This window comes from Lentzea atacamensis, from assembly GCF_003269295.1.
Classification (GTDB): domain Bacteria; phylum Actinomycetota; class Actinomycetes; order Mycobacteriales; family Pseudonocardiaceae; genus Lentzea; species Lentzea atacamensis.
Genome location: NZ_QLTT01000002.1, coordinates 1,020,896 through 1,077,220, shown reverse-complemented (window position 1 = coordinate 1,077,220; position 56,325 = coordinate 1,020,896). Strand labels below are relative to the sequence as shown.

General features: G+C 69.3%; 62 protein-coding genes (2 of these 62 only partly in view). 30 read left to right on the top strand and 32 right to left on the bottom strand.

All coding sequences use genetic code 11. The features are described from left to right. Both C8D87_RS48550 and C8D87_RS14325 read left to right on the top strand, forming a co-directional pair. A protein-coding gene (locus C8D87_RS48550; protein WP_267899854.1) for a hypothetical protein crosses the window boundary here: on the top strand, nt 1-1,716 show its 3' portion. It extends 690 nt beyond the left edge of the window; only the last 1,716 of its 2,406 coding nucleotides appear in the window; its start codon lies off the left edge, out of view; its stop codon occupies nt 1,714-1,716. Nucleotides 1,717-1,726: 10 nt separating this feature from the next. Beyond that, on the top strand, nt 1,727-2,251 hold the full coding sequence (locus C8D87_RS14325; RefSeq protein WP_112226937.1) for a GNAT family N-acetyltransferase: 525 nt from the start codon (nt 1,727-1,729) through the stop codon (nt 2,249-2,251). On the opposite strand, the gene C8D87_RS14320 is transcribed toward C8D87_RS14325, so the two are convergent. Further along, nucleotides 2,244-2,822: a TetR/AcrR family transcriptional regulator gene (locus tag C8D87_RS14320; RefSeq protein ID WP_233442086.1), complete on the bottom strand. Its 579-nt coding sequence runs from the start codon at nt 2,820-2,822 to the stop codon at nt 2,244-2,246. The two genes, C8D87_RS14325 and C8D87_RS14320, sit on opposite strands and share 8 nt — an antisense overlap. Before the next feature lie 77 nt (nt 2,823-2,899). On the opposite strand from C8D87_RS14320, the gene C8D87_RS14315 reads away from it, so the two are divergent. Together C8D87_RS14315 and C8D87_RS14310 are read left to right on the top strand one after the other, a co-directional pair. Continuing rightward, a complete protein-coding gene (locus C8D87_RS14315) occupies nt 2,900-3,379 on the top strand; it encodes a DUF2975 domain-containing protein (protein WP_112226935.1) in 480 nt (159 codons plus the stop codon). Further along, nucleotides 3,379-3,606 (top strand): helix-turn-helix domain-containing protein, encoded by a 228-nt coding sequence (locus tag C8D87_RS14310; protein WP_109639223.1) that lies wholly within the window; start codon nt 3,379-3,381, stop codon nt 3,604-3,606. The genes C8D87_RS14315 and C8D87_RS14310 overlap by 1 nt, the downstream gene beginning before the upstream one ends. Here the strand turns inward: C8D87_RS14310 and C8D87_RS14305 are convergent. Further along, complete coding sequence (locus C8D87_RS14305; RefSeq protein ID WP_215732312.1) at nt 3,603-4,856, bottom strand: glutamate mutase L; 1,254 nt, start codon at nt 4,854-4,856, stop codon at nt 3,603-3,605. The two genes, C8D87_RS14310 and C8D87_RS14305, sit on opposite strands and share 4 nt — an antisense overlap. Here C8D87_RS14305 and C8D87_RS14300 point away from each other — a divergent pair. Then, entirely contained in the window at nt 4,855-5,460 is a 606-nt protein-coding gene (locus tag C8D87_RS14300) for a C2 domain-containing protein (RefSeq protein ID WP_112226934.1), read from the top strand. The genes C8D87_RS14305 and C8D87_RS14300 overlap by 2 nt on opposite strands. A gap of 148 nt (nt 5,461-5,608) precedes the next feature. Here the strand turns inward: C8D87_RS14300 and C8D87_RS14295 are convergent, their stop codons facing one another. The 9 genes from C8D87_RS14295 to C8D87_RS14255 all read right to left on the bottom strand — a co-directional run bounded on the left by C8D87_RS14295 (nt 5,609) and on the right by C8D87_RS14255 (nt 13,540). Further along, the gene (locus tag C8D87_RS14295; RefSeq protein WP_109639221.1) at nt 5,609-6,064 is read right to left on the bottom strand and encodes a MarR family winged helix-turn-helix transcriptional regulator; all 456 of its coding nucleotides are present in this window, start codon (nt 6,062-6,064) and stop codon (nt 5,609-5,611) included. A 23-nt stretch (nt 6,065-6,087) separates the two neighbouring features. Further along, nucleotides 6,088-7,626 carry an amino acid permease gene (locus C8D87_RS14290; protein WP_112227088.1) on the bottom strand — a complete coding sequence of 513 codons (1,539 nt, stop codon included), beginning with the start codon at nt 7,624-7,626 and terminating at the stop codon, nt 6,088-6,090. Between the two features lie 154 nt (nt 7,627-7,780). Continuing rightward, a complete protein-coding gene (locus tag C8D87_RS14285; RefSeq protein ID WP_109639220.1) occupies nt 7,781-7,972 on the bottom strand; it encodes a hypothetical protein in 192 nt (63 codons plus the stop codon). A gap of 258 nt (nt 7,973-8,230) precedes the next feature. Further along, nucleotides 8,231-9,154, bottom strand: a complete 924-nt coding sequence (locus C8D87_RS14280) for a cation diffusion facilitator family transporter (protein ID WP_112226933.1) — start codon at nt 9,152-9,154, stop codon at nt 8,231-8,233. Between the two features lie 63 nt (nt 9,155-9,217). After that, nucleotides 9,218-10,432, bottom strand: a complete 1,215-nt coding sequence (gene manA / locus C8D87_RS14275; RefSeq protein ID WP_112226932.1) for a mannose-6-phosphate isomerase, class I — start codon at nt 10,430-10,432, stop codon at nt 9,218-9,220. Nucleotides 10,433-10,451: 19 nt separating this feature from the next. After that, nucleotides 10,452-11,516: an SIS domain-containing protein gene (locus C8D87_RS14270; protein ID WP_112226931.1), complete on the bottom strand. Its 1,065-nt coding sequence runs from the start codon at nt 11,514-11,516 to the stop codon at nt 10,452-10,454. A gap of 4 nt (nt 11,517-11,520) precedes the next feature. Then, nucleotides 11,521-11,721 (bottom strand): Trm112 family protein, encoded by a 201-nt coding sequence (locus C8D87_RS14265; protein ID WP_109639216.1) that lies wholly within the window; start codon nt 11,719-11,721, stop codon nt 11,521-11,523. A 10-nt stretch (nt 11,722-11,731) separates the two neighbouring features. Then, nucleotides 11,732-13,084: a phosphomannomutase/phosphoglucomutase gene (locus tag C8D87_RS14260; protein WP_112227087.1), complete on the bottom strand. Its 1,353-nt coding sequence runs from the start codon at nt 13,082-13,084 to the stop codon at nt 11,732-11,734. Between the two features lie 84 nt (nt 13,085-13,168). Further along, nucleotides 13,169-13,540: a DUF3499 domain-containing protein gene (locus tag C8D87_RS14255; protein WP_109639358.1), complete on the bottom strand. Its 372-nt coding sequence runs from the start codon at nt 13,538-13,540 to the stop codon at nt 13,169-13,171. Nucleotides 13,541-13,633: 93 nt separating this feature from the next. On the opposite strand from C8D87_RS14255, the gene C8D87_RS14250 reads away from it, so the two are divergent. Further along, nucleotides 13,634-14,077, top strand: coding sequence for a metallopeptidase family protein (locus tag C8D87_RS14250; protein ID WP_109639215.1), 444 nt, complete (start codon nt 13,634-13,636; stop codon nt 14,075-14,077). 8 nt (nt 14,078-14,085) lie between these two features. Here C8D87_RS14250 and C8D87_RS14245 read toward each other — a convergent pair whose 3' ends face one another. Both C8D87_RS14245 and C8D87_RS14240 read right to left on the bottom strand, forming a co-directional pair. Beyond that, complete coding sequence (locus C8D87_RS14245) at nt 14,086-17,241, bottom strand: glycosyltransferase family 2 protein (protein WP_112226930.1); 3,156 nt, start codon at nt 17,239-17,241, stop codon at nt 14,086-14,088. Nucleotides 17,242-17,442: 201 nt separating this feature from the next. Continuing rightward, nucleotides 17,443-17,739, bottom strand: coding sequence for a WhiB family transcriptional regulator (locus C8D87_RS14240; protein WP_045315329.1), 297 nt, complete (start codon nt 17,737-17,739; stop codon nt 17,443-17,445). Between the two features lie 245 nt (nt 17,740-17,984). Between C8D87_RS14240 and C8D87_RS14235 the strand changes: the two genes are divergently transcribed. The 4 genes from C8D87_RS14235 to C8D87_RS14220 are packed head-to-tail and all read left to right on the top strand — an operon-like array spanning nt 17,985 to nt 21,570. Further along, nucleotides 17,985-18,740: a site-2 protease family protein gene (locus tag C8D87_RS14235; protein ID WP_109639213.1), complete on the top strand. Its 756-nt coding sequence runs from the start codon at nt 17,985-17,987 to the stop codon at nt 18,738-18,740. Nucleotides 18,741-18,774: 34 nt separating this feature from the next. Next, a complete protein-coding gene (gene cofD, locus C8D87_RS14230; RefSeq protein ID WP_109639212.1) occupies nt 18,775-19,731 on the top strand; it encodes a 2-phospho-L-lactate transferase in 957 nt (318 codons plus the stop codon). Then, nucleotides 19,724-21,046 (top strand): coenzyme F420-0:L-glutamate ligase, encoded by a 1,323-nt coding sequence (locus C8D87_RS14225; protein WP_109639211.1) that lies wholly within the window; start codon nt 19,724-19,726, stop codon nt 21,044-21,046. Before cofD ends, C8D87_RS14225 begins: the two co-directional genes overlap by 8 nt. Further along, complete coding sequence (locus C8D87_RS14220) at nt 21,043-21,570, top strand: NUDIX hydrolase (RefSeq protein ID WP_112226929.1); 528 nt, start codon at nt 21,043-21,045, stop codon at nt 21,568-21,570. The genes C8D87_RS14225 and C8D87_RS14220 overlap by 4 nt, the downstream gene beginning before the upstream one ends. Here C8D87_RS14220 and C8D87_RS14215 read toward each other — a convergent pair. From C8D87_RS14215 to manB, 3 genes are read right to left on the bottom strand one after another with little or no spacing between them, the layout of a single operon-like run. After that, entirely contained in the window at nt 21,567-21,755 is a 189-nt protein-coding gene (locus C8D87_RS14215; protein WP_170166417.1) for a hypothetical protein, read from the bottom strand. The genes C8D87_RS14220 and C8D87_RS14215 overlap by 4 nt on opposite strands. 17 nt (nt 21,756-21,772) lie before the next feature. Continuing rightward, nucleotides 21,773-22,654, bottom strand: coding sequence for a DNA-3-methyladenine glycosylase family protein (locus C8D87_RS14210; RefSeq protein WP_112226928.1), 882 nt, complete (start codon nt 22,652-22,654; stop codon nt 21,773-21,775). Beyond that, entirely contained in the window at nt 22,647-23,714 is a 1,068-nt protein-coding gene (gene manB / locus C8D87_RS14205) for a mannose-1-phosphate guanylyltransferase (protein ID WP_233442085.1), read from the bottom strand. Before manB ends, C8D87_RS14210 begins: the two co-directional genes overlap by 8 nt. Before the next feature lie 101 nt (nt 23,715-23,815). Between manB and C8D87_RS14200 the strand changes: the two genes are divergently transcribed. After that, nucleotides 23,816-24,193 (top strand): hypothetical protein, encoded by a 378-nt coding sequence (locus C8D87_RS14200; RefSeq protein ID WP_112226926.1) that lies wholly within the window; start codon nt 23,816-23,818, stop codon nt 24,191-24,193. Between the two features lie 2 nt (nt 24,194-24,195). Here C8D87_RS14200 and C8D87_RS14195 read toward each other — a convergent pair whose 3' ends face one another. Continuing rightward, nucleotides 24,196-25,086 (bottom strand): glycosyltransferase family 2 protein, encoded by an 891-nt coding sequence (locus tag C8D87_RS14195; protein WP_112227085.1) that lies wholly within the window; start codon nt 25,084-25,086, stop codon nt 24,196-24,198. 38 nt (nt 25,087-25,124) lie between these two features. Here C8D87_RS14195 and C8D87_RS14190 point away from each other — a divergent pair, with 38 nt between their 5' ends. The 7 genes from C8D87_RS14190 (at nt 25,125) to C8D87_RS14160 (ending at nt 32,849) form a co-directional block, all read left to right on the top strand. Then, nucleotides 25,125-26,096: a glycosyltransferase family 4 protein gene (locus C8D87_RS14190; protein ID WP_112226925.1), complete on the top strand. Its 972-nt coding sequence runs from the start codon at nt 25,125-25,127 to the stop codon at nt 26,094-26,096. A gap of 80 nt (nt 26,097-26,176) precedes the next feature. Continuing rightward, on the top strand, nt 26,177-27,304 hold the full coding sequence (locus C8D87_RS14185) for a glycosyltransferase family 4 protein (protein WP_112227084.1): 1,128 nt from the start codon (nt 26,177-26,179) through the stop codon (nt 27,302-27,304). Between the two features lie 25 nt (nt 27,305-27,329). Beyond that, complete coding sequence (locus C8D87_RS14180; protein ID WP_211337517.1) at nt 27,330-28,178, top strand: glycosyltransferase family 2 protein; 849 nt, start codon at nt 27,330-27,332, stop codon at nt 28,176-28,178. A 3-nt stretch (nt 28,179-28,181) separates the two neighbouring features. Further along, entirely contained in the window at nt 28,182-28,721 is a 540-nt protein-coding gene (locus C8D87_RS14175) for a hypothetical protein (protein ID WP_112226924.1), read from the top strand. Then, entirely contained in the window at nt 28,718-29,269 is a 552-nt protein-coding gene (locus tag C8D87_RS14170; protein WP_109639203.1) for a hypothetical protein, read from the top strand. The genes C8D87_RS14175 and C8D87_RS14170 overlap by 4 nt, the downstream gene beginning before the upstream one ends. Nucleotides 29,270-29,272: 3 nt before the next feature. Continuing rightward, a complete protein-coding gene (locus C8D87_RS14165) occupies nt 29,273-31,765 on the top strand; it encodes a glycosyltransferase (RefSeq protein ID WP_233439986.1) in 2,493 nt (830 codons plus the stop codon). Further along, entirely contained in the window at nt 31,758-32,849 is a 1,092-nt protein-coding gene (locus tag C8D87_RS14160) for a glycosyltransferase family 4 protein (protein ID WP_112226923.1), read from the top strand. Before C8D87_RS14165 ends, C8D87_RS14160 begins: the two co-directional genes overlap by 8 nt. 231 nt (nt 32,850-33,080) lie before the next feature. Here the strand turns inward: C8D87_RS14160 and rfbD are convergent, their stop codons facing one another. Both rfbD and rfbB read right to left on the bottom strand, forming a co-directional pair. Beyond that, entirely contained in the window at nt 33,081-33,929 is an 849-nt protein-coding gene (gene rfbD, locus C8D87_RS14155; RefSeq protein ID WP_112226922.1) for a dTDP-4-dehydrorhamnose reductase, read from the bottom strand. 3 nt (nt 33,930-33,932) lie between these two features. Beyond that, on the bottom strand, nt 33,933-34,919 hold the full coding sequence (gene rfbB, locus C8D87_RS14150; RefSeq protein WP_109639354.1) for a dTDP-glucose 4,6-dehydratase: 987 nt from the start codon (nt 34,917-34,919) through the stop codon (nt 33,933-33,935). 108 nt (nt 34,920-35,027) lie between these two features. On the opposite strand from rfbB, the gene C8D87_RS14145 reads away from it, so the two are divergent. The 3 genes from C8D87_RS14145 to C8D87_RS14135 all read left to right on the top strand — a co-directional run bounded on the left by C8D87_RS14145 (nt 35,028) and on the right by C8D87_RS14135 (nt 38,557). Beyond that, nucleotides 35,028-36,596: an LCP family protein gene (locus C8D87_RS14145; RefSeq protein WP_233442084.1), complete on the top strand. Its 1,569-nt coding sequence runs from the start codon at nt 35,028-35,030 to the stop codon at nt 36,594-36,596. A gap of 68 nt (nt 36,597-36,664) precedes the next feature. Then, nucleotides 36,665-37,864 carry an LCP family protein gene (locus tag C8D87_RS14140; protein WP_112226921.1) on the top strand — a complete coding sequence of 400 codons (1,200 nt, stop codon included), beginning with the start codon at nt 36,665-36,667 and terminating at the stop codon, nt 37,862-37,864. A gap of 9 nt (nt 37,865-37,873) precedes the next feature. Beyond that, entirely contained in the window at nt 37,874-38,557 is a 684-nt protein-coding gene (locus C8D87_RS14135; protein ID WP_112226920.1) for a TIGR03089 family protein, read from the top strand. Here C8D87_RS14135 and C8D87_RS14130 read toward each other — a convergent pair. From C8D87_RS14130 to C8D87_RS14115, 4 genes are all read right to left on the bottom strand, one after another. Continuing rightward, entirely contained in the window at nt 38,554-38,832 is a 279-nt protein-coding gene (locus C8D87_RS14130; protein ID WP_112226919.1) for a hypothetical protein, read from the bottom strand. The genes C8D87_RS14135 and C8D87_RS14130 overlap by 4 nt on opposite strands. 96 nt (nt 38,833-38,928) lie before the next feature. Beyond that, entirely contained in the window at nt 38,929-39,345 is a 417-nt protein-coding gene (locus C8D87_RS14125) for a DoxX family protein (protein ID WP_112226918.1), read from the bottom strand. Nucleotides 39,346-39,449: 104 nt separating this feature from the next. After that, a complete protein-coding gene (locus tag C8D87_RS14120; RefSeq protein ID WP_112226917.1) occupies nt 39,450-40,223 on the bottom strand; it encodes an META domain-containing protein in 774 nt (257 codons plus the stop codon). An 84-nt stretch (nt 40,224-40,307) separates the two neighbouring features. Beyond that, a complete protein-coding gene (locus tag C8D87_RS14115; RefSeq protein ID WP_211337516.1) occupies nt 40,308-41,255 on the bottom strand; it encodes a trypsin-like serine peptidase in 948 nt (315 codons plus the stop codon). 300 nt (nt 41,256-41,555) lie between these two features. On the opposite strand from C8D87_RS14115, the gene C8D87_RS14110 reads away from it, so the two are divergent. From C8D87_RS14110 to C8D87_RS14090, 5 genes are all read left to right on the top strand, one after another. Beyond that, the gene (locus C8D87_RS14110; RefSeq protein ID WP_089949326.1) at nt 41,556-41,882 is read left to right on the top strand and encodes an ArsR/SmtB family transcription factor; all 327 of its coding nucleotides are present in this window, start codon (nt 41,556-41,558) and stop codon (nt 41,880-41,882) included. After that, on the top strand, nt 41,879-42,358 hold the full coding sequence (locus C8D87_RS14105) for an SRPBCC family protein (RefSeq protein ID WP_215732300.1): 480 nt from the start codon (nt 41,879-41,881) through the stop codon (nt 42,356-42,358). Before C8D87_RS14110 ends, C8D87_RS14105 begins: the two co-directional genes overlap by 4 nt. A 75-nt stretch (nt 42,359-42,433) precedes the next feature. Beyond that, nucleotides 42,434-43,153, top strand: a complete 720-nt coding sequence (locus C8D87_RS14100; RefSeq protein WP_146771703.1) for a hypothetical protein — start codon at nt 42,434-42,436, stop codon at nt 43,151-43,153. A 94-nt stretch (nt 43,154-43,247) separates the two neighbouring features. Further along, complete coding sequence (locus C8D87_RS14095) at nt 43,248-43,613, top strand: hypothetical protein (protein ID WP_112226915.1); 366 nt, start codon at nt 43,248-43,250, stop codon at nt 43,611-43,613. A gap of 86 nt (nt 43,614-43,699) precedes the next feature. Beyond that, nucleotides 43,700-44,761 (top strand): GTP pyrophosphokinase, encoded by a 1,062-nt coding sequence (locus tag C8D87_RS14090; RefSeq protein ID WP_170166416.1) that lies wholly within the window; start codon nt 43,700-43,702, stop codon nt 44,759-44,761. Here C8D87_RS14090 and C8D87_RS14085 read toward each other — a convergent pair. The 7 genes from C8D87_RS14085 to C8D87_RS14055 form a co-directional block, all read right to left on the bottom strand. Then, nucleotides 44,751-45,914 (bottom strand): acyl-CoA dehydrogenase, encoded by a 1,164-nt coding sequence (locus C8D87_RS14085; protein WP_112226913.1) that lies wholly within the window; start codon nt 45,912-45,914, stop codon nt 44,751-44,753. The two genes, C8D87_RS14090 and C8D87_RS14085, sit on opposite strands and share 11 nt — an antisense overlap. Nucleotides 45,915-45,992: 78 nt before the next feature. Continuing rightward, complete coding sequence (gene purE / locus C8D87_RS14080) at nt 45,993-46,481, bottom strand: 5-(carboxyamino)imidazole ribonucleotide mutase (RefSeq protein ID WP_267899853.1); 489 nt, start codon at nt 46,479-46,481, stop codon at nt 45,993-45,995. Continuing rightward, nucleotides 46,478-47,665 carry a 5-(carboxyamino)imidazole ribonucleotide synthase gene (locus tag C8D87_RS14075; RefSeq protein WP_112226912.1) on the bottom strand — a complete coding sequence of 396 codons (1,188 nt, stop codon included), beginning with the start codon at nt 47,663-47,665 and terminating at the stop codon, nt 46,478-46,480. Before C8D87_RS14075 ends, purE begins: the two co-directional genes overlap by 4 nt. 46 nt (nt 47,666-47,711) lie before the next feature. Beyond that, nucleotides 47,712-48,635, bottom strand: coding sequence for a hypothetical protein (locus tag C8D87_RS14070; RefSeq protein WP_112226911.1), 924 nt, complete (start codon nt 48,633-48,635; stop codon nt 47,712-47,714). Then, the gene (locus tag C8D87_RS14065; RefSeq protein ID WP_112226910.1) at nt 48,632-49,426 is read right to left on the bottom strand and encodes an ABC transporter ATP-binding protein; all 795 of its coding nucleotides are present in this window, start codon (nt 49,424-49,426) and stop codon (nt 48,632-48,634) included. The genes C8D87_RS14070 and C8D87_RS14065 overlap by 4 nt, the downstream gene beginning before the upstream one ends. Further along, nucleotides 49,423-49,803: a GntR family transcriptional regulator gene (locus tag C8D87_RS14060; protein WP_109639186.1), complete on the bottom strand. Its 381-nt coding sequence runs from the start codon at nt 49,801-49,803 to the stop codon at nt 49,423-49,425. The genes C8D87_RS14065 and C8D87_RS14060 overlap by 4 nt, the downstream gene beginning before the upstream one ends. 109 nt (nt 49,804-49,912) lie before the next feature. Continuing rightward, nucleotides 49,913-50,680: a GGDEF domain-containing protein gene (locus tag C8D87_RS14055; protein WP_233442083.1), complete on the bottom strand. Its 768-nt coding sequence runs from the start codon at nt 50,678-50,680 to the stop codon at nt 49,913-49,915. A 139-nt stretch (nt 50,681-50,819) separates the two neighbouring features. Here C8D87_RS14055 and C8D87_RS14050 point away from each other — a divergent pair, with 139 nt between their 5' ends. The 4 genes from C8D87_RS14050 (at nt 50,820) to C8D87_RS14035 (ending at nt 54,673) form a co-directional block, all read left to right on the top strand. Then, complete coding sequence (locus C8D87_RS14050) at nt 50,820-53,024, top strand: sigma-70 family RNA polymerase sigma factor (RefSeq protein ID WP_112226909.1); 2,205 nt, start codon at nt 50,820-50,822, stop codon at nt 53,022-53,024. A gap of 122 nt (nt 53,025-53,146) precedes the next feature. Beyond that, the gene (locus C8D87_RS14045) at nt 53,147-53,746 is read left to right on the top strand and encodes a GtrA family protein (protein ID WP_411711379.1); all 600 of its coding nucleotides are present in this window, start codon (nt 53,147-53,149) and stop codon (nt 53,744-53,746) included. After that, the gene (locus C8D87_RS14040; protein WP_109639183.1) at nt 53,676-54,209 is read left to right on the top strand and encodes a GtrA family protein; all 534 of its coding nucleotides are present in this window, start codon (nt 53,676-53,678) and stop codon (nt 54,207-54,209) included. Before C8D87_RS14045 ends, C8D87_RS14040 begins: the two co-directional genes overlap by 71 nt. Then, nucleotides 54,206-54,673, top strand: a complete 468-nt coding sequence (locus C8D87_RS14035; protein WP_112226907.1) for a diadenosine tetraphosphate hydrolase — start codon at nt 54,206-54,208, stop codon at nt 54,671-54,673. Before C8D87_RS14040 ends, C8D87_RS14035 begins: the two co-directional genes overlap by 4 nt. Nucleotides 54,674-54,677: 4 nt before the next feature. Here C8D87_RS14035 and C8D87_RS14030 read toward each other — a convergent pair whose 3' ends face one another. Further along, nucleotides 54,678-55,952 (bottom strand): ATP-binding protein, encoded by a 1,275-nt coding sequence (locus C8D87_RS14030; RefSeq protein ID WP_112226906.1) that lies wholly within the window; start codon nt 55,950-55,952, stop codon nt 54,678-54,680. Next, nucleotides 55,952-56,325: the 3' portion of a response regulator transcription factor gene (locus C8D87_RS14025; RefSeq protein WP_109639180.1), read on the bottom strand. Its footprint extends 301 nt past the window's final position; 374 of the gene's 675 nt are visible here — the last part of the coding sequence; the start codon falls outside the window, past its right edge; it ends in the stop codon at nt 55,952-55,954. Before C8D87_RS14025 ends, C8D87_RS14030 begins: the two co-directional genes overlap by 1 nt.

The window sequence follows — 56,325 nt, the reverse complement described above, 5'->3', positions numbered from 1 at the left end:
GCGTTGCGGTCGCTGCACGTCGTGGCGTCGCTCGCGGTGGCGTCGCTGATCGCGCTCGGCGGGCCGTTGAAGCAGCTCACGGCCACCGGCTCGATGGGTGTGGCGATCACGGTGGCGTGGATCGTCTCGCTGGTCTTCATCGGGCTGTCGGTGCTCGGGGTGTTCCTGCTCGACGACCCGACCGGCGGTGCTCCCCACCGCGGTGGGCGCTGGCTGCGGGCGGCTCTGTCCCGACGGCCTCGCCGGGTGTTCCTGGCCCTGTCGGCGGTGCTGGTGCTGACGACGCTGGGCCTGCAGGAGCAGCTGCCGGCGCGGGTGCCGGGCGCCGATGTGACAGTGCAGGTCATCGCGTTGCTGATGGCGTTCGTGGTGGTGTTGTTCGGCCTGTTGCTGGTGCCCGCCGCGCTGCTGGCGCGCAGGACGTGGACCTCGTTGCCGCGCGAGCTGCGGCCGTGGGCGGGTGGCTGGTTCGCGGCGCCGGTGCTCGCGATCGCCGGACTGCTCGGTGGTGGGTTCGGTGCCGGGGTCGCGCTGCCGGTGCGCAAGGCGCTGGGCGAACAGCTGAAGCTCCCGGAGGGATACGCCTACATCACCCTGCTGTGGGGTGTGGCCGGGGCGTTGGCGCTGCTCAGCACGTTCGCGGTGGCGTCGTTCACCGGCGCGGTGCGGTGGCGGGCGTTCCGCAAGGGCAAGGAGTGGGCGCGGGAGGCTTCCCTGCTGCACTCCGGGCGGATGCGTGATCTTCGCGCCGCCACCCGCGCGTGGTGGTGGGCGCGCTGGGAACGCAACCACGGGCACCACATGATCATGATCATCGCGTCGGTGCTGGTCGTCGGCGCCGTGCTGGCGACGTTGCTGCGCGTGCAGAACGTGTCGCGCCCGTCCTGGACCGAGCCGTTCTCGGCGTTCGGCGTGTTCGTGCTCGGTTTGCTGGCCGTGTCGCTGTTGCGGGCGGTGTACCTGGCGGCGCGGCAGCCGGAGTCCGGGCGGCGGCTGGGGATCATCGCGGACATCGCGCAGTTCTGGCCGCGCGAGGCGCACCCGATCGTGCCGCCCTGCTACGCCCTGAAGGTCGTGCCGGAGCTGGTTTCCCGCGTGCAGGACCACCTCCGTGATCCCGGCACCCGCGTGGTCCTCTGTGGACATTCACAGGGCTCGCTGCTCGTCGCCGTCGCGGCGGCTCGGCTGCTGGAGGAACTGCCCGCGCACGACCGTGAGCGGATCGGTCTGGTGACGGCGGGGTCGCAGCTGCAGTGGGCCTACCCGCGGGCGTTCCCGGCGGTGGTGCCGCACGCGTCGCTGGCCCGGCTGGCCGGCGGGCTGGACGGGCGCTGGCGGGCGTTGTGCCGGGGCACGGACCCGTTGGGCGGCGCGGTGATGACGTGGCGGCGGCAGGTGTTCGACGGAATGCTGCTCGGCGTCGGCTACCGGGAGGACGGGTCGGAGGGCGCGCTGGCGCCGGCGTTGCGCGGGCCCACCGGAGCCCTGGTGCTGGGTGGCGATCACTGGCTGCCGGACCCGCAGCGGGGGCCGTTCCCCGGACGGCGGTGGCGGTCAGGGGTGTCGGCGCACTCGGACTACACGTCGGATCCGGAGTGGGACCGGGCGGTGGCGATCGCGGCGGGGTTGCTGGACGTGGACGCACCGGAGTCGCCGCCGCTGCCGTTCGCGCGAAAGCCTGAAACCCGGTCGCGGGATGCACTCGGAGGCTCCTAGTCTGCGGTTCATGTTGACCGGTGATCTCGTCCGACTGCGGCCCGTCGAGCCCGAGGACGCCGACGCGTTCTACCGCTGGCACAACGACGAAGAGGTCATGCGGTGGCTGCAGGCCTACTTCCACGAGTCGCTGGCCTCCTTGCGCAAAAGGCTCGCCGACCGCAGGGAGAACTCGCACGAGAAGGTCACCTTCTGCATCGAGACGCTGGAAGAGCGCAAGCTCATCGGTGTCGTCACGTTGCGGGACGCCGACCCGGTCAACGCGCGGGCCGAGGTCGACATCTACATCGGCGAACAGGAGTACTGGGGCGGCGGCTACGGCACGGACGCCCTGCGGACCGTCTGCAGGTACGGGTTCGACACCATGCGGCTGCACTCGATCGAACTCGGCGTCGTGGAGGAGAACACCCGCGCCATCCGGTCCTACGAGAAGGTCGGGTTCCAGGTCGACGGGCGGCTGCGGCAGTCGTTCTTCCGCGACGGCAAGTGGCACGACTCGCTGCTGATGTGCGTTCTCAGGGACGAGCTCACCTGAGCGCCGGCGCGAGGTTGCCGATCGCCTCGCGCAGGTGGTCCTCGACGGACGCCGCCGGCACCACGACCAGGCCGGACGGCCGCAGATCCACCCACCGCCGCACAGCGACCCGAGCGGCCGCGGCCACCGCGGCTGCCAGCACGGCGGCACCGAGCGGGTCCTTGCCCGTGCGTTCCGAGATCACGGAGGCGATCGGCGGTTCCATGGACGACGTCGAGTCCAGGTAGGCCTCGCGCAACGACGGCGTCGAGGTGATCAGGGCGAGCGCCTCGGACGGCGGTTCGCGGTACTGCTCGGCGAACGCGGCGATGATCGACTCGACCAATGGCTCGTCGGTGGGGCGTGCGCTCAGGACGGAGGCCACGGCGAGGGCGCGCGTGGCCGTGATGCCCGCGACGATCGCCTGGTCGCGGCTCGCGAAGTAGTTGTTGTAGGTGCGCGGCGAGACGTTCGCCGCCTCGGCGATCTCGTCGACCCGCACGTTGTCGGCGCCCTTCTCCAGCGCCAGCCTCAGGGCGGCGGCTGCCAGCGCCGCTCGGGTCTCGGTCTTCTTGCGCTCACGCAGTCCCACGGCGATCACTGTAGAGAGCTGTTGCGACACGATCACTACCGATTGACTTTCGATAGATTGCTACCGATACTCGGCGCATGATTGCTGAGCGTTGGGCGGTGACCGCCCTGCGGGTCTTCCTGGTGGTCCTGTTCGGGATCCTGGTCGTGTTCGAGACGATGTCACTGCCTGGGCAGTGGGCCCACATGGCGCAGCAGAACCCGAACGACGCCCACCTGAGGTGGCCCGCGACGATCATCACGGTGTTCTGGGTCGTCTGCGTGCAGGTGGTGGTGGTCGCCACGTGGAAGCTGCTGACGCTGGTGCGCAAAGATCTGATCTTCACCGAAGCCGCGCTGAAGTGGGTCAACGTGATGGTGTGGGCGATCGCTGCCGGGTGGGTCGTGCTCGTGGGCGTGTTCCTCTGGGTCGGCTTCAACGCGGACGATCCGGGGCTGCCGATGCTGCTGTTCCTGCTGACGACCGGGGTCACCGTGGTGGGACTCGTGATGATCGTGATGCGGGCGCTGCTGCAGCGCGCAACGACGTTGCGTTCCGACATGGAAGCGGTGATCTGATGCCCATCGTCGTGCGCATCGACGTCGAGCTCGCCAAGCGCAAGATGAGCGTCGGAGAGTTCGCGGAACGGGTCGGGCTGACGCCTGCGAATGTCGCGGTGCTGAAGAACGGGCGGGCGAAGGCCGTGCGGTTCAGCACGCTGGAGGCCATGTGCCGGGTGCTGGAGTGCCAGCCCGGCGACCTCCTGGAGTTCGTCCCCGAAGAGGTCGCCGAGGAGGCCTCCTAGACGAGTCGCTTCGCCAGTCGGTCGGCGGCTTCGAGCCGCCCCGACTCGGCGAGCAGGCCGACCGGCGCCAGCACGTAGTCGCGGTCGACGGTGATCTCGGCGGTCCGGAGCACCGGGCGCAACACCGGGTCACCCCGCAGGGCCTCGATGACCGGCGTGATGTCCGGGGTGTGGCGGAAGACGCCGCCGGAGAGCACCAGCAGTCCGGCGCCGTGCGGTCCGAGCTGGCCGTCGACCTGCCGCAAGTGCCTGCGCACAGCCAAGACCGCCGCGAACGACGCCAGCCGCACGTCCACGGCGGGGTCGTCGGGCAGCCAGCCGACGTTCTCGGCTCGCTTCCGGGCCTCCTCGGACAGGTCCTCGGTGGTCAGGCGTTCGGCGAGCGCTTCGGCCACCACGCCCGGCGCGGACCAGCGCATACCGAGGTCGCCCTCGACCGTGCGGCGGTCCGGTGGCAGCGCGACAGTTCGTTCCAGACCCTCGCTGTCCGCTGTGGACACCGCGGAGTAGACGTCCGTGGTCGCGCCGCCGACGTCCACCACCAACACGGCACCCTCACGGTCCTGCGCCGCCAACCGCGAGACGCCCGCCAGCACGGCGTCCGGCGTCACGGCGCGCACGAGTTGCCGGAACCGCGGGCCGCGCGAGAGTCCCTTGCCGCCGATCACGTGCTGCAGGAACGCCGCGCGGATCGCCTTGCGGGCCGGTTCGGGGTCGAGCTGACCGACGTCCGGCAGCACGTTCGGGCAGGCCACGACGGTCCTCGCGGCCAGCAGCCGCAACGCCTCCTGCTGGGCCTCGACGTTGCCCGCCAGCACGATCGGCACGGCGACGCGGGCGAGCTTCGCGGCGTTGTGCAGCAGGACCGACTGGTCGCCGCCGTCCGTGCCGCCGACCAGCAGCACCAGGTCAGGTGCCGACGCCCGCAGCGCTCGCACGTCCACCGGACCGGCGCTGACGTGCACGATCTTGGCGCCTGCCGACAGCGCGACCCGGTAGCCGGCCTCGGCGCTGACGACGCGTTCCTGGCCGACGACCGCCAGCCGCAGCCCTCCGCCCGCCGACGAGCACGCCAGGATCTCGCCGTCGCCGACGCTCTCCCGCAGTGCGTCGATGCCGCGCAGCACCTCGGGAGGAGTGGTCGGGTGCTGTCCGGTCCGGACCAGCTCGCCCTCGGGCGTGATGAGAGCGGCCTTGGTCCAGGTCGAACCGACGTCGAGGCAGAGGATCACAAGGCAAGCTAACAGCATGAAGCTCACGCCCAAGGTGATCCTCGAAGGCACGCGACTGACCGGCAAGACGGATCTGGCCTACGCGCTCAACGAACACCCCCGCCTCGTCGGTCACCGCAAGTACCGCTACCACTCACCGTTGATCTCAGCCGAGTGGAGCGCCTTCAGCAACGAACCCTGGGGCCGCAGTTTGCTGACCTTCGCGCCAGAGGAGACAGACCTGGCGATGGAGACCTACGAGACATGGGTGCGGCTGTTCGAGCTGCAGCGCTACTACTCGTGGATCGTCGACCGGTTCCACCTGTCCACGATGGCCTACCAGGCGACGCAGGGGCGTGAGTTCGACTTCACGTGGCTGGAGGAACGGCTGAAGCCGCTCAACTTCGCGATCGTGCTGTGCACGCGTCCTGAGGACACCTTCGAAGAAGCACGAGCGGAACGGCTCAAGATCAGCGCGAACCCGAAGCAGTACGTCTCGCTGGAGCCGTACATCGAAGAACAGCAACAACTCCGGGTGCTCGCGGCGAAGTCGCTCCTGCCGGTGTTCGAGTTCGACGTGACGAAGCACAGCCCGGACGACGTGGCCGACTGGCTCGACGAGAACGACCTGCTGACCCTCTAGCTTGAGTTTCAACCAGTGGGTTGTGGGAGGGCGCATCTGGTTGATCATGGGTGAAGCCCTTGGTCGATCATTCTTCTTGTCTAGGGAAGAAGATCGCTACCAAGGGCTTCAGTTGATCAGTGTGCAGGATGCCGGTGAGTCCACGCCACTAGTCGTCCGCCTTCTCGTGCACCACCTGCATGAACGACGCGAGCTGCGCGAGCTGCTCCGGCGTGAACAGGTCGATCAGGTACGCGCGGACCGTCTCGACGTGACCGGGCGCGGTGGTCTGCAACAGGTCCTTGCCCGCGTCGGTGAGCACGGCGAGGATGCCGCGCTCGTCGGACTCGTGCGGCTCGCGCCGCACGAGTCCGGCCTTCTCCAGCTTGCCGATCTGGTAGGTCAGCGAACTCTTGGAGACCACGACGCGGCGGGCCAGTTCGGTCATGCGCATGCGGTTGCCCGGCTGTTCGGACAGGACGACCAGCACGTTGTACTGCGCGTGCGAAAGGCCCGCATCGCGCTGCAACTGCTGTTCGATCTGCCTCTCGAGGAGGTGGTACGCCTGGACGAAGTGGTGCCAGGCGTGCCCCTCCTCCTCAGAGAGCCACCGTGCGTTTCCCATGGCCCGCAGGTTAGTTGGTGCGCTCAGACTCCCGGCTCTTCGCCGTGCTTGATGACCGGCTCCGGTTCGACCTTCGCGTGGCCGGTCTTCCCGAGCAGCGAGTTCCGGCGGCTGTAGACGAAGTAGACGACCACGCCGAGCGCCATCCAGATGAGGAACCGGACCCAGGTGAGCGCGGTCAGGTTCAGCATCAGCCACAGGCAGGCGAGGATCGCGAGGATCGGCACCAGCGGCACGAGCGGCACCCGGAACCCCCGCGAGAGGTCGGGCCGCGTCTTGCGCAGCACGAGAACACCAGCCGAGACGAGGATGAACGCGAACAGCGTGCCGACGTTCACCATCTCTTCCAGCTTGCCCGCCGGGAAGAAGCCCGCCGCGATCGCGACCAGCACACCGATGATGATCGTGATGCGGGTCGGCGTGCCGTGGCTGCCGGTCTTCGCGAGCCCGCGCGGCAGCAGGCCGTCGCGCGACATCGCGAACAACACCCGGCTCTGGCCGAGCATCAGCACCATGACGACGGTGGTCAGACCGGCGAGCGCGCCGACCGAGATCACCGTGGCAGCCCAGTCGACACCGTTGTCCGCGAACGCACTCGCGAGCGTCGCACGCGTGCCGTCCGGCTGCGTCTTGAGCTTCTCGTACGGCACCATGCCGGTGATCACCAGCGTGACGGCGACGTACAGCACGGTGACGATCGCGAGCGAACCGAGGATGCCGCGCGGCACGGCCTTCTGCGGGTTCTTGGTCTCCTCCGCCGTGGTCGCCACGACGTCGAAACCGATGAACGCGAAGAACACGATGCTCGCCGCGGCCAGCATGCCCAGCACACCGTACGTGCTGCCCGAGTAGCCGGTGAGGAGCGAGAACAGCGACTGCTCGATGCCCGTGTGCGCGGCGCCGGAGCCTTCGGCGGCCGGCGGGATGAACGGGCTGTAGTTCTCGGCCTTGATGTAGCTGATGCCGAGCACGATCACGAGCAGCACCACCGCGACCTTGATCGCCGTGATGATCGCGCTGACCCGCGACGACAACTTCGTGCCGAGGACCAGCAGCACCGTCAGCACGCCGACCAGCAGCACCGCGCCCCAGTCGAACTTGAAGCTGCCGACGGCGACCTCGGTCTTGGTCTCGACGCCGAGCAGTCCCAGCGTCGTCTGCAGGTAGGCCGACCACCCCTTGGCGACCGCGGCCGAGCCGACCGCGAACTCGAGCACCAGGTCCCAGCCGATGATCCACGCCGCGAACTCGCCGAACGTCGCGTAGGAGAACGTGTACGCGCTACCCGCCACCGGCACCGTCGAGGCGAACTCGGCGTAGCACAACGCCGCGAGCGCGCAGGCGATCGCCGCGAGCACGAAGGACAGCGACACCGACGGGCCCGCGATGTTGCCCGCGGTGCTCGCGGTGAGCGTGAAGATGCCGGCACCGATGACGACCGCGACGCCGAAGACCGTGAGGTCCCAGGCGGTGAGATCCTTCCGGAGCCTGGTGTCCGGCTCGTCCGTGTCAGCGATCGACTGCTCGATCGACTTGGTGCGCCACAACCCGTTCCCCGGCACGGTGCATACCTCCTTGATGGACCTGTTCAAGCCACCCTAGAGGTATCCAGCATGTGGAACTCCTACAGCTGTGTTCGGCGGTTGTCCGGAGTTTCGGCAGCGCCCGGCTCGACACGCTCACGGCCTGCGAACGAGCGGATTTCGTGGCCGAAGATCACGAGACGAGAACCTGGAATGCCACGACGAGCGCCGGTACGGCACCGAGCAACAATGTGAGCGCCACCACCACACCGGCGATCTTCTTGGCGTTGCCGTCGGCAAGCCGATGGACCACGAACCCCACAAGCACGAACAAGGCGAGCACCAGCACGCCCACCACCAACAGCGCGAGGCTGTTCACCTGCATCGAATTCTCCCGGCGGAGGACCCCACTTCACCAGCAACGCGCCGATCGTACGACAGGAAAGCGATTCCACCCACCAATTCCGTAAACAAAGGGAAATTGGCCGGTGGCCACAAATTGGCCGCTGGACAGAAGTTGGCCAGTGGTCACATTCCACAGTTGTACGGATTGTGGATCAACCGCCCTGCCAATGGCTGGAACAGCCCTGAACGCGACGAGGCCGCCCCGGCAACACCGGGACGGCCTCGAAGCAAGTGCGGATCAGGAGCTGGCGACCGTCGACCGGTCCAGGTCCGGCTCCAGGTAGATCAGCCGAGCGTGCGGCACCTTGTTCCGCACCCGCTGCTCGGCGTCGTTGATCGCCTGAGCCACGTCGTCCAGCGACAGCCGGGGCTCCAGCGCGATCTTGGCGGCGACCAGGATCTCCTCCGGCCCGATGTACTGCGTCTTGATGTGGATGACCCGCTGCACCTTGCCCGCGGCCAGCTCGTCGCAGATCACGTCGAGGTCGGCGTCGGACGCGCCCTCACCGATCAGCAGCGACTTCATCTCGATGATCAGGATGATCGCGATGATGCCCAGCAGCACACCGATGCAGATGGTGCCGAGGGCGTCGAAGACCGGGTTGCCGGTGATCATGCTGAAGCCGACACCGAGCAGAGCCAGCACCAGACCGACCAGCGCGCCGAGGTCCTCCAGCAGCACGACCGGCAGCTCCGGCGTGCGGGAGTTGCGGATGAAGCCCCACCAGGAGGCGTCACCCTTGATCTTCTTCGACTCGCTGATCGCGGTCATGAAGCTGTAGGTCTCCAGGCCGATGGCGACCACGAGGATGCCGACCGCCACGAGCGGGCTGGTCAGGGCCTCGGGGTGCTGCAGCTTGTGGATGCCCTCGTACAGCGCGAACACCGAGCCGAGGCTGAACAGCAGCAACGCCACCACGAACGACCAGAAGTACCGGTCGCGGCCGTAGCCGAACGGATGCAGCCTGGTCGCCTTGCGCTGCGCGGTCTTCTGACCGAGCAGCAACAGCCCCTGGTTCGACGTGTCGGCGACCGAGTGCACCGACTCGGCCAGCATCGACGACGACCCGGTGATCAAGAACCCGATGAACTTGGCCACCGCGATACCGGCATTCGCCACCAACGCCGCAACGATGGCCTTGGTCCCGCCCCCTGCTGACACGCCTGTCTCCTCGCTGAAAACCAGTCCTGCCCAGAATCAGTCAGGTTTGTCCGGTCGTGAACCTTAGTCCGTTCCCGCTGTCGCGCGGAAAAGCTGGGCGGATTCAACACCATCCGGTCGGACGATCACCGCCGGGTCCGACGCGGGCAGCCACACGGACTGGCCGCGGGTCAGTCGCAGCTCGTCACCGCGGACGTTCGTCAGCACCGCCGCGCCCGAGGTGCAGATCAGGATCTGCGGGCCGTCGTGGTTGATCCTGGCCTCGCCGGTCAGGTCCAGCCGCGACAGTTCGAACTCCGGCGCGGGCGTGCGGTAGACGCGGACGCCGGGCGAGATCTCCTCGCCGGTCATCACGTCCATGTCGCCGCACCTGAAGTCCAGCACCCGCAACAGCTCCGGCACGTCGACGTGCTTGGGCGTGAGGCCGCAGCGCAGAACGTTGTCCGAGTTCGCCAGGATCTCGATGCCGGTGCCGCGCAGGTACGCGTGCAGGTTGCCGGCCGGCAGGTGGATGGCCTCGCCGGGCTGCAGCACGATGCGGTTCAGCAGCAACGCCGCGAGCACGCCCGCGTCGCCGGGGTAGGACTCGCCGAGCTCCAGGATCGTGCGGCATTCCAGGTCGAACTCGCCGTGCTCCTTCACGTGCAGCACGCACGCGTCGAGCACCTGCGGCAGCAGTGAGCTCAGGGACGTCTGCGGCAGCGTGATCAGCATCGTGAACAACGCCCGCAGGCCGGACGAGTCCGGCTGCGCGACCAGCATCTCGGTGTACGGCGCGAGCGCGGGCGCGTCGAGCGTGCGCAGCAGTGCCACCGTCCGCGACGGCTCGCGGAAGCCCGCGAGGGCGTGGAACTCGGTCAGGGCGCAGATCAGCTCCGGCTTCGCGGCCGGGTCCTTGTAGTTGCGCACCGCGGCGTCGCGCGGCACGCCGGCGGCCTCCTCGGCGGCGAAGCCCTCCGCCGCCTGCCTGGCGGACGGGTGAGCCTGAAGGCTCAGCGCCTCCTCGGCGGCGAGGACCTTGAGGAGGAACGGGAGCCTGCTGCCCCAGCGCTCGGCCAGGCGCGGGCCGAGCTGGCCGTCGGGGTCCACCGACAGCAGCTCCAGGAGCGAGCGCTCGACCCCGTCCGCGCCGACGACGCGGGACGGGTCGCCGGGATGGGCGCCCATCCACAGCTCTGCCTCGGGATGGGGTGCGGGCACCTCCTTCCCGAGCAGCTCGGCGATGGCCGTGCGCGATCCCCACGCGTACGGCCTGACCGCGTTGTGCAGCAGGTCCACTTCTCAGTCAGCTCCCAAATCAGTACGGGTTGCCGCCGAGCGTTCCGGCGGCGAGCCCGAGATAAAGCGCGGCCAGTTCGAAGCGGAGTGCGAGCAACGCGGCGCTGACCGCGTCGCCGCCGGCCACTTCGACGGCCGGTTCCAGCACGTCCGCTCCCGGCAGTGCGTCCTCGGCGGCGCGTCGCACAGCATCGGCCACCGGGCCCTGGCGCACGGCCAGCAGCAGCACGCGCAGCAGTCCGCCGACAGGCTCGTCGTCCGGGTCGGCGAAGAGATCGGCACCCGAGGTCCCCTGGACCGCGCGGCGGTGGAGCACCGGGCGGGTCAGCGCCTGCGGGTACGCGGCGACGTCGGAGGCGACGCCGGCGAACGCCGCCAGCACGCCCGCGCCGTGCACGCCCACCGACGTGGCGACCTCGTCGAGGCCCCACAGCAGCGGCGTGCGGTCGGCGACGCGCAACGCGAGCGACTTCGCCGGGTTCACGAACGACTCGTGCATCGGATGATCGCGCTCGGCCTCGCGGTCGAGCTCGTCCGCGATGAGGTCCACGTCGACCTTGAGCAGCCCCAGCGAGTTCAGCACCACGAGCCACGCGGCGAGCGCGCGGTGGAAGCTGAAGCCGGGCGGCACGTCGACGCGTGGCGCGAGCAGCACGGCCTGACCGGCTGCCGCAGCCGCGACCGGACCGGAGTCCGGCGCGGTCAGCAGAGTCCGCGCGCCACGGCGGCAAGCGCGGTCGATCGACTCGGCCAGCACCCGGTCGCCGGGGTCCTCGGTGTGCGCGAGCACCACGTCGAGCGCGCCGACCCACGGCGGCACCTCGTCGGACACCACGACGGGCACCGAGCAGCCGGGACCGAGCAACGCCATGACGACGTCGGCCACCGCGACCGCGTGGCCGGGCCGGGTGACCAGCACGACCGCGCGCGGGCGTTCGGAGAAGATCCGCTCCACCCCCGCCTCGGCCGCGGCCTCCGCGGTGGAACGGACCTGTGCTCCCGCCCGTGCGGCAGCGCGCAGCCAACCACCGGTGTCGGCGTCGGCGAGGCGGCCCGGGTCGTCGAGCAGCGTGTCGTCGAGCACCGGATCACCCAGCCGAGGACGGCTCGACCGCCTCGTCCAGCAGCAGTACCGGGATGCCGTCACGCACCGGGAACGAACGTCCGCACGCGGTGCACGTGAGGAAGTCCGCTTCCGGGTCGTCCGGCGTCCCGACCTGCAACGGCGCGTGCTCGGGGCACGGGCAGGCGAGAATTTCCAGCAACTGCTCTTCGAGCTTGACGGCCACGGTGTTCTCCTCAGGCCCGCACGATCGCGAGGACGTCGCCGCTCAGCGCGGCGACAGCCTCGGGAGTGGCGGCTTCGACGTTCAGGCGCAGCAGCGGCTCGGTGTTCGAGGCGCGGAGGTTGAACCACGACCCGTCCGGCAGCTGCACGGTGAGACCGTCCAGCTCGTCGATCGTGACGCCGTCCTTCGAGCCGTACGCCTCCTTGATGGCGGCGATGCGGCCGGCCTGGTCGGCGACGGTCGAGTTGATCTCACCGGACGCGGCGTAGCGGTTGTAGACCGCCGTCAGCTTCGACAGCGGACCCTCCTGCTCACCCAGCGCGGCCAGCACGTGCAGTGCGGCCAGCATGCCGGTGTCCGCGCGCCAGAAGTCGCGGAAGTAGTAGTGCGCGGAGTGCTCGCCGCCGAAGATGGCGCCGGTCTTGGCCATCTCCTCCTTGATGAACGAGTGGCCGACGCGCGTGCGCACGGGCTTGCCGCCGTGCTCCCGCACGATCTCCGGCACCGCGTGCGACGTGATCAGGTTGTGGATGATCGTGCCGCCGGGGTCCTTCGCGAGCTCGCGCACGGCCACCAGCGCGGTGATCGCGGACGGGCTGACCGGGTCGCCGTTCTCGTCGACGACGAAGCAGCGGTCCGCGTCACCGTCGAACGCGACACCGGCGTCGGCGCCCTCAGCCTTCGTGCGGGCCTGGAGATCGACGATGTTCTTGGGGTCGAGCGGGTTCGCCTCGTGGTTGGGGAAGCTGCCGTCGAGCTCGAAGTACATGGGGATGATCTCGATGGGCAGGCCCTCGAAGACCTGCGGCACCGTGTAACCGCCCATGCCGTTGCCCGCGTCCACGACGATCTTCAGTGGACGGATGTTCTTCAGGTCGACCAGCTCGTTGAGGTACGCCGCGTAGTCGGCGAGCATGTTGCGCTCCTCGAACGTGCCCGGCGTCACGCCCTCGGCGTCAGGCACCTGGTTCTCGGCGTCCTGGCGGATCTGCGCGAGACCGGTGTCCTGCCCCACCGGCGAGGCACCGGCACGGCACAGCTTGATGCCGTTGTACTGCGCAGGGTTGTGGCTGGCGGTGAACATGGCACCCGGCAGGTCGAGCTTGCCGGACGCGAAGTAGAGCATGTCGGTGCTGGCCAGCCCGATGCTGATCACGTTAACGCCCTGCGCCTGCGCACCCTCCGCGAACGCCCTGGAGAGCCCCGGCGACGAGTCACGCATGTCGTGACCGATCACAATGGCTGGTCCACCGACCAAGCGCGCGAAGGCGGCGCCGAAGTCGCGGACCACGCCGGCGTCCAGCTGCTCACCGACCACCCCGCGGATGTCGTACGCCTTGACGATGCCGGACAGGTCACGCACGCCGCACACTCCCAGGAAACTCGCTCTTGACGGCCACTGGTCAGGCAGCCTACCGGCGAGCGGATTAGTGATGCGTGTGGTCGTTCAGTCCTCGTGCGGATCGGGCAATACCCGCAGGTGACCACGCCTCTGCGTGCCCATCTGGGTGCCCAGCGGCACATCGGGCACCTTGGGGGTCACATCAGCCCGCCCAGCCTCACGCACGGCCTCGGCCAACGCCGTCAGGTCGTCCACACTCGGCTCGGGCGCCGCGAACTCACCCTGATGCCTCACGACCTCCCAGCCGCGCGGCGCCGTGAGCCGCAGGGCGTGCTCCTCGCACAGGTCGTAGCTGTGCGGTTCGGAGTACGTGGCGAGCGGTCCGACGACTGCGGTGGAGTCCGCATAGGCGTAGGTGAGCGTGGCGACAGCCGGGTTAGCACACCCGGTTCGCGAGCACCGTCTCACGCTCCGCACGATCGGGGACGATAGCGCGTCCACGCGAGGCTGTGTGTGAGGCACGCTGTGTTTGCTCGCCCGACGCAGCAACTAGGCTGCTCGGTTGTGGTGATGGCACGGGGTTCACGTCGACAGGACTCGCCTCGCCGGCGCAACCGCGACCGGCACGGCAGAGGGCTGCGCGGTCCGCTCTACCCAGCCACCCTCCCCGCCGCTCGTTCCAGGGCCGAGCGGTTCGACGCGCTGGTCATCGAGGCTTTGGAACCGATCGAGGCCCGCTGGCGCACCGAGCTCACGCAGCTCGACGTGGCCGTGGACGACGTGCCCGACGTCCAGGTCGAGGGCGAGGACGGCGTGGTGGAGGACGGCAACGTCCCGCTCGCCCGGCTGCTGCCCGCGGGTTCCGACCACCGTGCCCGAATCGTTCTCTACCGGCGTCCGCTGGAGGCACGCGCGAAGGACGGCGCGGATCTCGCCGACCTGGTGCACGACGTGCTCGTCGAGCAGGTGGCGAACTACCTGGGCCTCGACCCGGACGTGATCGACGAGGGCTGAGACCCCTCTCACACGCGGCGTCTGGTCGGGATCGCCGTCAGGAACGTGAACAACGCCGCGGCGGCCTGAGCCAGCAGCAGGAAGTCCCTCAGCGTCGTCGACATCTCCACCCGGACCTCGGCGGCGGACGACGGCAACGGCACCCCGACCAGGTGTCCCCAGGCCCTGATGACCGGTACCCGCTGCCCGTCCACGGTGACCGTCCACCCCGGCTCGTCCTCGGCCGCCAGCACCAGCACCCGTCCTTCCCCGCCGGCGGAGACCCGGACAGCCACCTCGGGCAGCGACACGTTGACCGGCGAGATCCCTGGAGCAGCCAGCTCTGCGGGCGGCTCCCCACCGGTCCGGGCCCGCCGGGCCAGATCCGGCGCCAGCAACACCCCGGTGTCCGCGGCCAGCCGCAGCCGCAGGACCGGCCGGCCGTCAGACGCGGGCGGCGCAACGGAAACCAGTTCCCCGGCCGCGCCCCGGACCCGCGCCGAGTCCTTCTCGGACGGCAGCACCAGGAACGAGACCCCGGAAGACGCCGCCTGGGCCAAAGCCACCTTGACCGCCGGATCGGCCCCGTCCAGCAAGGCGGAGTTCCACCGCCGCAACCGCGCGGGCGACGAAACGGTCGGCACGAGGTCGTCGTCCCCGAAGGCAGGCATCCGCCCGGCCACCTGACGAACCGGACCACCCAGTATCAGCACAGACCGCCCGGTCCGCTCCAGCTCGGCCGTCAACGACGACGACAGCCGAGTCCCACCGTCGGCCTTCAACGGCCCGGACCGCAGGTCCAGGAACCCGGCGACCCCGAGGCTGACCAACGTCACCACGCCGACGACGTAAACGGCACGCCGGACCCGAGCCTGCCCCGCAACCCCTGGGGCGACCCCGCGCTGGCACCCGGCCAGCACCACCCAGACGAGCCCCCAGGCCAGGATCACCAACGGCGTCCCCGGCCAGGCCTGCACAGCGGCAACAGCAGCCAACGCCCCGATGGCCAGCACGATCACGAACAACCCCGGCAACATCGCGGCGTTCGGCCGCAACACGGCAGCAGCGAACGCGGCGGCCGCGAACACCGAGCACACGATCAGGTTCGGCGGAGGTGACTCGAAAGCCGCGCCAAGGCCGTTCAAGACCATCTCGGGGTGCTGCAGCAACACCGCGGGCCAAGGCAACAACAACGCCATGGGCAACAGCACGATGGCGAACAACGCGGCGATCCGACGTGCTCCGCCCGACACCGCGATGAACCCGCCCAACGCCCCGACGATCGTGACGACGTGGCTCAACGGCGAGAAGGCCCCAAGAACGGCAACGCCAAGAGCCGTGCCTGAAGCCATGGGCAACCAGGCGTGCGTAGACGACGCGCGCAAGACCGCATACACGCCGGCGAACACCACGGGCGTCACGACGTGGACGACGACGACGTCCAGCCGTCCCTCAGCCACAGCAGTGGTCGCCACCGGCAGCAGCCCGTAGAAGGCAGCCACCACCGCGCGCACGGACCGGCGCACGCGCATGCCCCGTGACGCGATGTAGGCCGACAACGCCGCGAGCGGGATGTCGCCGAGCAACAACAACGCGACCGCGAACGAGGGCCCGCCCGGAATCAGCCCCAAGAAGGCTAAAGCGGCAGGAGCCGGAGCCGCGGTGCCACCGAACACCGGGTGCCACGACGCGAGATAGGTCGACCAGACCGAGCCCAGAGATCCGACCGGCAGCAGCCGGCCGCCGGCCAGCGAAAGCCCCAGGCGCGACCAGTTCGCCACCACCGCGACCGCCGAGAGTCCCAGCACCAGCAACACCGGAGGCGACAGCAACAGCGATCGCAGCATCCGGGTCTGGTCGACCTCGACGAAGACCATGTCCGGTCCACGTGGCCTGGGAGACGGACGCGGTCGCGGCGAAGGACGCAGCGCACCGGGCAGAGCCGCGTCGACCGGGACGACGACCGCGGGCCGGCGCAGTCCGGCTACGCGCGGACGGCCACGGGAGGCACCGGCGGGCAGCGCCGAGGGGCCCACCGGACGCGTGTCCACTTCGGACGGTTCGAGCCACGCCGAACCGGCGTCGGTCGCGGGCAGACGCCCCAGCGCGGCGTCGGCCTCGACGCGACGGCGGATCAGGAACACGGCACCGGCGCGCAGGGCGTTGCGGAACCGGGTCAGCCGTGAGGTGAACAGGCCGCGGACCACGGCGGAACCGCGGCGTGCGCGGCGGCCCTCGAACAGGCGGCCTCTGGTCAGGAGGTAACGGGCGGCGCCCACTTCGGCGTGGGCGTCGGCGAAACGCCGGAGAAACAGGAAACCCAAAGCCCGCAGCAAAGACAGCAGGACCAGACGCGGAAGTCCGATGAGGAACGAAATGGCCGAGGTGTTGACCAGGAACGTGCGCATGCCGTGTGCGCGGTCGACGCCGCGAAACAACGGCCCGGGACGCGCCATCGCCGCGTCCAAACGGCGTGCACCTCTGGTCGCGGCACGGGCGTGGCGCATCCGGGCCACGGGAACGCACAGCACCAGATGACCGGCGCGGTTCACGCGCCAGCCGAAGTCTAGGTCGTCGCGCAGCAGCGGCATCGCCTCGTCGTAGCCGCCGAGCGCCTGCCAGACCTCGCGGCGGATCAACGAGCCCGCCGACGAGACCGCGAGGACCTCGGTGCTCTGCTGGAACGATGCGGAGTGCTCCGCCGACGAGAGGCCCGTCTGTCGATGTCCTGAAGAATCCGTCGACAAACCGGCCTCGACGACCAGCCGAGAATCCACCCAATCGAGGCACAGCGGACCCAGCACGGCAGCCGACGGCGACACCTCGGCCGCGGTCAGCAACGCGAGCAGGCAGTCGGGTTCGGGCGCGCTGTCGTCGTGCAGCAGCCACAGCCATTTGCCGGGATCGCCCCACCGTTCGACGGCGTGCTCGACCGCGAGGCGCACGGCGGTGCCGAAGCCCGTGCCGCGCGGCACGGTCAGCACGCCGTCCAGCAGATCCTCCGCCTCCGCCAGGATCTTGCCCGTGCGGTCGGTTGATCCGGTGTCGACCGCGATCACGTGCCTCGGGCGAATTCGCTGACGCCGCAACGCGGACAGCGCCGTGCTGAGCCACTGGTCGCCGTCGTGGCAGACCAGGACGCACAGCACCGGCGCGGTCCGGAGCCTCGGGTGAGGACTTGTCACGTCCTCAAGTTAAGGCACAAAGATCACACTTCGAGCGCGCTGATCACCAACCTCCGCCGCGTGTTTCACCGGTCAGACGGGTGCATCGGGGTGCCGGCCCCACGCCCCCACATCGGACATGTGGGGGCGTCGGGCCGGTGCCGCGAGGCGCCCTGCTGAGCGGCGAAAGACGCGGTGGAGATTGTGGTCAGCGTGCTCTGACTAGACGGCTCGCTTCTTCAGCTTGCGGCGTTCCCTCTCAGAGAGACCGCCCCAGATGCCGAAGCGCTCGTCGTGCTGGAGCGCGTACTCAAGACACTCCGACCGGACCTCACAGCCCAGGCAGATGCGCTTCGCCTCCCTCGTCGAACCACCCTTTTCGGGGAAGAACGCCTCGGGATCCGTCTGCGCGCAGAGCGCACGTTCCTGCCAGTCTTGCTCGTCGGCGGGGTCGAACAGGTACGACAGCTCGCCCTGCACAACCGGCTGCGCGACGTGATCTTCTTCGAATTCCTGCATTTCGTCCGCCTCCTCGCCTTCCGCTCTCCCCGGTTGGCGGACGCCAGACGCCGTTCCCACAACGACGAATGACACCGATGTGATTACACCTGCGTCACAGCAGGGGGTCAAGTGGAGTCCACACGTCGGGGGATATTCGCGCAGATGGCCGCAAAAACCTTGACTGGCAGCACCGACAGTGATTCACGTGTCGCAAGGGGTCCCCGAACGGCCCACCACGCCAGCCGACACGCCACACTGGAGGGGTGAAGCGATCAGCGGTGCGACCCAGTCCACTGTTCCTCGGCCTGCTCGCGGCGACTGCCGCCGGTGGCGCCCTCACCCTGCTCGAGGGCGACGTCGCCATCATCACGGGCACCATCCTCTTCGTACTCGCCGGGTGGGCGGTGACGCTGTGCCTGCACGAGTTCGGGCACGCCGCCGTGGCCTACAAGGGCGGCGACTTCTCCGTGCGGGACAAGGGTTATCTGACCCTCGACATCCGCCGCTACACCGATCCGGTGCTGAGCATCGTGCTGCCGCTGGTGCTGCTCGCGTTCGGCGGCATCCCCCTTCCGGGTGGCGCTGTGTGGATCAACCACCACGCGCTGCGCTCGAAGAAGATCGAGTCGCTCGTTTCACTCGCAGGACCGGTCATGAACCTCGTGCTCGGCGTGCTCCTAGCCGGAATCGTCACGGTGTTTTCGCCACCGGCCGCGCTCGCCGGCGCAATTTCGTACCTGGCTTTGTTGCAGGTGATCGCCTTCGTGCTGAACATCCTGCCGATTCCCGGTTTGGACGGCTGGGGTGTTTTGGAACCGTTCATGTCGTACCAGGCGCAGCAGTTCGGCGCGAAGGCCCGGCCGTGGGCGCCGCTGATCCTGTTCGCGGTGCTGATCGCCTTCGCCGAGGTGAACCGGCTCTTCTTCGCGCTGGCCTCGTCGGTCTTCGAGCTGGTCGGCGGCGACACGAGCTCGGCGGGCTCCGGTGTCGTCGCGTTCATGTTCTGGCGCTACCTGTGAAGCAACCCACCGCGTTGTGGAAGCATGGCGCGGCGTGAAGGTCGTAGCACTGGTCGGCGGGGTCGGCGGCGCGAGGTTCCTGCAGGGCCTCAAACAACTCGGGGCTGACGTCACCGCGGTGGTGAACACCGGCGATGACGTGTGGATGCACGGGCTGCGCATCTGCCCCGACCTCGACACCTGCATGTACACGCTGGGCGGCGGGATCGACACGGAACGCGGCTGGGGCCGTGAGAACGAGTCGTGGACCGTCAAGGAGGAGCTCGCGGCGTACGGCGCCGAGCCGACGTGGTTCGGGCTCGGCGACCGCGACATCGCGACGCACCTGATCCGCACCAGGATGCTGCGCGCCGGCTATCCGCTGTCGGCCGTGACCGAGGCGCTGTGCGACCGCTGGCAGCCGGGCGTGCGGCTGCTGCCGATGTCCGACGACCGGGTGGAGACGCACGTCGTCGTCGAGCTGGACGGCGAGCAGCCGAAGGCGATCCACTTCCAGGAGTGGTGGGTCAAGCACCGGGCCGGCGTGCCCGCGCAGTCGTTCGCGTTCGTGGGTGCCGAGGCCGCCACCGCCGGGCCCGGCGTGCTGGACGCGATCGCCGAGGCCGACGCGGTGATCCTGGCCCCGTCCAACCCCGTGGTGAGCGTCGGCACGATCTTGAACGTGCCCGGTGTGCGTGACGCGCTGCGCAAGACCGAGGCGGGCGTGGTGGGCCTGTCGCCGATCATCGGCGGGAAACCGTTGCGGGGCATGGCCGACGCTTGTTTGGACGCGATCGGTGTCGAGACCTCGGCTGAAGCGGTCGGGCGGCACTACGGCTCCCGCAAGTGCTCTGAAAACGGCATCCTCGACGCGTGGTTGGTCCACACCGGCGACCGCGCCGACGTGCCGGGTGTCGCGGTCCGCGCTGTCCCGCTGCTGATGTCCGATGTGGACGCCACGGCGCAGATGGCCCGCGTCGCGCTGGAAATGGCCGGAGTCGACGTTGACTGACCACGGCGCCGCGGCGCTGGAGCTGCTGCCGGTGCCGGGTCTGCCGGAATTTCGCCCCGGCGACGACCTGGCCGGCGCGATCGCCGCGGCCGCGCCCTGGCTGCGCGACGGCGACGTGCTGGTCGTCACGTCCAAGATCGTGTCCAAAGTAGAGGGACGGCTCGTCCGCGTGCCGGCCGACCCGGAGGAACGGGACAGGATCCGGCGCGAGCACGTCGACGCGGAGTCGGTGCGGGTGCTCGCCCGCAAGATGCGCACGCTGATCACCGAGAACAAGCTCGGCATCGTCCAGGCCGCGTCCGGCGTCGACGCCTCGAACGTGGCCGGTGACGAGATCGCGCTGCTCCCCGTCGATCCGGACGGATCCGCGGCGGCGTTGCGTGGTGCGCTGAAGAGCCTGCTCGGCGTCGAGGTCGCGGTGGTGATCACCGACACGATGGGCCGCGCGTGGCGGATCGGCCAGACCGACGCCGCGATCGGCGCGGCAGGCATCCGCGTCCTGCACGACTACGCGGGCTCGGTGGACCAGCACGGCAACGAGCTCGCCGTGACGATGGTCGCGATCGCCGACGAGATCGCGGCCGCCGCAGACCTGGTGAAGGGCAAGCTCGGCGCGGTGCCGGTGGCGGTGCTGCGCGGGTTCGACGTGGTGGACGACGGCTCCACCGCCCGCGACCTGACCCGGCCGACCGAGGAGGACCTGTTCCGGCTCGGCACCGAGGAGGCGCTGGCCCAGGGCCGTGCCGAGGCCGTGCTGATGCGCCGGTCCGTGCGGTTCTACTCGGACGAGCCGGTGGATCTCGCCGTTCTGAAGCGTGCCGTCGGTGCCGCGCTGACCGCGCCGGCACCGCACCACACGAAGCCGCTGCGGTTCGTGCTGGTGCGGGAGAAGCGCGACGAGCTGCTGCGGGCGATGCGCGAGCAGTGGGAGACCGACCTGCGCGGCGACGGGTTCACGGAGGACCAGATCGCGCGTCGCGTGCGCCGGGGTGACCTGCTGGTGGAGGCGCCGGAGATCGTGGTGCCGTTCCTCGTCCGCGACGGCGCTCACGCGTATCCGGACGAACGCAGGTCCGCCGCCGAGAAGACGATGTTCACGGTCGCCGGTGGCGCCGCGGTGCAGGGCCTGCTGGTCGCGCTGGCGGCCGAAGGGCTCGGCTCGTGCTGGGTGTCGTCGACGATCTTCTGCGCGGACGTGGTGCGCACCGTGCTGGGTGTGCCGCAGGACTGGGAGCCGCTGGGGGCCGTGGCGGTCGGGCACCCGACCGAGCCGCTGACACCCCGCGAGCCGTTGGAAGGGCTGATCGAGCTGTGACATTGCACGCCGACGCGGTCTCGACCCTGAGCCGGTTCACCGGCCAGGACGCGTTGAAGGAGGCCTACCTGGGTTTCCTGGCGGCACGTGAGGACGCCTGCCGGCGCTCGTGCGAGCCGGGGCACATCACCGCCTCGGCGCTCGTGCTGGACGCCACGGCGGAGCACGCACTGCTGACGTTGCACCCGCGGGTGGGCCGGTGGCTGCAGCTCGGCGGCCACTGCGAGCCGGGCGACGCGACGCTGGCCGCGGCCGCGTTGCGCGAGGCCACCGAGGAGTCGGGCATGCGCGGGCTGCGAATCGAGCCCACGCCGATCCACCTCGACGTGCACCCGATCACGTGCTCGCTCGGGAAGCCCACGCGGCACTTCGACGTGCGGTTCCTGGTGCGGGCGCCGGTCGGCGCGCAGCCGGTGCGGTCCGCCGAGTCGGTGGACCTGCAGTGGTGGCCGCTGGACTCGTTGCCGGACAACGTGGACGACCTGCACCCGTTGATCGAGTCGGCGCTGGCCCGCCTTCGCTAGCGCTTGAGCGCCCGGTAGCGCTTGAGCAGGGCGGTGATCCGCGCGGGGTCGGCGGCGCCGTTCAGCTCGGCGAGCAGGTCGTCGGGGCACAGTTCGTAGTGGTCGCCCCACCACCGCCGCGTCTTGTTGTTCCAGATCCGGTACCCGCCGGGCACGCCGCGCGCCACGTACTGCCGCTTCGCCAACCAGCCCTCCCCCGGCGTCAGAACTTGCGGTAGTCGCGCGGCGAGAACCTCGGTGCTCGCCGCGGCCGCTGCATGCCCGCGGCCTCCAGGTAGCGGACGGCCCGGTGGCGCTGCGGCTTGTACGGCTCCAGCAGCTCCATCATGCCGTCGTCATCGGTCGGCGTGCCGGTCAACGCCCAGCCGACGTTCTTCGCGACGTGGTAGTCGCCGACGCTCACGGCGTCCGGGTCGCCCCATGACCGTTGCGCGACCTCGGCCGACGTCCACACGCCGATGCCGGGCACCTTCTCCAGCAGCTCGCGGCTGCGCATCTCGGCGGCCTTCTCCAGCCGGTGCGCGACCTGTGCGGCGTTGATCAGCGTGCGCCGCCGGGCACCGTCGAGGCCGCACTGGTGCCATTCCCAGTCCTGCAGAGCGAGCAGCCGGTGCGGCGTCGGCGGCACCTTCAGAGCGAGCGGTCCCGGCGCGGGCTCGCCGAACCTGCGGCCCAGCTCACGCCAGGTGCGGAACGCCTCCTTCCCGGTGACCTTCTGCTCCAGGATCGAGGCGAACAGCAGGTCCCAGACGCGGTTGGTCGCTCCGAGGCGCAGTCCGGGACGCTGCCTGCGCGCCTCGGCGACGATCGGGTGGTGCGCGACGAACTCGTCCAGCGGGTCGTCCGCGCCGAGCAGGGCGGGCAGGCCGTCCAGCAGCCACAGCCCGCCGTCGCCCCACGCTTCCGCCTCGACCGCGTCCGATGTGCGCCGGACGTGCAGAGTTCCCGGCCCGCACGGGGTGTTCGCCGCGAACCAGATGCCGCCCTCCGTCGAGAAGGACGGATCACCTGGTCCGCGGCGCAACGGTCCGAGCACCGCGCCCAGATCGAAGGGGAACGGTGGTGTCCAGGACCGACTAGGCATCCGTCGAGAAGCGCACGCCGGCTTCGGGCAGCACCACGCCCGGCCACACGCGCGCCCCGCCGATCAGCTCACACCGGGCGCCGATCACGGCAGAGTCGCCCACCACGGCGTCGCGCAGCACCGCGCCGGCCTGCACCAGGGCACCCGCGCCGACGATCGAGCGCTCCACCACCGCGTTCTCGCCGACGACAGCGCCGTCGAACAGGATCGCGCCGTCGAGCACCGCGCCGTCCGCCACCGTGCACCGAGCGCCGACGGTCGAGCCGCCGCGCACCGTGGCGCCCTCGTGCACCGCGGAGCCTTCGAGCACCAGGAAGTCACCCGGCTGTGCAACTGCGGCCGACGGTGCGACGCCGCGCACCAGGTCGGCCGAGCCCTGCACGAACGCCTCCGGCTTGCCGAGGTCGAGCCAGTACGTGGCGTCGACGTGGCCCTGCAGGCGGCGGCCGGCCTCCAGCAGACCGGGGAACGTCTCGCGCTCCACCGACACCGGGCGGCCTGCCGGGATGGCGTCGATCACCTCGCGGCGGAACACGTAGCAACCCGCGTTGATCTGGTCCGTCGGCGGGTTGTCGGTCTTCTCCAGGAACGCCTGCACGCGGCCCTCGTCGTCGGTCGGCACGCAGCCGAACGCGCGCGGGTCCGCGACCTTCACGAGGTGCAGCGTGACGTCCGCCTCGTGCTTGCGGTGCGTCTCCACGATCCCCGTCAGGTCGACACCCGACAGGATGTCGCCGTTGAAGACCATCACGTCGGGTTCGCGCAGCTTGTCCGCGACGTTGCGGATGGCGCCCGCCGTGTCGAGCGGTACCTCCTCGACCACGTACTCGAGCTCCAGCCCGAGCCTCGATCCGTCACCGAAGTACTCCTCGAACACCTCGGCCTTGTAGGAGGTGCCGAGCACCACGTGGGTGATCCCGGCCTCCTTGATCCGCGACAACAGGTGCGTGAGAAAGGGCACCCCCGCGGTCGGCAGCATGGGCTTGGGAGCGGACAGGGTCAGCGGGCGAAGACGGGTGCCCTTGCCCCCGACCAGCACCACAGCTTCGACGCCGTGCACCTTTTTCCTCCTCCGCGTTACAGCGAGCCGTTCGACGGAATACTCTGACACGAAGCAGATCGTCATACGGGATCTGGTCCCGGCAAGGAGCTAAATCCGACATGGACCCCCGCGACCGGGCCGACGCCATGCTCGCCCGCGCCCGCGCACGTGGGCGGAACATCGTGACGCCGGACAACATGACGTCCCCCATGGACGCGTCCGACACCCTCCAGATCCCTCGGACGCTGGTCAACGCCATGGACCCGCGCCAAGACCCGGACTCGACGATGATCCTGCAGCCTTCCCAGATGGGGCAGCAGCAGCGGCCGCCACAGCAGCACCAGCAGAGGCCCGGCCACCCGATGCCGACCCAGCCGATGCAGGTCGCGGATGACGCGGAGATCACTCAGGTCGTGCAGCCGGGCGTGATCCCGACGGTGTCCAACCACAAGCAGACGCGCAACTCGCTGTCCCAGCGCCTCAGCGGGAACATGTAGGGCTAGCGGCCTGCCCAGTCCCGCCAGACCCTCTGGCGGGTGACCTTCGAACGGGTGCCGATCACCAGTCGCTGGACCACGGTCACGGGCATCCTGATCAGCACCTCGCCGAGCACCCGCAGCCGCAGCCCGATCCGGAAGTTCGCGGCGTTCGGCACGTCCTTGCGCGCCGGCAGCAGCGCCGTGATCACCAGGAACCGCGCGAGCTCCCGCACCGCCACCGAAGCCGGGGCGCACCGCAGCAGCATCAGCAGCCGGTTGCGCTCGTTCCACCGGTGGAAGAGCGGCGACCCCGGCCGCGTGCTCGCGCCGTGCCGATGACGCACCCGCGCCGGTCCGACCGAGATCACCCGGTGCCCGGCCAGCCGCAACCGCCAGGCCGTGTCGGTGTCCTCGTAGTAGCAGAAGAAACCGGCCGGCACGCCACCCGCGGCGCGCAGCTCGGACGTCCGCAGCAGTGCCGCACCACCGCAGAACCCGAACACCTCGCGCCCGGCGAGCACGACGTCCTTGCCGTAGCCGTCCGAGGTCAACGCCACACCGACGGACTGCGTCGAGCCGTCCGTCAGCAGGATCGACGAGGTGGCGGCGGCCGCGTCCGGTTCGGCCTCCAGCGCGTTCTCCAGCTCGCTCAGCCACGACGGGTCCGGCACCGCGTCGTCGTTGAGCCACGCGACGTACGGGGTGTCGACCAGATCGAGCACGGCCGCCAGCCCACCGGCGTAACCGCGGTTGCGCGGGAGCCGCACGACCTCGTACCCGCTGATCAACTCGGCGGTGCCGTCGTCGGACGCGTTGTCGACCACGATCATCCTATGTGGACTCTTCTGGGCCGCGAGAGCGTCCAGGCACGCCGTGATGTGGTCACGGCCCCGCCACGTCACGACCACCACGGTGCTGAGTGCCGACACGGCGTGAGACGGTACGCGACGTGCCAGAGCTCGTAGTGCTGACCGAGCAACTCAACGCCCCCGTCCCCGGCGGCACCGGCCGCTACACGGCCGAGCTGCTGAAGGCCCTGAAGGAGACCGCGCCCGCGGGCTGGACCGTGACAACCGTGGCCACGGCGAACGCGGACCGCGTGATCAGGGTGCCGCGACGGGCGCTGGTGGCGTTGTGGGAACGGGGACTGCCGCCGAAGCTCGGCCCGCACGTGCACGCCCCCACGCCGCTCGCCCCGCTGCCGGGCGCGGTCGTGACCGTGCACGACGTGGTGCCGTGGACGCACCCGGAGACGCTGACACCGCGCGGCGTCGCGTGGCACCGCAAGGTCATCGAGAAGGCCGCACTGCAGGCGCGGGCGTTGGTCGTGCCGACGCAGGCCGTCGCTGGCCAACTGCGCGACCGCGTGCGCGTCGAGGTTCCGGTGCACGTGGTGCCCAACGGAGTCACCAGGCTCGAAGGCCCGAAACCCGACGACCTTCCCGAACGGTATGTGCTCGCCATCGGCACCATCGAGCCGCGCAAGGGCTTCGACCTGCTGGTGCGGGCGACCGAACGGCTGAAGGCCCGGCTGGTCGTGATCGGGCCGCAGGGCTGGGGCGGGGTTGATCTGCGCGCACCGCACGTGACGTTGCTGGGCAAGGTTTCCGACGAACGGCTGGCATCGGTGCTGGCCGGTGCGACCGTGCTCGCCGCGCCGAGCCTGGCCGAGGGTTTCGGGCTGCCGGTGCTGGAGGCGATGGCCGCGGGCGTCCCCGTCGTGCACTCCGACGACCCCGCTCTGGTGGAGGTCGCGGGCGGTGCGGGGACCGTCGTCCGGCGAGGAGACCTGACCTCGTTGACGGAAGGACTGCGGGCTGTCCTCATGGATCCGCATCACACCATCGAGGCCGGCGTCACCCGCGCGACTGAGTTCACCTGGGAAAAGACCGCACGGGGTGTCTGGGAGACACACACGTAACAACCGGATTGGTGCATTCCCGCTAAACGCATTCGCAAATGACATTACGCTAGCTGATCGTGCCGACCGTCGAACCCAACGTGCTGATCGACGCCACCGCGGTTCCCGCAGACCGTGGTGGCGTCGGCCGTTACGTGGATTCGCTCGTCGCCGCACTGGATGCCGACGGCACCAGACTGTCCGTCGTGTGCCAGCCGCGCGACGAAGAACTCTTCACCAAGATCGCGCCGAACGCCCGTGTCGTGCGCGCCGCCGAGGCCGTCGCCACCAGGACGGCCCGGCTGGCCTGGGAACAGGCGACGTTGCCGCGCCTCGTGCGGTCGCTCGGCATCGACGTCGTGCACTCACCGCACTACACACTTCCGTTGGCCAGCAAGGCCGCATCGGTCGTGACGCTGCACGACGCCACGTTCTTCACCGACCCCGTGCTGCACTCGTCGGTCAAGGCGCGCTTCTTCCGCGCGTGGACCCGCGCCTCGTTGAAACGCGCGGATCTGTGCGTGGTGCCGTCACAGGCGACGTCCGACGAACTGGTGCGCGTCGCCGGAGCCGACCGCCGCGTCCTGCACATCGCGCAGCACGGCGTCGACACCGAACGCTTCCACCCGCCGTCGCCGGACGAGATCACCGCGGTGCGGCGGGCGTTGTCGTTGGGGGACACACCGTACGTGGCGTTCCTCGGTGCGCTGGAACCGCGCAAGAACGTGCCGGCGCTGATCCGCGGCTTCGCCCAGGCGATGGTCGGCCGCGCCAACCCGCCCGCGCTCGTGCTCGCCGGCCAGCCCGGCTGGGACAGCCAGGTCGAACGCGCGCTCGACGCGGTGCCGCACCGGATCCGCGTGATCCGGGCGGGCTACCTGCCGTTCGAACAGCTCGCAGGGTTCCTCGGCGGTGCGGAACTGGTCGCCTACCCGTCGCTCGGCGAGGGTTTCGGCCTGCCGGTGCTGGAGGCGATGGCGTGCGGCGCGTGCGTGCTCACCACGCGAAGACTGTCGCTGCCAGAGGTCGGTGGTGAGGCGGTCGCGTACTGCGGTGTCGGAGCGGGGGACATCGCGGCGGCGATCGCCGATCTGTTGGACGACCCCGCCCGCCGGTCGGCCCTGGCAGCTTCCGGACAGCGACGTGCGAAGGACTTCTCCTGGTCGGTGAGCGCCGACCGCCACCGGCTGGCCTACGAGCGGGCAGCGCTGGTGCGCCGATCCCGCTGAATCGCGAGCCACTACTGTGTCGCGCGTGAACTACGGCGACGGACTTGGTGTCGTGACGGTCACGTACTCGCCGGGCGAGACGCTGGCACCGTTCGTGGACACCCTCGCGAAGGCGACCACCCGGCCGGTGCAGGTGATCCTCGCCGACAACGGTTCCACCGACGGCGTGCCCGAGCAGGTCGCAGCCGAACGCGAGCACGTCACGTTCCTGCCGACCGGGGGAAACCTCGGCTACGGCGGTGGCGCCAACCGCGGTGTCGCGGCGCTGGGGCCGGACGTCGGCTGGGTGCTCATCTCCAACCCCGACATCGAGTTCGCGCCGGGCAGCGTGGACACGTTGCTCGAAGCCGCCTCCCGGTGGCCGCGCGGCGGGATGTTCGGGCCGCTGATCCGCGAGCCGAACGGCGAGGTCTACCCGTCGGCCCGCCTGCTGCCGTCGCTGGGCCGCGGCCTCGGGCACGCGGTGTTCGGCGCGTTCTGGAAGTCGAACCCGTGGACCCGCGCGTACCGGCAGGAGAAGACGCCGGTCGAGCGGACCGCCGGGTGGCTCTCCGGCAGCTGCTTCCTGATGCGGCGCGAGGCGTTCGACTCGGTCAAGGGCTTCGACGAGCGCTACTTCATGTACTTCGAGGACGTGGACCTCGGCGAGCGGGTCGGCAGGGCCGGCTGGCAGAACGTCTACGTGCCCGACGCCGAGGTCACGCACATCGGTGGCCACTCCACCGCGCGGTCGTCCGACCGGATGCTGCGCGAGCACCACCGCAGCGCCTACCGGTACCTGGCCGACCGGCACCAGGGCGTGCTGTGGGCGCCGTTCAGGTTGCTGGTGAAGGCCGGGCTGACGCTGCGGGTGAAGATCCTCACCAGAGGCTGAGCCGTGTCCAGCTCACCGGTACCGAGACGCACGGCCTGGCTGCTCATCGCGGGTGGCTTCGCGGGGCTGGCGGCAGGCGTCGGGTTCGGCGTCACCCTCACCACGGGCCTGGTGTTCGTCGGGCTGCTGGGCGGCCTCGCGTACGCGCTCGGGGTGAGCGGCCTCGCCGAACGCAAGTGGATCGCGTTGCCGGCGTTCGCGCTCGGGCTCGTGGCGCCGTTCCTGCTGACGTTCGGCGGGCACAGCGTGCTGATGCAGCGGATCGGGCACGTCGAGCACTGCACCATCACGCAGGCGGAAGAACACCCGTTCGCCAAGTACCCGTCGGTGGACTACGTGCTCGCCTGCCCGAGCGGTGAGGTCGAGCTGAGCCGCGACTGGGACGACCGGCTCGCGATCATGGAGGCGGACGTTCTGGTCGGCTCGCCGCTGCGGCCGGTGTTCGCCGACAACGCCCGATGGAACCTGGTGCCGGTGACAAGCGTCCCCCTGGCGATGACTCTTCTCGTTCCCGTCGCCAGAGCACTCAGGAAGGCGCCGTGAGGCGACCGACGCCACTGATCGTGATCGGGCTGATCGCGATGGCCACCGCCGTCGTGCTGGGCGCCATCGTGCCGGTGCGGTACGACCTCGCGGTGCTGGTGCCGTGCTGCCTGCTGTCGCTCGCGTTCGCGTGGGGTGTCGGCAAGCTCGGGCCCGCGTGGCTGGTGCTGCCCGCGTTCATGGTCGTGATTCCCGGCACAGCCGTGCTGGTCAGCGACGGTCACCGCGCGTTGATGGACGCCCTCGGCACTCCGCAGACGTGCGTGATCTCCAGCGTCGAGGACCTCCCCCGGCCCGACAACCCGGCGTTCGCGCACCACATCACCTGCCCCGACGGCGCCGAGCTGCGCATCGTGGTGCTGGGTGAGCAGGACAAGAAGATGCAGCCGGGTCCGGCCACCGTGCTGCGGCACCCGTGGATGCGGCCGCTGCTCGCCGACCGCAACAACTGGTCCGTCGAGTGGGTGTTCGGAGTACCAATCGCGATCTTGCTGTTGCTCATCTGTGCAACCACACTGCGGGCGCGCAGAGTGATGAGGCAGGCTTAGCACGTGGATCGCGCATCACTGCCAGTCGTGTCCGTCGTCGTCGTCAACTACCGCGGCGCGGAGGACACCATCACCTGCGTGCGCGGACTCGCCGAGCTGGACTACCCGGCCGAGCTGCTGCAGGTGATCGTCGTCGACAACGAGGCGCACGACAGCGCGCGGCTGAAGACGGAACTGCCCGGCGCGAAGATCGTCACCTCGGACCAGAACCTCGGCTTCGCCGGCGGCTGCAACCTCGGTGTCGAGCACGCCACGGGCAGTGTGCTGGCGTTCCTGAACAACGACGCGCGTGCGGACCGCAACTGGGTCAGGACAGCGATCAAGGTGTTCCACGCCGAGCCTACGGTGGGCGCGGTCGCGAGCAAGGTGCTCGACTGGGACGGCCAGAAGATCGACTTCGTGGACGGCGGACTGACCTGGTTCGGCATGGGCTACAAGCGCCACGCCGGTCAGGACGACACCGGCGCGTACGACGCCCCGCAGGACGTGCTGTTCGGCACGGGGTCGGCGCTGTTCGTGCGCGCGGAGGTCTACCGCGAGCTCGGCGGGTTCGACGACCGGTTCTTCATGTTCTACGAGGACGTCGACCTCGGCTGGCGGCTCAACCTGCGCGGCTGGCGGGTGCGCTACGAGCCCGCGTCGCTCACGTTCCACCGCCACCACGCGTCGATGAGCTCGATCGACCACAGCCGCGAGCTGTTCCTGCTGGAGCGCAACGCACTCGCGGCGCTGTACAAGAACTTCTCCGACGAGACGCTGGCCAAGGTGCTGCCGGCCGCGCTGGCGCTGTGCGTGCGCAGGGCCACGGCTCGCGGTGAGATCGACCCCACGCAGCTGGAGATCACGCGCAGGCCGTCGGATCCCGCGCTGGACCGCGAGCCGGTCGAGATGTCCCGCCAGGCGCTGGCCGGGTTCCTCGCGATCGACCAGTTCGTCGAGCTGATGCCGTCGCTGGCCGAGTCGCGCAAGGCCGAGCAGGCCGCGCGCCGCAGGTCCGACACCGATCTGGTGCCGTTGATGCGCAAGGCGCTGGAGCCCGCCTATCCCCTGCCCCGCTACCTCGCGGCGCACGACATCCTCGTCGACGTACTCGGCCTGGACGAGGTGTTCGGCAGGCCGCGCAAGATCCTGGTGATCACCGGCGACGCGATCTCCGACCGGATGGCCGGTCCCGCGATCCGCGCCTGGCACATGGCCGACGTGCTGTCCGGCGAGCACCAGGTGCGCCTCGTGACGACCAACCCGCTGTGCCTGCCGCCGGACGCGCCGTTCGCCGTCGAGCGGGCCCGGCCGAAGGAGCTGCCGCCGCACGTCGCATGGGCGGACGTGATCGTGCTGCAGGGCCACGCGCTGGAGATGATCAGCGAGCTGAAGAAGCAGTCGTCGACCAAGATCGTGGTCTGCGACATGTACGACCCGATGCACCTCGAACTGCTGGAACAGGGCAAGGACGACACGGACGAGAAGCGCGCCCTCGACCTGGAGACCGTCACGCGGGTGCTGAACACCCAGCTCGAACGCGGCGACTTCTTCCTGTGCGCGTCGGAACGGCAGCGGCACTTCTGGCTCGGCCACCTCGCGGCCCTGGGCAGGCTGACGCCCACGTTGTACGACAACGACCCCACGACGCAGTCGCTGCTCGGCATCGTCCCGTTCGGACTGTCCGGCAAGCCGCCGCAGCGCACCGGCCCGGCGATCAAGGGTGTGGTGCCCGGCATCTCGGACACCGACAAGGTCGTGATCTGGGCCGGTGGCGTCTACAGCTGGTTCGACCCGCTGTCGCTGATCCACGCCATGGACCGGCTGCGCGCGCGGCGTTCCGACGTGAAGCTGTTCTTCCTCGGCATGAAGCACCCGAACCCCGAGGTGCCGGACATGGACATCGCCGGCCAGACGCGCGGGTTGTCGGCGTCGCTGGGGCTGACCGGGGAGCACGTGTTCTTCAACGACGGGTGGGTGCCGTACAACGAGCGGCAGAACTTCCTGCTCGACGCTCACTGCGGTGTCACCACGCACTACGAGCACGTGGAGACCACGTTCGCGTTCCGCACGCGGGTGCTCGACTACCTGTGGGCGGGCCTGCCGATCGTCACCACGTCCGGCGACTCGTTCGCGGACCTGGTGCTGCGGGAAGGCTTGGGTGTCGTCGTGCCGCCGGAGGACCCGGAGGCACTGGCCGACGCTCTGGAGAAGGTGCTCTACGACGAGGAGTTCGCGGCCGCGTGCCGTGAGCGCATCGCCGTCGTCCGTGAACGGTTCACCTGGGAGACGGCGCTCGCGCCGCTGGCGGAGTTCTGCCGCGATCCCAGGCCTGCCGCGGACCGTCTGCCCGGCTCGTCACCACTGGTGCGCACACCGGGGTTGAGCAAGGCGGACAAGGTGAAGCGGGACCTGCGACTGGTGCGCGAGTACCTGGACGCGGGTGGCCCGACCGAGTTGGCCAAGCGGGCGACGGGGCGTCTGCGCAAGATCGCGCGTGGTGGACTTAATGGTTAGAGCCCCGAAACCCCTCTCCGTGCTGCTCGACGGCACGCCTTTGCTCGGACTCCGCACCGGAATCGGCCGCTACACCGCGGCATTGGCCGAAGAACTGGCTTCCATGACGGAGGAGGTCGACGTACGGGCGGTGGCGTTCACGTTGCGCGGCTGGCGCGCGTTGCGGACGGTGTTGCCGCACGACGTCATCGCGCGCGGTCTGCCCGTCTCGGCACGGGCGCTGCGGGAAATGTGGCTGCGCGCGCCGTTCCCGCCGGTCGAGATGCTGGCCGGGTTCACCGACGTCATGCACGGCACGAACTTCGTGCTGCCGCCGACGATCCGGGCCGGCAAGGTGGTGACGATCCACGACCTCGCCTTCCTGGACTCGCCCGGTGATTTGCCGCCGTCGGACCGCCGGTTGCCCGAGCTCGTCCGGCTGTCGGCCCAGCGGGCGGATGTGATCTGCACGCCGACCGCGGCTGTCGCCTCCGTGGTGGCCGACCGGTTCTCGGTGCCGCTGGACAAGATCGTGGTGACGCCCCTGGGTGTCGACCCTGCCTGGTTCGCGTCGCGGCCGCCGTCTCCGACGTTGCGCGGCCGGTTGGGACTGCCGTCGGAGTACCTGCTGTTCGTGGGTGCGGACGGGCCGCGCAAGGGGCTCCAGTACCTGGTGAAGGCGCACGCGGCCGATCCGTCGCTGCCGCCGCTGGTGATCGTCGGACCCGGTCAGTCCGGAGTGGACGGCCGGGTGCTGCGGACCGGATACCTGTCGGACGTGCACCTGCGGTCGGTCGTGGCGGGGGCCACCGCGCTGGTGCTGCCGTCGCGCGACGAGGGCTTCGGGCTGCCGGTGCTGGAAGCGTTGGCGTGCAACGTTCCCGTGGTGTGCTCGGACGTGCCCGCGCTGCGCGAGGTCGCCGGCGGACACGCGTTGCACGTGCCGGTCGGTGATGTCGAGGCGCTGGCCGAGGGCCTGGCTCAGGCCGTGGCCGCGCCGGCCACTCCCGCGGCTCAGGCGGAGCGGCGGGCGTACGCGTCCGGGTTCACCTGGCGGCGGTGTGCGGAGAAGACCGTCGAGGCGTACCGGAAGAGCAGGGCCTAGCGCTGTGAGGCGTCAGGAATCCCTGACGCCTCAACGACTTCACCGAGAGTGCGGCCTCGGCGAGTACTTGTCCAGCTGGCTCATCGACACCTGTCGCGAGCCCGTGACAACGGCAACGCACCTGAGGAAGCGTTGCCGATCGGAATCCGCTGTCGCGGGACGCTGAGGATTGCGCCCGGAATCGAACATGCCGAACAGGTTCCCGCACTTGGAACGGCCGTGCCAGACCGGTCACTCCAATGGCGCAGCACCTGTACGCGGAGCTACCACCCCTGCCTTGAATGCCTCCGAAAGGGCGCTGCGCCAGTGCGGCAACGGGCGCAACCCCGCTGCTGCCCACGCCGCACCCGACAGCACCGAGTAGGCGGGTCGCGGGGCCGGCCGCGGGAAGTCCGCCGTGGTGCACGGCTGCACGCGGGCCGGATCGGCGCCCAGTTCCTCGAAAATCGCCTGCGCGAAGCGGAACCACGTCGTCTCGCCACCACCGGTGGCGTGCAGCAGGCGCTGCGACGGCAGGACCGAGACCAGCTCCAGCAGTCCGGCAGCGAGGTCGTGCGACCACGTCGGAGAGCCGAGCTGATCGTCCACAACGGACAGCGAGGGACGCGAGCTTTCCAGCGCGGCAATGGTTTTCACGAAGTTCGAGCCGTTCACGCCGTAGACCCACGACGTGCGCACGACCCAGCCGCCCGCGTCCAGCACACGGCGTTCGCCTTCGAGCTTCGTGCGCCCGTACGCGGATTTCGGCCCAACCGGGTCGGACGGCTCGTACGGCCGCGTGCCGTCACCGGAGAACACGTAGTCCGTCGACACGTGGATCAACGGGATACCAACGGAAGCGCACGCCTCGGCGAGCAGACCAGGGCCGACGGCGTTGACCTCGAACGCGCGGTCCTCGTCGGTCTCTGCCGCGTCGACAGCGGTGTACGCGGCACAGTTGATCACCGCGGAGGCGCCTGCGAGATCAGCCGGGGAAACCGCGGTCACGTCGAGCTCGGCGGAGGACACCGCGCGGACGTCGGGAGACAGGGCAGCGAGGTCGTGGCCGAGCTGGCCGCGGCCACCGGGAACGAGGATCAACGCTCAGCCCTTCGCCAACTCGGCGCGCTCCTTGAGCGGCTCCCACCACGCGCGGTTCTCGCGGTACCACTCGACGGTGTCGGCGAGACCGACGGCAAAGTCGACCTGCGGCGCGTAGCCCAGCTCGGACGAGATCTTGGAGATGTCGACCGAGTAGCGGCGGTCGTGGCCCTTGCGGTCGGTCACCGGCTCGACGAACGACCAGTCACGGCCCGTCGCGGCGAGCAGCTTCTCAGTGAGCTCGCGGTTGGTGAGCTCGGTGCCGCCGCCGATGTTGTAGATCTCACCGGGCCGGCCGGCCTCGGCGACGAGCTGGATGCCGCGGCAGTGGTCGGCCACGTGCAGCCAGTCGCGCACGTTCAGGCCATCGCCGTAGAGAGGCACCTTCTTGCCGTCGATCAAATTGGTGACGAAGAGGGGAATCACCTTTTCAGGGAACTGGTACGGCCCGTAATTGTTCGAACACCGAGTGATGCTCACGGGCAGTCCGTGAGTGCGGTGGAACGCACGCGCGAGCAGATCCGAGGAGGCCTTGGAAGCCGAGTACGGGGAGTTCGGTTCCAGGATGTGCGTCTCCGACCACGAACCGTTCTCGATGGAGCCGTAGACCTCGTCCGTCGACACGTGGACGAACCGGCCGACGCCCGCGTTCAGGGCGCCCTGCAGCAGCGTCTGCGTGCCCAGCACGTTGGTGAGCACGAAGTCGGCGGAGCCCGTGATGGAGCGGTCGACGTGCGACTCGGCCGCGAAGTGCACGACCACGTCGACGCCGCGCATCTGCTCGGCCACGACCCCGGGGTCGCAGATGTCGCCGCGCACGAACTCGAACTTGCCGGCGACCGGCGCGAGGTTGGTCTCGCTGCCCGCGTAGGTGAGCTTGTCGAGCACCACCACTTCGGCACCCGCGAAGGCCGGGTACGAGCCGCTCACCAACTCCCGCACGTAGTGCGAGCCGATGAAGCCGGCCCCACCTGTCACCAGTACGCGCATGCTCATTTCCTCCTGTGGTGTTCCCGCTCGCAGTCTGTCACGTACCTAATCGCTGCAACCCACAGCAACGTCACGTCGTGTGTCTTATAAACGACTAAACTCGGCGTGGTGGGGGAGGAAACGGCTGTGGAAGGCAGGAGTCTGCCGGTCAGGGTGGAGGGAACCCGGCCGTCTGCGACCTTCCGCGCGTTCCTGGTGACCGGGAAGATCTTCGTCGCGCTCGTCTCGACCGCTGTGCTTCTGCTCACGTCGTACGGCTGGGGCAAGCTGCGGGCGGCGAACGACGGCATCGTCAAGACCAAGGTCATCGAGGACGACATCGCGAAGGACGCCGGGCGCAAGCCGCTCGACGGCGCCGTCGACATCCTCCTCGTCGGCCTGGACAGCCGCACAGACGCGCAGGGCAACCCGCTGTCGAAGGAAGCGCTGGCCCTGCTCAACGGCGGGTACGCCGACGGCGAGCAGAACACCGACACGATGATCCTCGTGCACATCCCGGTGGACGGCACGCGCGCGGTCGCGATCTCGTTCCCGCGCGACTCCTACGTGGAGATCGCCGACGGGTTCGGCAAGCACAAGCTCAACTCCGCGTTCGCCCGCAAGCGCAACACCGTCGACCAGGAGATGCGGAACAAGGGCGAGACCGACGAGCAGAAGATCCGCACCGAGTCGATGGCCGCCGGCCGCAAGACGCTGATCAAGACGATCGAGAACATGGCCGGCGGATCGGTGCGCATCGACCGGTACGCCGAGGTCAACCTCGCGAGCTTCTACGAGGTCACGAAGGCCATCGGCGGCGTGGAGGTGTGTGTGAAGGAGGCCACCTCCGACAGCGACTCCGGCGCGAACTTCAAGGCGGGCCCGCAGACGATCGAGGGTGCCCAGGCGCTGTCGTTCGTGCGGCAGCGCAAGGGTCTCCCCGGTGGTGACCTCGACCGCATCGTGCGGCAGCAGGTGTTCATCGGGGCACTGGCGAAGAAGGTGCTGTCGACCGGCACGCTGACCGATCCGAGCAAGCTGAACGGGCTGGTCGAGGCCGTGCAGAAGTCGGTGGTCCTGAGCGACGGCTGGGACATCACCACGTTCGCCGAGCAGATGCAGGGCCTGGTGGGCGGCAACATCGAGTTCCGCACCATCCCGGTGGGTGACCCGACGGACACCTACGGCGACGGAAACGTGCTGCCGGTGAACCCGGCCCAGGTGCGGCAGTTCCTCACGAGCCTCGCCGCGGACAAGTCCCCGTCCAGCTCGTCGTCGCCGACACCCACCACGACGCTGCCCGCGCCACCGAACTCGTCGATCACCGTGCAGGTCTACAACGCGGCCGGGATCCAGGGTCTCGCGAGCCAGGTGCAGAACACGTTGGCCGCCAAGGGTTTCAAGCGCGGCGTCGTCGACTCGGCGCCGCAGAACAGCGACACGACCGTCGTGAGGTACGCGCCCGGCGAGGAGGGGTCCGCGCGCAAGGTCGCGGCCGAGCTCGGGCAGAACGTCACGGTCGAGGAGAACGCATCCGTCCGAAAAGGACAGGTGCAGGTCTTCGTCGGCACCGACTACTCCGCACCGGCCGGCAACGACGAAGGCGTCGACCCGCAGGGCGTGCCCGGCACGTCGTCGCCCGGCCCGTCGAGCAGTGCCCCGCCGATCACGGCGGGCGGACTGGTCTGCGTGAACTGAAACCCTCGGCGTAACGAGCATTCGATGGTTACGCTGAGCACGCAAATCCAGCACACGGAGGACCAACGTTGAGCGCTGCCGCACGCGCTAAGAAGACCGCACTGGTCGTCGGCCGGACGGTCGTCGCGCTGGTCGCCGTGACAACGTTGGCGTTCTCCGGCTGGTCCTGGTCGACCCTGCGGCGCGTCGAGAACAACCTCAACACCACCCAGATCCTCGAGGTGCTGGACGACATCCCGAACTCGCCACCCGTCGAGGACGGTGCGATCGACATCCTCCTGGTGGGCAGCGACAGCCGGACGGACGCACAGGGCCGGCCACTCCCCCCGGACGTGCTGCGCAAGTTGCGCACCGAAGGCACGGACACGGTGAACACGGACACGATCATCGTGATGCGGGTGCCGCGCAACGGCGGCAAGGCGAGCGCGATCTCGATCCCCCGCGACACGTACGTGCCGATCGCCGGCTACCGCGAGGACAAGATCAATTCAGCGTACGGCGCGGTGAAGTACCTGACCGCCGAACGGCTGCAGGCCGAGGGCGTGCGGGACCAGCAGGAGCGTGAGCGCAAGTCCGACGAGGCGGGCCGCCGCGCGCTGGTGCAGGCGGTGCAGGACCTCACCGGGATGCGCGTCGACCACTACGCCGAGGTCAACCTCTACGGGTTCTACCTGTTGACCGAGGTGATCGGCGGCGTGAAGGTGTGCCTCAAGGCCGGCACGTCGGACCCGAACTCCGGCGCGAACTTCCGCGCGGGCGAGCAGGTGATCTCCGGCGGCGACGCGCTGTCGTTCGTGCGGCAGCGGAACATGCCCGGCGGCGACCTCGGCCGCATCACCCGGCAGCAGGTGTTCATGTCGCAGGCGATGAAGCAGCTGCTGTCCGCGGGCACGTTCACCGATCCCGGACGGATGAACGGCCTGCTCGACGCCGTGTCGAAGTCGATCGTGGTGGACGAGAAGCTCGACCTGGCCACGCTGGCCACGCAGGCGCAGGGCCTCGCGTCGGGCAACGTGGAGTTCGCCACGATCCCGGTGACGAACATCGACGCGCGCAACGAGCGCGGCCAGAGCGTGGTCACGGTGGACCGCGAGGCGGTGAAGGCGTGGGTCGCGCAGCTGATCGGCGAGACCCCGAAGCCCGTCCCGTCGTCTGTGTCGCCCCCTGGGACCCCCGGTACGCCCTCGCGGTTCGGTCCTGAGAAGCTGCTCTCGCTGGACGGCGCGCACGCCGTGGCAGCGCAACAGGATGTGCCCTGCGTCGACTAGGAGTGCCGCGTGAGCGTGACCGAGATCCTCTTCACGCCGTTGCTGAAGGCCGATCCGGGCCGTCCGCTGATCACGCACTACGACGACGCGGCGGGCTCTCGCATCGAGCTGTCCCGCGCGACCGTGAAGAACTGGGCCGCCAAGACGGCGAACTGGCTGCGGGACGAGCACGACGTCGAGCCGGGCGACCCGGTGGCGGTGCTGTTGCCCGCGCACTGGCAGACCGTCGGCGTGCTGCTGGGCGCGTGGTGGTGCGGCGCCCACGTGGTCGGTGCGGGAGAAAGCGCGAAGGTGGCCGTGGTGCCGCCCGGTGGCACGGCGGACGCCGACGTCGTGGCCGTGGCGTCGTTGCACCCCATGGGCGCGGGTTCCGGTGCCCCGGTCGACTACAACGACGACGTGCGCGTGCACGGTGACGACTTCATGCCGTGGGAACCGGTTCCTGGTTCGACACCGGCCCTTGGCGAGTCCACTGTGGACGAGGTGGTGACGCGGGCACGGGAGCTCGGCGCGAAGATGGGCAGCGAGCCGCGCGTGATGTCCACTGTGGAGTGGGACACGCCTTTCCGTCTGCTGGAAGGGTTTCTCGCCGTGCTGGCGGCCGGTGGCTCACTGGTGCAGGTGACCAATCCCGACGCGGGCCTGATGGCCGCGCGCCGGGACACCGAGAAGGTCACGCTGCGGCTCGACTAGGACTGCCACTTCAAGCCGTAGGCCGCGGTGACCTTGTGAGTGGTGAAGCCCGTGGTGAGCATTCCCGAACCTTTCCTGTTCTTGCTGTTGTCCACTCGCACCCGGGTGTGGAGCGTGAGGACGACGGAATCGCCTGGAATCGCGGAGAACAGGGGCTGATCCACCACGTCGGACGCCTCGCAGCTCTCCGAGATGACCACTTCCGGCCCGGCGTTCGCCACCGGATGGCACCCGAAGAGCACCAACAACGCCGTCGCGAGCAGCTTCCTTCTCATTCGCCTCTCCCTTCCGCGTTCCTTCGACGCTGGGGAAAGGCGGGACCTGCCGCCCGGCCCGTACCACGCTCGTGGACACGGGCCGGACGAGGAAGGTCACGCCGCAGCCGGGTTGAGCACCTTGTTGTTCTTGAACAGCACGCGGTCCAGCGAGTAGGCACCACCGTTGAAACCGAGCGCGAGCGCGGCCGCGCCGAGCGCCACGACGAGCTCGCCGCCGCCCTCGCCGAGCAGGCCGTTCGGCAGGTGCACGATGAGCAGCGCGCCGAGCATGTTGGCGGCGAGCAGCACGCCGACGACCGGCAGCAGGACACCGGCGATCAGCGCGAGACCACCGACGAGCTCGACCGTCGCGGCGAACGTGGCCGAGACCGAGGGCAGCGGCACGCCCATCTTCTCGAAGGACGCGCTGGTGCCGGCGATGCCCCACTCGCTGAACTTCTGCCAGCCGTGTGCGACGAACACGATGCCGATGCCGATGCGGCCGATGAGTGCGGCTACGTCCTTGACCATGATGCTTGCTCCCCGATCCTGTCGTTCTGCTGTCGGTCGTTCAACTTCGAACCAAACCTAGTACAGGTTTGAACAACCTCATGAAAACGACAGGAACCCAACAGCTACTTCTTAAGGTGCACGCCGTCACCCTTCGTGTTGGTGAGGGACAGCTTCTGCCGGTCGATCTTGTACGTGACCTGGCCGTTCAGCGCTGCCAGCAGGGCCTTCTCGACCAGCGTCTCGTCCGGGCCGCACGCCTTGTCGGTGTGCAGCAGCGACTCGAACGTGATCGTCTGGCCGTTCACCTCGTAGGACGCCGAACCCGAGTTGCAGCCGGTGAACACGTTGACCTTGCCGTCCATGAACGCGAGCGTGGCGGCGACCGCGCCGGGAACCGAGGACACCGCGTCGCCGTTCACGAGGCTGTCGACCGTCCAGGTGCCGCCTTCGAGGACCGCGGGCGCCTCCGTGCCGAGCACGATCTCCGTGTCCGATCCGGTGACCACCAGGTTGGCGCCGTCCAGCTGCCATGTCGGCGTGGCGCCGAGCAGCTTCATCAGCCACTCGTCCTGCTTGTGCAGGTCCGGGTTCGGGCAGCCCATCGCGGTGCTGCTGAGGTCGGAGACGGTCAGCTTCCCGTCCCCGAGGGAGACCGGGCCCTGCATCATGTTGCAGCCCGCCCTGGCGATGAGTCTGCCGTCGTCGGTGAAGTTCAGCTCGATCGACGTGCCCTCGACCAGGGCGCGCGGCTTGCCCTGCTCGGTGACGGACGTGGAGACGAACACCTTGCCGCGCAGGTCTTTCCCCTCTCCCCCGCCCGCCGGCCGGTTGCCGCAGCCTGACGCGACGGCGAGCAGCGAGACGACGAGTGCGGCGAGGAGGATTCGGTTGCTCATGACCCTAGGACGGAACACGCTCACTCCCGGGTTGCCCGAAGGCCGGACACGGAGTTCTCCATGCCCGGCCAACGGAATTCGACGTCACGGGGACAGGGACTCCGCGAAGTCGTAGAGGCTCTTGATGTCGTTGTCGAAGTACGGCCCGTCCATCTGGTTCGGGTCGGAGTGCCGGTGGCTGACCACGCTGTTGATGTAGCCGAGCCCGTTCTGGTCGTTGTACTCCTGCAGCCACGGACCGCCACTGGAACCGCCGGTCATGTTGCACCACGCCCTGACCTGCTGGCCGTGGCCGTTCCAGGTCGTGCCCTGGCAGAAGTACTGCAGCTCACCGGTGAACGGCGCACCCGCGGGGTAGCCGAGGATCGTGACCGCCACCGAGTAGCCCCAGTTCCAGCGCAGGCCGTTGCCGCCCACGACGTTCACGATCGAGTTGCCGCCGAGGGTCTGCATGATGACGATGCCCATGTCCTCGTCACTGCTGCTGGAGTTGGTCCACGCAGTGCGAGCCGTGAGCTGGTAGGCGCTCCACGTGCCGAACGGGCGAACCCCGTTGCGGTAGCGCGGAACGAAGACCCAGTTGCGCATCCACTGGCCACCGGCACCGCCGTGCACGCAGTGCCCCGCCGTCTGAACCAGCTTCTTCTTGCCACTGTTGACAGTCGCGCCCGAGCACACGTAGTTCAGGCCGTTGGCCGGGTTGGTGAAGTACACCTTTCCGACCGTCTGCGACTCGTTGAGCATGATCCCGATGCCCTGGGCCTGCTCGGTGCGGACCTTCGCCGACGGCGCGGCACCGTCGATGCTGCCCGCACGACCCGAGGGCTGGGGTGCGGACGAGGCCTTCACCGTGGCAGGACCGTGCGCCGGGATCGCGTTCGCCATGCGCTCCGGGGTCCAGTAGGACTCGGCTGCGGCAGCCGACTGGATCCTGTTGTCGGAGGTTCTGGCAAGGCTGGCCGAGCTGCCGTTCGGTGCCGCCTGCGCGGTCGGCACGAACACAGAAGCAGCCAGCACGAATCCAAACGCCAACGAAACAGTTCTTTTCGCTCTCATTCGAAATACCCCATTTAAACGAGGTTAACTTGCGGCTTTGCGAACGTAGCGACGCCTCTGACCTGCTGTCCAGCCGTTCGTTTGAAATTGCTCTGTTCAGCAGACTGCGATTCCACACCCTCCAGAAAAGAGGTCCGTCCGGGTCATTTCTCAATTTGATGTGCAGGATCGGAAAGCGCTATCCAGATAGTTGATCTTGAAGTTGGGGCTTGACAGGTGTGAGTGGCGGCGCTGTACTTAACCCACAGGTTAGATAACCAAGTGGTTAGGTACGAGATGGACCAGCTGAGCGCCACCTTCGCCGCACTGGCGGACCCGACCCGCCGGGCGATCCTCGCGCGGCTCACCGAGGGTCCCGCGACGGTGAAGGAGCTCTCCGAGCCGTTCGACATCAGCGGACCGGCGATCTCCAAGCACCTGCGCGTGCTGGAGAAGGCAGGCCTGATCACCCGCGGCAGGGAGGCCCAGTGGCGCCCCTGCCAGCTCGACGCGACACCGTTGAAGGAGGTCGCCGTGTGGGCAGAGAACTACCGCCGCTTCTGGGATGCGAGCTACGCGCGCCTGGACGCACTCTTGACCGAGATGAAGGAGACAGAGCAGTGACCACCGTCAAGTTCGGCACGACCGTGACCCTCCCGTCCGACACCGAGATCGCGATGTCCCGTTCCTTCGACGCCCCGGCCTCGCTGGTGTGGGACGCGTTCACCAAGCCCGAGCTCATCAAGCGCTGGCTGCTCGGTCCCGACGGCTGGGAGATGCCGATCTGCGAGGTCGACCTGCGGGTCGGCGGAAAGTGGCGCTACGGCTGGGCGATGCCGGACGGCTCCGGCGCCTTCGAGATGTACGGCGAGTACTCCGAGGTGACGCCTCACTCGCGAATCGTCCACACCGAACACTTCGAGGACAACCCGCCGGCGGTGACGACGGTGGAGTTCGTCGAGTCCGGCGGGCAGACGACGATGACCACCACGATGCGGCTGGTGTCGCAGGAAGCCCGGGACGCGGTGCTGGCGACCGGGATGGCGGACGGCGCGGGGCGCAGCTACGAACGGCTGAGCGAGGTTCTGTCCACGCTGTGACCCGTTCAGCGGAGTAATACGGGTCTTGTTCTGGGCGATGCTCCGCGTGGCAGGTCACGCGGAGGGTTGCTGCTCATGACCATGTTCAACCTGGTGCTTCTCGTGCTGACCGTTCTCGCGGTCAGCGCCGTCATCTGGTCGTCACGGCGAACCGCCAGACGTGCGGAAAGCAGGAGCACCACCGCCGTGGAGGCCGCGAAGCTGGCCATCGTCACCGCGACGACCCACCAGCGCCCGGACCCGGCCGACATCGAACAGGGGCGCATCCGCACGTTCCTGATGCTCGACGAGAGCTCGATCATGAGCATGTACAGCCAGACCCCGCAGGCCGCCGCCGAGGCCAGGATCCGAGAGGTCGAACGCGGCACCCACCGCGAGGGCTCGCTGGGTCTGACCGGCTCGCTGGTCGAGGCAGGCGGCAAGCGTTCGCGTGGCGAGACCGTGCGGGAGACCTTCGAGGCGGAGACGAACGCCGCACGCGCCCTCGACGTCGTCCTCCGGCACCTCACCGCCGAGGGCGAGGTGGGACAGTTCGACCTGACCGTGCAGCCACTCCCCGCTTCCGCGCAGGGCTACGTGAAGATCAAGGCGTCTTACCAGATCACGATGGGAGACAACGACATCACGGTCTCCGCCGCCGGGGTCAGGTTCTCGCTGCGACGATCACAGGTGGTGGATTCCGCCGCCGGTGCCTTCGCGGACGGCGAATCGATCACCGCGATCTGTTTCGGCCGCACGGCGCGGTGGGAGGGATCCACACTGGTCGTCCTTCCCACCGCACTCTACCTCGCCTGATCCGTCCACTTGGGACGCTTGCGCGGAGCGTAGTCACCGGCCGTGGTCGTGGTTCGCCCGGTTGGGGTCGTTTTGCGCGGCTACGTTCGGGCTCATGGGACGTCTTCTCGGTTTCGTCGCAGCCCTGGCCCTCACGGTCGGCTTCGTGGTGTTCTCCGGTCCACCGGCCAGCGCTTCCGCTCCTACCCGGTGGCAGATCGCGCCGTGCCCGGCCGGGTCGAAGGCGTTGTGGCTGCCGCGGGTGGACAAGTTCGGCACCGACATCAGCTGCACCACGGAGGAGGCGCGTGCGGCGGCGGTGAAGGAGGCGGTGGGCAGTGGCAGTCCGACGCGGATGATGAACGTGGTGATCGCGTTCGCGCAGCAGATCTCGGACAAGTCGCTGACGCCGGAGTCGCCTTGCGTGTTGGGGGCCAAGGGGGCGATCGGTGAGGCGATCGGCACCTGCGTGGCCACCTAAGCGGTATGCCACCCGGCTTGGCTTGTAATGCTCGCCGTTCAGCTCCCGATCAAGGGCGTGCAACGCCGCCTAGACCGGGAGCCGCAGTGACGTCGCCGAGCTGGAAGACCCAGTACGCCGAGATCCGCCCGAAGTACGAGGCCTACGAGAAGAAGCTGAAGGAACTGGTCGAGACGGTCCTGACGCACGCGAAGATCGATGTCGTTCAGGTCGAGGGCCGGGTCAAGACGCTCGACAGCTTCGCGGAGAAGATCGACCGCAAGGACGGCAAGTACACCGACCCGCTCAAGGACATGACGGATCTGGTCGGGCTGCGGATCATCGCGTACTACGTCGAGGACGTCGAGCAGATCGCCGCGTTGTTACGCTCGCAGTTCACCGTTCTCGAAGAGCACTCGGCGAACAAGCAGGACGCACTCGCACCCGACCAGTTCGGCTACGCGTCCAACCACCTGGTCATTCGCCTGGGCAACGACAGGTGCTCGCTACCGGAGTGGAGCAGATACGCGGACATCGCGGTTGAGCTGCAGGTGCGCACGACGCTCCAGCACGCATGGGCTGCGGTGCACCACAAGCTGAGCTACAAGCGGGCCGAGGAGGTGCCGACCTCGTTGCAGCGCAGACTGTTTCGGCTGAGTGCGTTGTTCGAGATGGCGGACGAGCAGTTCTCCGCGATCAGAACGGCGGCCTCGGAGTTGTCCGACGAGTACTCGGACAACGTCAAGCAGGGCAACCTTGACATCGAGATCGACGCGGACTCGCTTGGCGCCTACCTTCGCAACAGCCCCAAAGTGGCCCTCATCCGCCGCGTCGCGAGCGAGGATTTCAACCACGAGATCCCCGCGGACGACTCATTTCGCAGCGAGCTTATTCAGCTCGCAACACACCTCGGCGCGAAGACGATCGACGAGTTCGACCGGTTGCTTCCAGGCGACGCCGAAACGATCACCTCGGTGCTGACCGCAGGTGGTCGCACTTACCGGTCCGTGTACGCGGCCTTGGCAATCTTCTGCGCGGCGCTGCATCCGGTCGACGAGGACTTCTACAAGTCCCTCTTCGCCAAGTCGAGCTGGCCGATCATCCTCGAGATCAAGGCCAAGCTGGGGGAACCGGGACAGGCTGGTTCCCCCGACCAGGTCAGCCGTTGAGCACGGCGCGCGACATCACGACGCGCTGGATCTGGTTCGTGCCCTCGTAGATCTGCGTGATCTTCGCGTCCCGCATCATCCGCTCGACGGGGAAGTCCCGCGTGTACCCGGCCCCGCCGAACAGCTGCACCGCGTCCGTGGTGACCTCCATGGCCACATCGGAAGCGAAGCACTTGGCGGCGGCGGTGATGAAGCCGATGTTCGGCTCCCCACGCTCAGCCTTGGCGGCGGCGACGTAGACCATGTGCCGAGCGGCCTCGATCTTCATGGCCATGTCGGCGAGCATGAACTGCACACCCTGGAAGTCCGAAATGGACTTTCCGAACTGCTTGCGGTCCTTGACGTACGCGACAGCGGCCTCGAGGGCACCCTGCGCGATACCGACGGCCTGCGCACCGATCGTCGGACGCGTGTGGTCCAACGTCTTCAAAGCGGTCTTCAAACCGGTGCCCGGCTCGCCGATGATGCGGTCAGCAGGAATCGTGCAGTTCTCGAAGTAGATCTCGCGGGTCGGCGAGCCCTTGATGCCGAGCTTGCGCTCCTTCGGGCCCACCGAGAAGCCGGGGTCGTCCTTGTGCACGACGAACGCGGAGATGCCGGCGGACTTCTTCGCGGCGTTGGGGTCGGTCACGGCCATGACCGTGTACCAGGTGGACTCGCCGGCGTTGGTGATCCAGCACTTGGTGCCGTTCAGGACCCAGTGGTCGCCGTCCAGCACCGCGCGCGTGCGCATGGAGGCGGTGTCGGAGCCCGCCTCGCGCTCGGACAGGGCGTAGGAGGCCATGGCCTCGCCCGAGGCGATGGACGGCATGACGAGCTGCTTCAGCTCTTCGGAGGCCGAGAGCAGGATCGGCATGGTGCCCAGCTTGTTCACGGCCGGGATCAGCGAGGAGGAGGCGCAGACGCGGGCGATCTCCTCGATGACGATGCACGTGGCGACGGAGTCCGCGCCCTGGCCGTCGTAGGACTCCGGGACGTGGACGGCCGCGAAGCCGGACTTGACGAGGGCGTTGTGGGCCTCGACCGGGAAGCGCTCGTTCTCGTCGACCTCGGCCGCGAACGGCTTGATCTCCTTCTCGGCGAGCGAGCGGACGGCCTCTCGCAGCGCCTCGTGCTCCTCGGCGAGCTGGTAGGTGCCGAAGCTCGGGTTCACCTTGTTACCTCCCGGTAGCGAGTACTCGGCACGATGTTAGCGCCCGTTTACCAGAGGCGCCGGTGTGCTGTTGAGCACTCAGAGGGACTTCTGCAGCGCCGCGTCCTTGTCTAGTACGAGCTGCTCGAGTTCTGCCTGGAAGCGGGCGATGCGCTCCTGCAGGTCCGGGTCCGACGCGGCCAGCACCCGGACGGCCAGCAGACCGGCGTTGCGGGCACCACCCACTGAGACCGTGGCCACGGGGATGCCTGCGGGCATCTGCACGATCGAGAGCAGGGAGTCCATGCCGTCGAGGTACTTCAGCGGCACGGGGACGCCGATGACCGGGAGCACGGTGGCGGAGGCGACCATGCCGGGCAGGTGGGCGGCGCCGCCGGCACCCGCGATGATCACGCGGAGGCCGCGCGAGGCCGCGGAGGTGGCGTAGTCGAGCATGCGCTGCGGGGTGCGGTGGGCGGAGACGACGCTCACCTCGAACGAGACGCCGAACTCGGTGAGCGCTTCGGTGGCCGCCTTCATCACCGGCCAGTCCGAGTCGCTGCCCATGATCACGCCAACCTGAGTCACTCCGCACTCCCGTGAATGTCGTATCCGTCTGACCACGTACCGGTGGACAGCCAGTCCGCGGCCAGGCGGGCGCGGTGGCGGACCTCGGTCATGTCCTTGCCGAGGAACGTCACGTGGCCGATCTTGCGGCCCGGCCGTTCCTCCTTGCCGTAGAGGTGCACGTGCGCGTCGGGGAAGCGCGCGAACAGGTGGTGCACGCGCTCGTCGGGCCCGATCGCCGACGGTTCGGCGGCGCCGAGCACGTTCGCCATCACGACGGCGGGTGCCATCAGGTCGGTGCGGCCCAGCGGGTAGTCCAGGACGGCGCGCAGGTGCTGTTCGAACTGGGAGGTGCGCGCGCCCTCGATCGACCAGTGGCCCGAGTTGTGCGGGCGCATCGCGAGCTCGTTGACGACCACGCCGTCCGCGGTCTCGAACAGCTCGACGGCCAGCACGCCCACGACGCCCAGCGCTTCGGCGACCTTCAGGGCCAGTTCCTGGGCCGCGGCACCGTCCAAAGCAGGCGCCGGGGCGAGGACCTCGACGCAGATGCCCTCGGACTGCACGGTCTCGACGACCGGCCACGCCGCGCCCTGCCCGAACGGTGAGCGCGCGACCACGGCCGCCAGTTCGCGGCGCATCGGCACGCACTGCTCGACCATCAGCGGCGTGCCGGCCTCCAGCAGCTCCGGAACGACCAGCTCGGCGCTGTGCGGCTGGTTCAGCATCCACACGCCGCGCCCGTCGTAGCCGCCGCGGACCGCCTTCAGCACGCACGGCCAGCCGTGCTCGGCACCGAAGCGCATGACGTCGCGCACCTCGTGGACCTCGGCGAACGGCGGCACCGGCAGGCCCAGCTCGGCCAGCCGCACGCGCATCTTCAGCTTGTCCTGCGCGTACTGCAGCGCGTCCGGGCCGGGGTGCACCTTCACGCCCTCCGCGACCAGCGTGCGGAGGTGCTCGGACGGCACGTGCTCGTGGTCGAACGTGACGACCTCGCAGCCCTTCGCGAACGCGCGCAGCGCGTCCAGATCGGTGTGCGTGCCGAGCATCACGTCCCGTGCGACCAGCGCGGCGGGGTCGTTCTCGGAGACGGCGAGCACGCGAAGCGACTGGCCGAGCGGGATCGCGGCCTGGTGCGTCATGCGGGCGAGCTGCCCGCCGCCGATCATGCCGACGACGGGGAGACGGGTACGGGAGTCCACGGTTCAGGCAGCCTACCTGCAGCTTCTGCAGAGCTCACCAGCAGAGTCAGCCCTGCACCGGCTCGGGCGTGCTCTGCACCGGCTCTGGCTCGGAGGTGATGCGGCGGTGGCGGCGGGACGGCTTCCACCCGCCGCCGTGGCGCAGCAGCCGGAACGTCAGCGCGAACAGCACGGCGGCGAGCAGCACGTACACGCCGAACTCGATGTAGCGGAAGGCCTCGATCCGCTCGACCGGCTGGTAGTCGACGTACGTGCCCACGGCGCTGCCGGAGCTGCGCACGCAGGTGTTCGGGTTCACAAGCCCGGCGCACGCCTCCGGCACGTCCACCGGGCGCAGGTCCGAGCCGACGAAACCGCTGCCGAGCTCGAGCGCACCCTTGGGGATCTCCGGGGTGCTGTACCAACGGGCAACACTTCGTTCCGCCGGCAGGTAATGGTCGCGCACCAGCGCGGACAGCAGCACGCGGGACAACGTGTAGAAGACCAGCGTTGCCGCGATCGCCGTCACCACGTGCCTGGCGAGCATGCCGATGAACACACCGAGGGCGAGTCCGTAGAGCGCGTAACCCACCTGCACGGCCGGATGCGCCTCGAACGCCGACCACGCGTTCTGGGTGCCGGAGTACCCGTCGCCGAGCCCGACCACGAGACCCAGCGCGGCGGCGAGGCCGCCGAGCACGAGTGCCTTGCCGCGCAACCACGTCACGGGCGTCACGTCCTGGCCCCACGCCACGAAGTAGGTGCGTTCCTCCAGCTCGCGGGCGATCAGCGGGGCGCCCCAGAACATGCCGATCACGCCGCCGAACACCATCTGCACCATGAGCCCGTAGAAGCCGCTGATCGGCATCGAGCCGATGCTCGTACCCGTCTCCGCGGCGATGAGCCCGTAGGCGGCGAGCAGGGAGAGAACCACGGTGGGGATGATCGTCCACCGGTGCTGACGCCAGGTCAGCCAGGCGAGTGCCTTCACGCTGCACGCTCCAGGTGCGCCACGACCAGCTCCTCCAGCGTCACGAACCGCGCGGTCCACGGCTCGTCGATCTGCGTGCCGCCGGAGCGCACGAGGTACGAAGACTGCGACTTGCTGTGCTTTGCGAGCACCACACGTCCTTCCACCGGCGGTTCGGTCACCCGCGGTCCTGTGTAGAGAACGTGCTCTTCCAGCAACTCGTCGGTGTCGCCGTCCACGATCAGCCGTCCGTCGGCGAGCAGCAGCAGCCGGTCGGCCACGCCACCGATCTCCGCGACGACATGGGTGGAGAAGACAAGCGTCATGCCGTTGTCGTTCACCAGGGTCAGCAACTCCCGCATGACTTTCCTGCGCGCCAACGGGTCCAGTTCGGACAGTGGCTCGTCGAGCATCAGCACGTCCGGGCGGGATCCCAGTGCCAGCGCGAGAGTCACGTGCGTGCGCTGACCGCCGGACAGATCGCCGATCTGCAGCCGGCGCGGCACCTTGAACCTGTCGAGCCACCCGTCGGCACGGTCGTTGTCCCAGACCTTGTTCATGCGGCGGCCGAACTGCAGGACGTCGGCGACCTTGAAGTTCCGGTACATCGGCTTGTGCTGCGGCACGTACGCGACACGGCCCGCGAGCGCCGTGTGCCCCGAGTCCGCGGGCAGATGCCCTGCCAGCACGTTCAGCAACGTCGACTTGCCGGAGCCGTTGGCCCCCACGAGTGCCGTGACGCTGCCCGGCGGCAGCTCGAAGGAGACGTTTCGCACCGCCCATTTCGACACTTCGGCCGCGACCACGCTCATTGCGCTCCCCCACTCAGCACCTCGCGCACCAGCGCGTAGATGTCCTCGTCCTCCAACCCGGCGGAGCGTGCCTCCGCGACCCAGCCGGCGAACGACGCCCGCAGCGGGTCGAGGTCCTCGGGGGCGGCAGACCCCAGGGACGACTTCACGAAGGTGCCGGAGCCCTGACGGGCTTCGACGAGGCCCGCGAGCTCCAGCTCGCGGTAGGCCTTGAGCACGGTGTTCGCGTTCACGCCGCTGGTCGCGACGACATCCCGGACCGTCGGCAGGCGGTCTCCCGGTTGCAGCCAACCAAGTCTCATGGCCTCCCTGACCTGCTGCCCCAGCTGCAGGTACGCGGGAAGACCGCTGCCACGGTCGATGTGGAACTCGACCACACACGCTCCCCAGATTGTTCTACTGAACTAAGACAATAGAACACTTCTGCGGACGTTGGGAAGCGACCCGGTGGGGACGGGGAAGCACCCAGGCGCGGGACAGGGGAGATCAGCGCCCAAGCGAGCTCAGCAGCGCGCACGCCTCGGCGTGCGTGTCCGGCAACCTCTCGGTCCAGACCTTCGCGGGCCCGACCGGCCGCACGCTGGGGTCGTCCGCGAGCCGGTCCGCGGCGAGAACACGCAGGTTGGAGACCCTGCGCGCGAGCAGTCCGTCGCGGCGCACCAGGACCGCGGCCACGCACGGGCCGAGCGTCGCCAGCGTCTCGCCGCCGTCGAACACGGTGCGCAGGGCGTCCGAGACGAGGGTCATCGCGACGACGCGGGACCAGCCGGAGGCGCGGTGCACGTCGAGGCGCAGCAACACGAGTGCGTAGTCCAGGGGCGCGACCGGCGTCTCCCGGTACACCTCGCCCAGCCTGGTCCGCAGGTACGCGGCCGTCGCCAGGCCGGTCAGAGCATCCTCGGCCGCGCAGTCACCGGCCTGCTTCGTCACCACGTCCGCCCATCCAAGCGCTGTCATGCGCAGCATTCGCGAAGGGAGCGCGTCGACGTCCGGCGACACGATGTGCGACGCGTCGGTCAGCACGGCGTGCAGCGCCGCCAGGTCGAGCAGCGTCTCGCTGAGACCGGCGCCCGCCTCGGCACGTGCCCGGCCCAGCCGTACCAGCGCGTCGCCGGGATCGGCGTTCCCGAGCACCGCAGCGCACACCTCGTCGACCTCGGCGAGCGGCCAGTCTGCGGGGAACGCCCAGCCTGCGGCCATGGTGGCGGTGCGCCACCTCGACTTCAGCAGGCGTTCCGCTTGTGCGACACCCACCCGGTCTCCCTTCAGCTCTCCCGATTCCAGGTGGGAGACGCAGCCACCTCCGGTTCGTGACGCAACCCGCGTGGGGGATTGAGATGACTCTGCGAGGCGTCGTGCGTCACACTGAGCGCCACGAGGAGGGACACGAGACTTGGCGACCGTTCCTGCAGACGTCCAGGGGCCCAGCGACGCGGAACTCATCGAGTCCGTGCGCGGAGGGACCATCGACGCCTACGGCCAGTTGTACGAACGGCACGTCTCGGCGGCCTACAACCTCGCCCGCCAGTTGGCCCGCTCCCAGGCCGAGGCCGACGACCTCGTGTCGGAGGCGTTCGCGAAGGTGCTCGACACGCTCCGTGCCGGCCGCGGCCCCGACTCGGCGTTCCGCGCGTACCTGCTCACGGCGCTGCGCCACACCGCGTACGACAAGACCCGCCGCGACAAGAAGATCGACCTCACCGAGGACATGACCGACGTCGCGCCCGCCGTGGCGTTCAGCGACACCGCGGTGGCGGGGCTGGAACGCTCGATGGCCGCCCGCGCGTTCGCCGCGCTGCCCGAGCGCTGGCAGATGGTCCTCTGGCACACCGAGATCGAGGGCCAGTCGCCCGCCGAGGTCGCCCCGCTGCTCGGGCTGACGGCCAACGGCGTGTCCGCGCTCGCCTACCGGGCCCGCGAGGGCCTCAAGCAGCAGTACCTGCAGATGCACCTGGCCGAGACCAGCGCGGAACGCTGCAGGGCGACGGTCGATCGGCTCGGCGCGTGGACACGGGCCGGCCTGTCCAAGCGCGAGGCCACCCAGGTCGAGGCCCACCTCGACGAGTGCGGCCGGTGCCGCCGGCTGGCCGCCGAGCTCGCGGACGTCAACGGCGCGCTGCGGATCTTCGTCGCGCCGCTGGTGCTCGGCGCGGGTGCGGCGACCTACCTGGTCACCGCGGGCGCGACCACGGCTGTCGTCGGTGCCGGTGCGGCTGCCGGTGGCGCGGGTGCGGTCGGTGCCTCGATCCCCCGCCAGCTGGTCACGGTCGGTGGCTCCGCGGCTGCCGTGGCCGCCGCCGTGGTGATCGCGCTGACCGCGGGAGGCGGAGAGCAGCAGGCCCCGCAGGTGCAGGCCGCCGAACCGCCACCAGCGGTGACGCAGGTCCAGCCGCCGCCGTCCCCGCAACCTCCGCCGCCCTCGCCGCAGCCGCCGTCGCCGCCGTCCGTCCCGACGCCGTCACCCGAGCCGCCGCCACCGGCACCGCCCGCGCCGGAGCCGGCACCTGCGCCGGAGCCGGCGCCGGAGCCGCCGCCCGCGTCGCTCACGCCCACCACGCCGAGCGGGTACACGCTCACGCCCGGCGAGGAGCCCAAGGACTTCCCGGTCACCGTCCGGAACACCGGCGGCACCGCGGCCCCGCCCGCGAGCATGGTGCTGAACCTGCCGCCGGGCGTGCTGTCGACCGGCGGGCCGTCGTCGTTCACCGCGCGCCTGCTGCAGCCCGACGGCTCCGCGGACCAGACGGTGAACTGCCCGGCGGGCAGCGGCACGATCACCTGCTCGACGCCGCAGGGCATCGCACCCGGCGGGCAGGCGACGTTCCTGTTCCGCCTGCGCGCGACGGAGGACGCTCAGCCGGGCACGATCACGGGGACGATCTCCGCGGGCACCGCGATCTCGGTCAACGTCAGCGTCACGGTCGACGTGCCGCCGGTGAACGACGACATCGAGCTGACCGTGTCGACTTGGCACGAGGTGTTCTGGGACCCGCGCGTGGACGTGAAGGTGCGCAACAAAGGACCGCGCGCCGGCACGCTGAAGCTCGACGTGTCGTCGTCGGAGAACATCGTGGTGTTCACGCCGTGCCGGGAGTGCTCGCGGACGGACAAGAACTCCATCCACTGCGTCACCGACCTCGACAAGGGCGCCAGTTTCCGCATGTCGATCTGGGCGTTCGGACTGCCGCACCGCGGCGGGACGATCACCGTGACCGCGGCGCTGGGCAACGCCCGCAAGACCGTGACCGTGCCGGTGAAGATGCGGCCGGACCATCCGCCGGTCGACGACGTGGTGAAGCCGCCCACGACCTCCGAACCCGCACCGACCACCGTTCCGCCGACCACGGCGACGACCACACCACCGGCGAAGCCGAAGCCGGTCGAGCCGACGAAGCCGGGCACCCCGACGCTGCCGACGCCGGCGTTGCCGCCGGTGCTGCCGCCGTCCACCACGGAGCCGCCGCCGTCCGTGCCGCCGTCGTCGCCGGTGCCGACCACACCGCCGCCGACCTCGGAACCGTGCGAGCCGTGGCCGGGCTGGCGCCCGCCGCTGATTCCGGATCTGCTCGGGAGGCCCTGCGAACCGCGGCGAAGTTGATCAAAAGTTGATCTCCCCAAGATTGACACCGTCACTGAACGTGCAGGTCAGCTGCCTCTCAGTTGCCGAAGGTAACACCCGGAGGCAGGCACCGTTACCTTGATCCGTAAGCTGACGCGGTGCTGCCAGTCGTTCGCCGCGCCATGAGCCGGTTGCCAGAACCACTCCAGTTCCTGCTGCACAAGCACCGCGAGATGCTCCGGTTCGCAGTGGTCGGCGGCACAACGTTCCTCATCGACAACGGTGTCTGGTACGCGCTGAAGCTGACCGTGCTGACCGACAAGGTGGTCACGGCCAAGGTCATCGGCGTGCTGGTGGCGATCATCGCGTCGTACGTGCTGTCCCGCGAGTGGTCGTTCCACACCCGTGGCGGCCGCGAGCGACACCACGAGGCTGCCCTGTTCTTCCTGGTCAGCGGCACGGGCGTGGCGATCAACGTCATCCCTCTGTGGTTGTCGCGGCACCTGTTCGGCCTGCAGGCCCCGTTCGTCACGGTGATGACCGAGGAGATCGCGGACTTCGTCTCCGGCTCGATCATCGGCATGCTGCTCGCCACGGGCTTCAAGTTCTGGGCGATGCGACGCTGGGTGTTCCCGGACGCCGGCGCTCGTCCGGACCGGCGTGTTCACCCGATCTCCGTAGACTCGTCCCGTGTCTCTAGCCGAAACAGTGGTCTCCCGATTTCCGGAGCCGATCCGGTCGATCGCGCTGAAGCATCGTGAACTGGTCAAGTTCGCCCTGGTCGGGGGCACGTGCTTCGTGATCGACACGGTCCTGTTCTTCGGGATCAAGACCATCATCCTGCCGAACAACCCGGTGACGGCGAAGATCATCGCGACCCTGGTCGCGACGATCGTGTCGTACATCCTCAACCGGGAGTGGTCGTTCCGCACGCGCGGCGGGCGTGAGCGTCACCACGAGGCAGCGCTGTTCTTCCTGGTCAACGGCATCGGCATCGTGCTGAACTCGGCACCGCTGTACATCGCGCGCTACCTGTTCCACCTGCAGGAGCCGCACGTGTCGCGCCTCACCGAGGAGATCTCGGACTTCCTGAGCGCGCAGATCATCGGCACACTCGTCGCGATGCTCTTCCGCTGGTACGGCTACAAGAAGTGGGTGTTCCCCGAGGAGAACGCGCGCGGACCGCGACCGTTGAACGAGGAAGAGGCGCTGGGCCACTCGTGACGTGGCAGCGTGATCGGATCGGATCGGCGTTGCGCGGGGAGAACCCCACGGTGCTGCGCCGGCTGAGCGCGGGGTTCGCGAACATCGGCGACGTGCAGTTCCTGCCGGGGTACTGCGTGCTGCTCGTCGACGACCCGGAAGTGCAGCGGCTGACCGATCTGCCGCGCGACCGGCGGGCCCGGTTCCTCGCCGACATGGACCTGCTCGGGGAGGCCGTCGAACTTGTCTGCGGCCGGCGCGACCCCGGCTTCCGGCGCGTCAACCTGGAGATCCTCGGCAACACGGATTCCTACCTGCACGCGCACGTCTGGCCGCGCTACGACTGGGAACCCGAGCATCTCGTCGGCCGTCCTGTGTGGCTGTACCCGGTCGAACGCTGGTCCGACCCGGCCACCGCGCTCGGCGCGGAGCACGACGCACTCCGAGCCGAGCTGACGGTCGAGATCGACCGGCTCCGCGGCTGAGGGATCAGCGCGGCGTGCTGGGCGCCTTCCAGGGGATGCCGACCACGTCCTGAGCCTTGGGCACCGGCAGGAACACCGCGAACGTCGCAGGCCTTGCCGTCGACAGCTCCAACCGGCCGCCGTCCGCGTCGACCAACGCCCTGGCCAACGCCAGCCCCACACCGGTCGAGCCGCCACCGGACACCCCGCGCTCGAAGATGTGCGCCGCGAGCTCCTCTGGCACGCCGTCCCCGCCGTCGCTGACCTCCACCACCACCGTGCCCTCTTCGCTGCGTGCGGAGACGACGACTGAGCCCTCGCCGTGCATCAGCGCGTTGTCGAGGAGCACACCGATGGCTTCTCTCAGACGAGCTGGGGTGGCGCGGGCGAGGAGTCCGTCCGGTACCCGGACCCTGAGCGCACGACCAGCGCTTTTGATCTGTTCCCTCCACTCCTCGGCGATGGCGTTCAGGGCCGGTCGCAGTTCCAGCGGCTCCGCGCCCACGGCCCTGGCCGCGCGGGCGGCGGCGAGGAGTTCGTCCAGGACCGCGGCGAGGCGTTCGGCCTGTTCGAGAGCCGCTCGGGCCTCGGTTGCGGTGTCCGGCTCCGGGTGTTCCGCCAGGGCTTCGAGGCGGAGCTGGAGGGCCGTCAGGCGGCTGCGGAGCTGGTGGGAGACGTCGCCGACCAGTTCGCGTTCGCGTTGGACGAGCCGGGCCAGCGCCGTGGCCGAGGTGTCGAGCGCCTCGGAGACGGCGTCCAGCTCCTCGATGTCGTAGCGCTTCTCGTCGGCACGGAAGTCGCCGGCGCCGAGGCGGGACGCGCGGGCGGCGACGTAGCCGAGAGGCCGGGCAAGTGTTTGCGCCGTCACGAGGGCCACGACGGTGCCGGTGCCGACCGACAGGGCGAGCAGGAGCAGGACCACGCCCGCGACCTGGGCCTGGGTGGTGCGCATCGGGCCGGACGGGATCTCCAGGCGCACGGTGCCCTGCTGGGCGATTCCCAGTTCGACGATCAGCGGGTCGTTGCCGGGCGAAGGGCCGGTGACGCTGGTGTTGCCGCCCAGCGTCACGGTCAGGCGGCCATCGGTGGGCATGACGATCTTGACGGCCTCGATGTCGATGTTCTGGCGGTTGGCGAGCTGGTCGTCGAGGAGGGTCGCGATCTTCTGCGCGTCCTCGGTCAGGTCGCCGCGGGCGTTGTCCTCGACCAGCTGCAACGCGGAGTAGCCCAGCGGGAGGCCGAGCACGAACCCGGTGACGGCGACGGCGAGCAGGATCGCCCGCAGGATGCGGCGGCGCATCAGTCGGCGTTGAAGCGGAAGCCGCGGCCGCGGACGGTCGCGATGCGTTTCTCGGCCGAGTTCGGGGTGCCGTCGCCGAGTTTCCGGCGCAGCCACGACATGTGCATGTCGAGCGTCTTGCTGCCCTTGAGGTCCGGGTCGTTCCAGACCTCGGAGAGGATCTCGTCGCGGCTCACGACCTGGCCCGCGCGCTGGATGAGGACCTTGAGGAGTTCGAACTCCTTGTTCGCGAGCTGGATCTCGCCGCCGTCGACCGTGACGCGGCGGGCGGCGAGGTCGACGCGCACGCCGTTGACCTCGAGCGTGCCCGGTGCGCGGCGGCGGAGCAGTGCCCGGATGCGGGCCATCAGCTCGGCGAGCCGGAACGGCTTCG

Excerpts from the sequence above, each read along its gene's own strand:
- C8D87_RS14295 (WP_109639221.1), bottom strand. The coding sequence starts at position 6,064 with ATGGGAAACGCACGGTGGCTCTCTGAGGAGGAGGGGCACGCCTGGCAC.
- rfbB (WP_109639354.1), bottom strand. The coding sequence starts at position 34,919 with ATGCGCGTACTGGTGACAGGTGGGGCCGGCTTCATCGGCTCGCACTAC.
- C8D87_RS14325 (WP_112226937.1), top strand. The coding sequence starts at position 1,727 with ATGTTGACCGGTGATCTCGTCCGACTGCGGCCCGTCGAGCCCGAGGAC.
- C8D87_RS14250 (WP_109639215.1), top strand. The coding sequence starts at position 13,634 with ATGGCACGGGGTTCACGTCGACAGGACTCGCCTCGCCGGCGCAACCGC.
- C8D87_RS14315 (WP_112226935.1), top strand. The coding sequence starts at position 2,900 with ATGATTGCTGAGCGTTGGGCGGTGACCGCCCTGCGGGTCTTCCTGGTG.
- C8D87_RS14240 (WP_045315329.1), bottom strand. The coding sequence starts at position 17,739 with ATGCAGGAATTCGAAGAAGATCACGTCGCGCAGCCGGTTGTGCAGGGC.
- C8D87_RS14120 (WP_112226917.1), bottom strand. The coding sequence starts at position 40,223 with ATGAGCAACCGAATCCTCCTCGCCGCACTCGTCGTCTCGCTGCTCGCC.
- C8D87_RS14160 (WP_112226923.1), top strand. The coding sequence starts at position 31,758 with ATGGTTAGAGCCCCGAAACCCCTCTCCGTGCTGCTCGACGGCACGCCT.
- C8D87_RS14095 (WP_112226915.1), top strand. The coding sequence starts at position 43,248 with ATGGGACGTCTTCTCGGTTTCGTCGCAGCCCTGGCCCTCACGGTCGGC.
- C8D87_RS14030 (WP_112226906.1), bottom strand. The coding sequence starts at position 55,952 with ATGCGCCGCCGCATCCTGCGGGCGATCCTGCTCGCCGTCGCCGTCACC.
- C8D87_RS14305 (WP_215732312.1), bottom strand. The coding sequence starts at position 4,856 with ATGCTGTTAGCTTGCCTTGTGATCCTCTGCCTCGACGTCGGTTCGACC.
- C8D87_RS14310 (WP_109639223.1), top strand. The coding sequence starts at position 3,379 with ATGCCCATCGTCGTGCGCATCGACGTCGAGCTCGCCAAGCGCAAGATG.
- C8D87_RS14125 (WP_112226918.1), bottom strand. The coding sequence starts at position 39,345 with ATGGTCAAGGACGTAGCCGCACTCATCGGCCGCATCGGCATCGGCATC.
- C8D87_RS14130 (WP_112226919.1), bottom strand. The coding sequence starts at position 38,832 with ATGAGAAGGAAGCTGCTCGCGACGGCGTTGTTGGTGCTCTTCGGGTGC.
- C8D87_RS14200 (WP_112226926.1), top strand. The coding sequence starts at position 23,816 with ATGGACCCCCGCGACCGGGCCGACGCCATGCTCGCCCGCGCCCGCGCA.
- C8D87_RS14285 (WP_109639220.1), bottom strand. The coding sequence starts at position 7,972 with ATGCAGGTGAACAGCCTCGCGCTGTTGGTGGTGGGCGTGCTGGTGCTC.
- C8D87_RS14300 (WP_112226934.1), top strand. The coding sequence starts at position 4,855 with ATGAAGCTCACGCCCAAGGTGATCCTCGAAGGCACGCGACTGACCGGC.
- C8D87_RS14110 (WP_089949326.1), top strand. The coding sequence starts at position 41,556 with ATGGACCAGCTGAGCGCCACCTTCGCCGCACTGGCGGACCCGACCCGC.
- C8D87_RS14065 (WP_112226910.1), bottom strand. The coding sequence starts at position 49,426 with ATGAGCGTGGTCGCGGCCGAAGTGTCGAAATGGGCGGTGCGAAACGTC.
- C8D87_RS14210 (WP_112226928.1), bottom strand. The coding sequence starts at position 22,654 with ATGCCTAGTCGGTCCTGGACACCACCGTTCCCCTTCGATCTGGGCGCG.
- C8D87_RS14100 (WP_146771703.1), top strand. The coding sequence starts at position 42,434 with ATGACCATGTTCAACCTGGTGCTTCTCGTGCTGACCGTTCTCGCGGTC.